The 57,671-nt window shown below is 41.8% G+C and carries 44 protein-coding genes and 1 pseudogene (1 of these 45 running past the window's edge); 26 read left to right on the forward strand and 19 right to left on the reverse strand.

What is annotated here, in order from left to right; all coding sequences use genetic code 11:
* Positions 1-211: 211 nt before the first annotated feature.
* Together RMY31_RS19895 and RMY31_RS19900 are read right to left on the reverse strand one after the other, a co-directional pair.
* Positions 212-475 (reverse strand): hypothetical protein, encoded by a 264-nt coding sequence (locus RMY31_RS19895; RefSeq protein ID WP_322658371.1) that lies wholly within the window; start codon positions 473-475, stop codon positions 212-214.
* Positions 476-487: 12 nt separating this feature from the next.
* Positions 488-2,140, reverse strand: a complete 1,653-nt coding sequence (locus tag RMY31_RS19900) for a GMC family oxidoreductase (RefSeq protein ID WP_322658372.1) — start codon at positions 2,138-2,140, stop codon at positions 488-490.
* Between the two features lie 648 nt (positions 2,141-2,788).
* Between RMY31_RS19900 and RMY31_RS19905 the strand changes: the two genes are divergently transcribed.
* Both RMY31_RS19905 and RMY31_RS19910 read left to right on the forward strand, forming a co-directional pair.
* Positions 2,789-3,904 (forward strand): glycosyltransferase family 1 protein, encoded by a 1,116-nt coding sequence (locus tag RMY31_RS19905; protein WP_322658373.1) that lies wholly within the window; start codon positions 2,789-2,791, stop codon positions 3,902-3,904.
* 21 nt (positions 3,905-3,925) lie between these two features.
* Positions 3,926-4,078, forward strand: a complete 153-nt coding sequence (locus RMY31_RS19910) for a hypothetical protein (RefSeq protein WP_409878107.1) — start codon at positions 3,926-3,928, stop codon at positions 4,076-4,078.
* Positions 4,079-4,080: 2 nt separating this feature from the next.
* Here RMY31_RS19910 and RMY31_RS19915 read toward each other — a convergent pair whose 3' ends face one another.
* A complete protein-coding gene (locus tag RMY31_RS19915) occupies positions 4,081-4,608 on the reverse strand; it encodes a universal stress protein (protein ID WP_322658374.1) in 528 nt (175 codons plus the stop codon).
* Between the two features lie 189 nt (positions 4,609-4,797).
* Entirely contained in the window at positions 4,798-4,971 is a 174-nt protein-coding gene (locus tag RMY31_RS19920; protein ID WP_322658375.1) for a hypothetical protein, read from the reverse strand.
* 826 nt (positions 4,972-5,797) lie between these two features.
* Between RMY31_RS19920 and RMY31_RS19925 the strand changes: the two genes are divergently transcribed.
* Entirely contained in the window at positions 5,798-10,276 is a 4,479-nt protein-coding gene (locus RMY31_RS19925) for an NACHT and WD40 repeat domain-containing protein (RefSeq protein ID WP_322658376.1), read from the forward strand.
* Between the two features lie 102 nt (positions 10,277-10,378).
* On the opposite strand, the gene RMY31_RS19930 is transcribed toward RMY31_RS19925, so the two are convergent.
* Entirely contained in the window at positions 10,379-10,516 is a 138-nt protein-coding gene (locus tag RMY31_RS19930) for a hypothetical protein (RefSeq protein ID WP_322658377.1), read from the reverse strand.
* Positions 10,517-11,357: 841 nt separating this feature from the next.
* On the opposite strand from RMY31_RS19930, the gene RMY31_RS19935 reads away from it, so the two are divergent.
* Together RMY31_RS19935 and RMY31_RS19940 are read left to right on the forward strand one after the other, a co-directional pair.
* Positions 11,358-12,812, forward strand: a complete 1,455-nt coding sequence (locus tag RMY31_RS19935) for an FAD-binding protein (RefSeq protein WP_322658378.1) — start codon at positions 11,358-11,360, stop codon at positions 12,810-12,812.
* A 361-nt stretch (positions 12,813-13,173) separates the two neighbouring features.
* Positions 13,174-13,329, forward strand: a pseudogene (locus RMY31_RS19940) (IS701 family transposase); the annotation flags it as partial.
* Positions 13,330-13,613: 284 nt separating this feature from the next.
* Here the strand turns inward: RMY31_RS19940 and metH are convergent.
* The 3 genes from metH to ubiE form a co-directional block, all read right to left on the reverse strand.
* Entirely contained in the window at positions 13,614-17,180 is a 3,567-nt protein-coding gene (metH, locus tag RMY31_RS19945; RefSeq protein ID WP_322658379.1) for a methionine synthase, read from the reverse strand.
* 409 nt (positions 17,181-17,589) lie between these two features.
* Positions 17,590-18,825 (reverse strand): DUF445 domain-containing protein, encoded by a 1,236-nt coding sequence (locus tag RMY31_RS19950; protein WP_322658380.1) that lies wholly within the window; start codon positions 18,823-18,825, stop codon positions 17,590-17,592.
* A 115-nt stretch (positions 18,826-18,940) separates the two neighbouring features.
* A complete protein-coding gene (gene ubiE / locus RMY31_RS19955; RefSeq protein ID WP_322658381.1) occupies positions 18,941-19,633 on the reverse strand; it encodes a bifunctional demethylmenaquinone methyltransferase/2-methoxy-6-polyprenyl-1,4-benzoquinol methylase UbiE in 693 nt (230 codons plus the stop codon).
* Positions 19,634-19,650: 17 nt separating this feature from the next.
* On the opposite strand from ubiE, the gene RMY31_RS19960 reads away from it, so the two are divergent.
* Positions 19,651-19,863 (forward strand): hypothetical protein, encoded by a 213-nt coding sequence (locus RMY31_RS19960; protein WP_322658382.1) that lies wholly within the window; start codon positions 19,651-19,653, stop codon positions 19,861-19,863.
* On the opposite strand, the gene RMY31_RS19965 is transcribed toward RMY31_RS19960, so the two are convergent.
* Entirely contained in the window at positions 19,825-20,769 is a 945-nt protein-coding gene (locus tag RMY31_RS19965) for a response regulator (RefSeq protein WP_322658383.1), read from the reverse strand. The two genes, RMY31_RS19960 and RMY31_RS19965, sit on opposite strands and share 39 nt — an antisense overlap.
* Positions 20,770-21,307: 538 nt before the next feature.
* On the opposite strand from RMY31_RS19965, the gene RMY31_RS19970 reads away from it, so the two are divergent.
* A complete protein-coding gene (locus RMY31_RS19970; RefSeq protein ID WP_322658385.1) occupies positions 21,308-22,393 on the forward strand; it encodes a RuBisCO accumulation factor 1 in 1,086 nt (361 codons plus the stop codon).
* 66 nt (positions 22,394-22,459) lie between these two features.
* Here the strand turns inward: RMY31_RS19970 and RMY31_RS19975 are convergent, their stop codons facing one another.
* Entirely contained in the window at positions 22,460-24,178 is a 1,719-nt protein-coding gene (locus tag RMY31_RS19975) for a glycosyltransferase family 39 protein (RefSeq protein WP_322658387.1), read from the reverse strand.
* Positions 24,179-24,286: 108 nt separating this feature from the next.
* Here RMY31_RS19975 and RMY31_RS19980 point away from each other — a divergent pair, with 108 nt between their 5' ends.
* The 3 genes from RMY31_RS19980 to RMY31_RS19990 are packed head-to-tail and all read left to right on the forward strand — an operon-like array spanning position 24,287 to position 28,159.
* On the forward strand, positions 24,287-26,758 hold the full coding sequence (locus tag RMY31_RS19980) for an ATP-dependent helicase (RefSeq protein WP_322658388.1): 2,472 nt from the start codon (positions 24,287-24,289) through the stop codon (positions 26,756-26,758).
* A gap of 42 nt (positions 26,759-26,800) precedes the next feature.
* Positions 26,801-27,418 (forward strand): hypothetical protein, encoded by a 618-nt coding sequence (locus RMY31_RS19985; protein WP_409878108.1) that lies wholly within the window; start codon positions 26,801-26,803, stop codon positions 27,416-27,418.
* Between the two features lie 24 nt (positions 27,419-27,442).
* The gene (locus tag RMY31_RS19990) at positions 27,443-28,159 is read left to right on the forward strand and encodes a hypothetical protein (protein WP_409878109.1); all 717 of its coding nucleotides are present in this window, start codon (positions 27,443-27,445) and stop codon (positions 28,157-28,159) included.
* A gap of 118 nt (positions 28,160-28,277) precedes the next feature.
* Here the strand turns inward: RMY31_RS19990 and RMY31_RS19995 are convergent, their stop codons facing one another.
* The gene (locus RMY31_RS19995) at positions 28,278-29,324 is read right to left on the reverse strand and encodes a DUF1611 domain-containing protein (protein WP_322658391.1); all 1,047 of its coding nucleotides are present in this window, start codon (positions 29,322-29,324) and stop codon (positions 28,278-28,280) included.
* Positions 29,308-30,360, reverse strand: coding sequence for a dipeptide epimerase (locus tag RMY31_RS20000; RefSeq protein WP_322658392.1), 1,053 nt, complete (start codon positions 30,358-30,360; stop codon positions 29,308-29,310). The genes RMY31_RS19995 and RMY31_RS20000 overlap by 17 nt, the downstream gene beginning before the upstream one ends.
* Positions 30,361-30,496: 136 nt before the next feature.
* On the opposite strand from RMY31_RS20000, the gene RMY31_RS20005 reads away from it, so the two are divergent.
* Positions 30,497-31,048 (forward strand): NUDIX hydrolase, encoded by a 552-nt coding sequence (locus RMY31_RS20005; protein ID WP_322658393.1) that lies wholly within the window; start codon positions 30,497-30,499, stop codon positions 31,046-31,048.
* Positions 31,049-31,532: 484 nt separating this feature from the next.
* A complete protein-coding gene (moaA, locus tag RMY31_RS20010; RefSeq protein WP_322658394.1) occupies positions 31,533-32,519 on the forward strand; it encodes a GTP 3',8-cyclase MoaA in 987 nt (328 codons plus the stop codon).
* Positions 32,520-32,590: 71 nt separating this feature from the next.
* Here the strand turns inward: moaA and rpsD are convergent, their stop codons facing one another.
* Positions 32,591-33,199 (reverse strand): 30S ribosomal protein S4, encoded by a 609-nt coding sequence (gene rpsD / locus RMY31_RS20015; RefSeq protein WP_322658395.1) that lies wholly within the window; start codon positions 33,197-33,199, stop codon positions 32,591-32,593.
* Between the two features lie 243 nt (positions 33,200-33,442).
* Between rpsD and RMY31_RS20020 the strand changes: the two genes are divergently transcribed.
* From RMY31_RS20020 to RMY31_RS20035, 4 genes are all read left to right on the forward strand, one after another.
* Entirely contained in the window at positions 33,443-34,093 is a 651-nt protein-coding gene (locus RMY31_RS20020; RefSeq protein ID WP_322658396.1) for a hypothetical protein, read from the forward strand.
* 268 nt (positions 34,094-34,361) lie between these two features.
* Complete coding sequence (locus tag RMY31_RS20025; protein WP_322658397.1) at positions 34,362-34,577, forward strand: hypothetical protein; 216 nt, start codon at positions 34,362-34,364, stop codon at positions 34,575-34,577.
* A 514-nt stretch (positions 34,578-35,091) separates the two neighbouring features.
* On the forward strand, positions 35,092-38,724 hold the full coding sequence (gene smc / locus RMY31_RS20030; protein ID WP_409878110.1) for a chromosome segregation protein SMC: 3,633 nt from the start codon (positions 35,092-35,094) through the stop codon (positions 38,722-38,724).
* Between the two features lie 58 nt (positions 38,725-38,782).
* Complete coding sequence (locus RMY31_RS20035; protein ID WP_409878111.1) at positions 38,783-39,769, forward strand: PRC-barrel domain-containing protein; 987 nt, start codon at positions 38,783-38,785, stop codon at positions 39,767-39,769.
* Positions 39,770-40,145: 376 nt separating this feature from the next.
* Here RMY31_RS20035 and RMY31_RS20040 read toward each other — a convergent pair whose 3' ends face one another.
* Entirely contained in the window at positions 40,146-43,400 is a 3,255-nt protein-coding gene (locus RMY31_RS20040; protein ID WP_409878112.1) for a glycoside hydrolase family 15 protein, read from the reverse strand.
* Positions 43,401-43,760: 360 nt separating this feature from the next.
* On the opposite strand from RMY31_RS20040, the gene RMY31_RS20045 reads away from it, so the two are divergent.
* Positions 43,761-43,895, forward strand: a complete 135-nt coding sequence (locus RMY31_RS20045) for a hypothetical protein (protein WP_409878113.1) — start codon at positions 43,761-43,763, stop codon at positions 43,893-43,895.
* Between the two features lie 208 nt (positions 43,896-44,103).
* Here the strand turns inward: RMY31_RS20045 and RMY31_RS20050 are convergent, their stop codons facing one another.
* Together RMY31_RS20050 and RMY31_RS20055 are read right to left on the reverse strand one after the other, a co-directional pair.
* Entirely contained in the window at positions 44,104-45,141 is a 1,038-nt protein-coding gene (locus tag RMY31_RS20050) for a hypothetical protein (protein WP_409878114.1), read from the reverse strand.
* Positions 45,142-45,279: 138 nt separating this feature from the next.
* Entirely contained in the window at positions 45,280-46,554 is a 1,275-nt protein-coding gene (locus tag RMY31_RS20055) for a hypothetical protein (protein ID WP_409878115.1), read from the reverse strand.
* Between the two features lie 612 nt (positions 46,555-47,166).
* On the opposite strand from RMY31_RS20055, the gene RMY31_RS20060 reads away from it, so the two are divergent.
* Both RMY31_RS20060 and RMY31_RS20065 read left to right on the forward strand, forming a co-directional pair.
* Positions 47,167-49,095, forward strand: a complete 1,929-nt coding sequence (locus RMY31_RS20060; RefSeq protein ID WP_409878116.1) for an alpha-amylase family glycosyl hydrolase — start codon at positions 47,167-47,169, stop codon at positions 49,093-49,095.
* Between the two features lie 751 nt (positions 49,096-49,846).
* Complete coding sequence (locus tag RMY31_RS20065) at positions 49,847-50,437, forward strand: nuclear transport factor 2 family protein (RefSeq protein WP_409878117.1); 591 nt, start codon at positions 49,847-49,849, stop codon at positions 50,435-50,437.
* A 261-nt stretch (positions 50,438-50,698) separates the two neighbouring features.
* Here the strand turns inward: RMY31_RS20065 and RMY31_RS20070 are convergent, their stop codons facing one another.
* Entirely contained in the window at positions 50,699-51,184 is a 486-nt protein-coding gene (locus RMY31_RS20070; protein ID WP_409878118.1) for a hypothetical protein, read from the reverse strand.
* Positions 51,185-51,316: 132 nt separating this feature from the next.
* On the opposite strand from RMY31_RS20070, the gene RMY31_RS20075 reads away from it, so the two are divergent.
* The gene (locus RMY31_RS20075; RefSeq protein WP_409878119.1) at positions 51,317-51,712 is read left to right on the forward strand and encodes a hypothetical protein; all 396 of its coding nucleotides are present in this window, start codon (positions 51,317-51,319) and stop codon (positions 51,710-51,712) included.
* A gap of 427 nt (positions 51,713-52,139) precedes the next feature.
* On the opposite strand, the gene RMY31_RS20080 is transcribed toward RMY31_RS20075, so the two are convergent.
* Positions 52,140-53,282: an FAD-binding oxidoreductase gene (locus tag RMY31_RS20080; protein WP_322658581.1), complete on the reverse strand. Its 1,143-nt coding sequence runs from the start codon at positions 53,280-53,282 to the stop codon at positions 52,140-52,142.
* A 1-nt stretch (position 53,283) separates the two neighbouring features.
* Positions 53,284-54,189: an isopenicillin N synthase family dioxygenase gene (locus RMY31_RS20085; RefSeq protein WP_322658580.1), complete on the reverse strand. Its 906-nt coding sequence runs from the start codon at positions 54,187-54,189 to the stop codon at positions 53,284-53,286.
* Between the two features lie 121 nt (positions 54,190-54,310).
* Here RMY31_RS20085 and RMY31_RS20090 point away from each other — a divergent pair, with 121 nt between their 5' ends.
* The 6 genes from RMY31_RS20090 to RMY31_RS20115 all read left to right on the forward strand — a co-directional run.
* On the forward strand, positions 54,311-54,604 hold the full coding sequence (locus RMY31_RS20090; protein ID WP_409878120.1) for a hypothetical protein: 294 nt from the start codon (positions 54,311-54,313) through the stop codon (positions 54,602-54,604).
* Complete coding sequence (locus tag RMY31_RS20095; RefSeq protein WP_409878121.1) at positions 54,601-55,050, forward strand: hypothetical protein; 450 nt, start codon at positions 54,601-54,603, stop codon at positions 55,048-55,050. Before RMY31_RS20090 ends, RMY31_RS20095 begins: the two co-directional genes overlap by 4 nt.
* A gap of 38 nt (positions 55,051-55,088) precedes the next feature.
* On the forward strand, positions 55,089-55,316 hold the full coding sequence (locus tag RMY31_RS20100; RefSeq protein ID WP_409878122.1) for a hypothetical protein: 228 nt from the start codon (positions 55,089-55,091) through the stop codon (positions 55,314-55,316).
* Positions 55,317-55,345: 29 nt separating this feature from the next.
* Positions 55,346-56,089: a nucleotidyl transferase AbiEii/AbiGii toxin family protein gene (locus RMY31_RS20105; protein ID WP_409878123.1), complete on the forward strand. Its 744-nt coding sequence runs from the start codon at positions 55,346-55,348 to the stop codon at positions 56,087-56,089.
* A gap of 73 nt (positions 56,090-56,162) precedes the next feature.
* Complete coding sequence (gene blaOXA, locus RMY31_RS20110) at positions 56,163-57,026, forward strand: class D beta-lactamase (RefSeq protein WP_322658577.1); 864 nt, start codon at positions 56,163-56,165, stop codon at positions 57,024-57,026.
* 120 nt (positions 57,027-57,146) lie between these two features.
* Positions 57,147-57,671 carry the 5' portion of a 50S ribosomal protein L11 methyltransferase gene (locus tag RMY31_RS20115; protein WP_322658576.1) on the forward strand. The gene runs 438 nt beyond the window's last position, so the window shows 525 of its 963 coding nt (coding positions 1-525); the start codon lies at positions 57,147-57,149; its stop codon lies off the right edge, out of view.

Here is a 57,671-nt window from a genome sequence, read left to right on the forward strand (position 1 = left end):
AGCAATGAGTAATGACTGTAAAACTAACGCTCTAATCATCATTTCTTCTACCCCTACACCCTTACACCCCCACACCCTTACACCCTAAAACCAGGGTTTTAGGAACAAAACGTAAAAAACCTACACCTGTCAGGCAGGGGAAGCAGGGGGAGAAGAAATTGGATACTGGTATTGGATGCAGGAATTGAGTAATTTAATTATTGGATGTCCCCTACCCTGCGGGTTCTGTTTTAGCAGTACGGGTGACGCTCGTGACGCTCGATGACTCGCTAACGCTTTTAGCGTCGCCTCTTGGGCGAGGATTCAGGCTTCGCTGCGCTAACGGCAGTTCCTCTACTTGGGGAGTCACTCCGTTGCGGTGAGCAGTCCGTTGGGCGGCTTCGCCGACTTGAAGGAACTGCGAACCCGAAGGGGGGTTCCCCCCGTTGTAGGCGGAACGCCTTCCCGCAGGGTAGGAAGTGGCGTGAAACCCCAAGACCGGACTGCCTCACGAATTACGAATGATTGTTTTCACACGATCCGCTAGCCTAATTGCTAAAGCGACAATAGTGAGTGTGGGATTAGCATAGCCTCCTGTGGGAAAAACAGAGCTACTGGCGATGAAAAGATTAGAGACACCGTGGACTTGACAATTTCGATCTACAACACCCTGCTTGGGATCGTCATGCATACGCGTCGTTCCCATGTGATGATGTGTCCCAGGGTGGATTAATTTTGGTAAATTGCCATCTCGTTCAACTTGTAACTGACCTATACCAGCGCGAGCAATCTCTTCTTGAAGAATATCCTGTGTTCGCTTAATGTTGTGGATATCAATATCGTTCCAACGCCAGTGTAACTTTACTTGCTGACGACCGAGGCGATCGCGATCGCCAATCAACGTTACTCGGTTGTCTGGGTCGGGTACTTGTTCAGTTTGATGAATGGCTTCAAACTCCGCAAATCGATTTTCATGACCTCGAATATACGACCAACCACCCCAAGCCAAACTGGGAATAAAAGGTTGCTGTTTGGTAACTGCCCCATAAGCAGCAGGCAAAATATAGTCAAGACCAATGATTACATTTGCTAAGTGTTTGAAAACATCTTTACGTGCTTCTGCATTGTGCCTCATTGAAAGCAATGTTTTTAGCGAATTTACAGCTTGTAATTGATATGCTTTTGGTATAGGAAATAGCAATGTACTATTATTTAGTATTTGTTGGCGGCGCATGACTTCTTCACTCAAAGTTAGCTTGCCCATTACTGGTACGTCATTGACTCGCCGCAAATCGTATAAAGCTGTACGTTTGAAAAGCTCTGGATTACTAGGCATCAATCTACCACAGCTAACTAGAGGATGATCCATAAAGAATCTACCTACTAAATCGTTTTGATTGCCTAAACCAACTGTTTGCACCTTATTAGATAGCAATAGTAAACGTGCATTTTCAATGCCACCAGCAGCTAAAATCACAACTTTTGCACATACCCAAAATTTATTACCTGACAAACAGCCTACTCGCAAGCGGGTTACAGTTTTGGCTGTTTCGTCTGTTTCCATCTCCATTAAGTTAGCGTTGATATAAATAGTAATATTACTAGCTTGGTTGATTTGTTCGCGGTACTCATGGGTGAAGACAGCACGCGGCCCAAACTGAAACATGCTAGTAGTTACATTATTAGCCAAGGGTAGCTGAGGAGTCTGAACATCTTCCCAAGCCTTAGCACCATAAGCAAAAGCTCCTAGTTTACAAACCGCTTGGGCGCGATCGTAGAATGGATCGAGGTGAGATTTATCGAAAGGCCAGCCACTGTATGGTAGCCAATCTCGTTTCTCAAAATCTATCTCGTCCAATGGTACGTATCTAACACCAATTTGATTGTTACCTAATCGAATTTTCCAGGCATTTGCTGTACCACCAAACTGAAAACGACGTTGTTCGTCTAGTGTGCCAAATAGATTTCCTACACTTTCACCTTGAGCTAGTGATTGAGTATTTTTTTCAAAATCTAGTCCACCACTTTCTAAAAGACAAACTCGGAAGTCTGCAAATGCTAATTCTTTTGCCAAAGTAATGCCTGCCGGTCCAGCACCAACAATACAAACTTCTGTTTCAAGAATTTCATCTAAAGGTAGTGTACGTGCGTCAATTAACATTAATTACCTATAGCAATTCTCAATTATTTTTGAAAAAAGGCATTTGGAAAATTATCCATGTCTCCTTATTTCAATAAAAATGAATATGACACAACTTAAATAGAATTGCCATAGATAAATCAGGTTTATTTAACATATTCCCGTAGAGTATTTAAACAGACAAAGTATTTAGTTATATACTTTACTAATAAATAGTTATTTTTGTAACAAAATCCTCAGATTAATTTCCTGGGAATATAGTCTTACTAAGACTTTAGTGTATAGCGAATATAAATAAACTAAGTATAAAAACTCAAATTTTTATTGTGGTAGCTTATAGTAATTTAAGTAAATAAACCTTATGGATATAGATATTCATAGAGTTTTTACACATAAAATATTTTAATTTACCTTTTCTTCATAAAATCGCTAAAAAATTATCGTTAAATGATTTACGTAGAAAAATAAGTGAAAAATCTATTTTTTCTACTCATGTGCATCCTCCTCATTCTAAAAAACAATTCAAAAATCAAAAAATCGACAGCAATTCTATTTAGGTTGTGAACAAAAGCTAGCTATTGTATAAAGCTTTTTCATACCCTATTTAAGAATTTTGTAGTAATCTCTGTTGGCTCTCATCATCTACATTTATACAAGTGAACTCCTGATATGACCGTAATTAATGCTCTTGCCAATCAATATTATCTCTACATCAGACGAGGACAAAAACCAGTTCCGTGGAATATATACGATACTAATCCACCGATTAACTTTGGCTTAACTACTTATTTTGGTAAAATATTTCAGGCTATAGAGAAAAGTTTTCAACTTAGCGGTTTAGTATTTTACGTAACTTGGGATGAAATTGATGAACTCCCATCATACGGACAAAATGTTGTTGTTTTTGTACTAGGAGACGAGTGGTATCGCATACCAAAGTATACTCACAAGGTAAAAGCTGTATTTAAATGCATAGGTACACATCCAATCCTCGGATGTAATCCCCTCGTCAAGCCTTCTCTTCTAAACTTGCTAACACTAATTCAATTTCTCAGAATCTTAGTTGTCTGCCTACCTGGGTTCGTAAATTATCACTGGCACAAGTTCAAGAACTTGCTATTAGGCAAAGGTGCAATCACTCCCATCTACGACATTCCTTTAGGGTATAACAACTCAAAGGATATGCTAATTAAGGATATTGAGAAGCGTCTCTATGATGCTTATTTTTCTGGCAGTGTAGTACACGTACAGTATCCTTTATGGTCTTTGAAATACTGGTTAGGAACTCCAAAAACCTTGGCTCGTAAACTCATGCTATCGAGTGTCAATAAGTTTAAGAAAAAAAATCCAGATTTTAAAGTTGAATTATCAATCACTGGTGGTTTTCGCAATAGAACCGTTGAAGATGAACGCAGCTATTGCGAAATCATGATGGATACAAAAATATGTCTGGTTCCTAGAGGTACATCTTTTGAAACAACTCGTTTATTTGAGGCGATGAAATACGGTTGCATTGTAGTGACAGAAGCTTTGCCTTCACGCTGGTATTTAGATGGGGCACCTGTAATTAAAATAAAGGATTGGCAGGATTTGGAAGGGATATTAGGACAACTATTGAAAAACAAGCAACTCATGCGAGAATTGCACGAAGAATCATTAAATTGGTGGAAGAATCAATGTTCAGAAGCCATTGTTGCAGAGTACATTGTCGAAAAACTTTACGCAAACATCCCACTTTGGAAGAAACACATAGCAGGTGTGTCTATGTCCTTGACCCCACCCTAATCTAGAAGGTAGAGGCAGGAAGTGAAGCAGTCGCAGTCTTGGATGCCACTTGCTCTACTTGGGAAACCCCTAAGACCGGACTGCCGACGCTCGATGACTCGCTACCGCTTCGCTAACACCACGAGACTGGCTCGGCAACGAACTGCCTCCTCATTTCTCTACTTTCTCCATTAACCTCAAGTTGATTTTATTTGTGCATCTTGAGGTTTCTCTGTTGTATTATTCATCTTTCCTTGGATCGCCAGAACAGAGCAAGGTGCATGATGCAAGACGTAATTACTAATACTACCCAGGAAAAACTCACTTATTCCAGCAAGACCCCGACGACCAACAATAATTAAATCTGCGGGCCAACTACTAGCTACTTCACAAATTATCCGGCCTGCATCACCCATATTTTGGGTAAAACCAGTTTTTACACCTGCATTAATTGCTACATTAGTGAGCGATCGCAGCCAATCCAGTCTCTCTTTCTTCATTGCTTCCCACTCTCGGATGTGATTATCCATAGGATGTGTTTGTAAAGTGGGATACATGGCATCTGGCTGTGTAAATACAGGACTAAGATAGGCATCTTCCAAGGGCGAGAGAACATGCAGCAACATTACTTCAGCATTTATTCCTTTTGCTAACGATACGCCTTGTTCAAAAACATGTTGACCCATTTGAGTTCTGTCTACTGCAACCAGAATTTTGTAAAACATACTTAAAAGTCCTGAAAGGATATTAAAAGTCGTTTTGAATACTCGAATCCTCGCTTTAAGGGAGTGGGGGGTGGGGAGTACTATAAAACGAAAAATAGTGTTTTATCCGGCGTTCTGATGTTAATTGTACTAAATGCTGCCCCAAATCAAAATTAGTAATACACTCTAAACTAATTCCTCAGCTCGACTTTATCCAATGTAAGCTGCATAAACAGCAATATCCCTCAAACGTTTGAATAAGGGACGAGGGACTTTTACAATTTCAGTTGATATTGCAAAAGTCACCTTGACCCCGTAAAGCTTTATTTTAATGTTATGGATTCCAGCCCAAACTAGCCTTTTTTGACGATCGCTTGCTTTCATGATGCTCCTTCGCGGCATCATAGTTTACAAAAATGGATAAAGTCCGGCTAAGAACCTATTGACAATCTGGCTGGGTCAACCCAATAGCTTACTATGTAGGCTTTCGATGTTCAAAAGGGATTTGATGAAGGAGGCGATCGCACGCTAGGCGTTGCTGAGTATGGGTATGAATTGAGATTTTTGACCAAAGCTGAAAGTAGATTCTTCCCGCCTTTGTGCGAAACAAAATTCATCCCATCAATCAGCAACGCGGGATAATAACTAATCGGACAGAATTAATTACACAATGTCATTGCGAGTGCAACGAAGTGAAACGAAGCAATCCCAAACTCCTGCGATTGCTTCACTTTGTTCGCAATGACAGTAAATATTTTTGTCCAGCTACTTATCCACTTTGTGCAATGGTCATAAGATTCTCCTTACCAAATAGGTGATTGAGACATCTACTTCCCAAGCTAAAGTCGCTATTTAAGGTAGCCTTCTATCCTAAGAGCTAATTCTTACCTCAGTTCAGTAATGCATTACATTAATCAGTCTTGTTTATCGCAACTAAAGCAACCAGCGCTACAAAGCTCTAAATTTTATTTAAATGTTGAGCAGGTAGGCTTTATGACACACAATCTCGGTGGCTTTTCAGTAGGGAGCAACGCGAACAATGTGCAAAGCGATAACAATCAATACTGTAAAAAGGCAATTAGACTAAGCTCAGTACCTAACCCAATCGCAGAGCCAAAGTCTATCGATAATCCAAAATTTATTGTCAGTAAATGACGCGCTAAGATAAGTGTACTTATCAGGCTGTATACAAATTTTTATACAAAACCCTGTGATATTAATACCTCTTGAAAAGATAATTCAAGCGATCGCTGGCTTTGCAAGTCCTATTATTAAGGACAAGATTCAACGCAATGAGACTGTTGTCAAACTACTACAGCAATTTGAGCTAGACCCTGAGCATCCACCAAGCGATTTCAGCGGGGTCTATGTCTACAGCTTGGTAGAATATGGTGTTGGTAGACCCAAGCCATTGCTAGAAATTTTCCGACAAGAAGAAATTAAACAGGCGTTTCGCCAAGCATTCGACCATAACAATCCTTCAATTGTGTTGTCTGAAGTCGATAAGTTTCTCGATAGCTACGCAATAGGCGATCGAGTCCGCGATTTAGGGCTTGATGTTCGACGAGAAGTAGCGCAATTCGCTACTGTTTTTATTGAAGTTGCCAAACGTAGCCGCACACCTGGCGATGTTTTAATTGGTCATCAACTCGGTTCGTTACACAAGCGAATTGCTAGCATTCAAGAACAACTCAGCAGGTTACCAAGTTTAGAAGGAATTCGTACAGAAATAGCACGGTTAGCTGTGGAAACTAGTCCTGCATTGCCAGGGGGTTTTGCTACTACGGAAAATAATTGTAAAGCCATAGCCTTGGCACAACAGATGCGTGGCTGGTTTGAGACTTTGGGCTATAGGTTTGAGAAGTATGAAGTTTGGCAAGATAGCTATTTTGAATGGATTATAAATATCCCCGTGCGGCGTAACCGATATGACCGCATACTTGTGCGTGGGATTGCAGGAGAAGCGGGGCTGGGTGATGTCAGGACTTTAAGCGAGTCAGTAGCAACACAACTTACTGATGAAGGTTGGTTAATAACAGTTCGTCGCATTTCGCGGGCAGCACGTGATGAAGTTGAAAGAGATGAAAATCGTCACCTGGGGTGTTATACCTTTGATGAGCTTCTAGCTCAAGATGCGGACTTCAGTGGGTATCTAAACTGGCTAGAAGATGAGGTAAAACTAAGAAAAATTGATACTCAATATGTCCCTTTGTGCTGTAACAAAGAAGAAATCGATCCCGTTAGCAAACGTCAAATAGCAGTTAGTCGTTACGGTGAGCAAGATGGTTGGATTGACGGATATATCGACCGTTGGCTCGATGACCCAGCAAAAGAGCATATTTCTATACTAGGTGAGTTTGGGACTGGTAAAACTTGGTTTGCCTTACACTACGCTTGGGTTATATTACAACGCTATCGAGATGCCCAAAAACGTGGTATTGAACTGCCTCGCCTGCCTTTGGTAATTCCGCTACGGGACTATGCTAAGGCTGTGAGTGTCGAGTCGCTGTTTTCCGAATTTTTCTTTCGCAAACACGAAATTCCATTACCTGGGTATTCTGCATTTGAGCAACTTAACCGTATGGGCAAACTGCTGCTGATTTTCGATGGCTTTGACGAAATGGCAGCTAGAGTTGACCGCCAAGAAATGATTAACAACTTTTGGGAGTTAGCGAAAGTAGTCGTTCCTGGTGCCAAGGTAATTCTCACTTGTCGCACGGAGCATTTTCCAGAAGCGAAAGAAGGACGTGCTTTGTTAAATGCACAGTTGCAAGCTTCTACTGCTGCTTTGACAGGAGAAACACCTCAGTTTGAAGTCTTGGAACTGGAAAAATTTAACAACGAGCAAATTCGTGCCTGTTTGGCGTTCCAAGCCACATTAGCAACCGTAGAACAGGTGATGAACAACCCGCAACTGTTAGATTTAGCTCGTCGTCCGGTGATGACGGAGTTAATTTTAGAAGCACTCCCAGACATTGAGAAAGGCAAACCAGTCGATATATCGAGGGTTTTTCTGTATGCAGTACGACGCAAAATGGAGCGAGATATTAAAGCCGAGCGTACTTTTACTTCTTTGGCGGATAAACTCTACTTTTTGTGTGAACTGTCATGGGAAATGCTATCTACTGACCAGATGAGTCTTAATTACCGACTTTTCCCTGACCGCATTCGACAGTTGTTTGGTGAAGTGGTACAAGAAGAAAAAGACCTCGATCATTGGCATTTTGACATGATGGGGCAAACGATGCTCATCCGCAATGCAGACGGTGATTATGCTCCGGCTCATCGTTCGTTATTAGAATTTTTTGTTGCATATAAGTTTGCAGCTGAGTTGGGAGTGTTACCAGGGGATTTTACAGAGTTAGCAAAATTACAGTTAGATCTCAATAGTGATGCTGTGCCAATTGATTACACTTGGTCATCTTATTTTAGTCGTCAGAAGTCTAGAACAAAGAAATTTATACTAATTTTGCCACTGAAGGGATTTACAACTGAGTCACTAGATTCTCTAGAGAAAACTTTTGGAAAAGCACCTTTGACCAAGGCCGTGATGCAGCTGCTTTTGCCTTTACTAAAGGCTTATCCTATTATCTCCAAATCACTTACTCATCCCATTATCCAAATTTTATCAGCAACACAAGGCAAAACAGAGAAAGAGGTTGGTTATGTTGGAGGCAATGCAGCGAATTTGCTGCTAAAAGTTGATAAGGCTGCCCTAGAAGGTAAAGACCTTTGTGAGACTGTGATTATTGGTGCTGATTTTACTAATGTCAGCCTGCGCTATGTCAATTTTACAAAAGCAAATTTATCTAGGTCTATTTTTACCAAAGTCTTAGGGAATGTTCGCTCAGTGGCATTTAGCCAAAATGGGAAAGTTTTGGCTACAGGTGATGGAGATGGTATGGTTCGCTTGTGGGAAACTAATACTGGTAGAGAACTTGTATCTTGTAAAGGACACACCTATTGGGTAAATTCCATTGCTTTTAGCCCAAATGGTCAAATCCTTGCCAGTGGTAGTGACGATCGAACACTGAGGCTATGGAATATCCACACTGGAGAATGTTTGAAAACCTTACACGGGCACAGTGGTCGTGTATATTCAGTTGCTTTTAGTTCAGATGGTGAAATACTTGCCACCGGTAGTGATGACCAAACCGTTCGGCTTTGGAACATTCTTACTGGCGAATGTTTTCAGACATTACAGGGACATACTTACTGGGTAAATTCAGTTGCTTTTAGCCCAGATGGAAAAACACTTGCTACTGGCAGCGATGACCAAACAATCAGATTATGGAATATCAAAACTAGTCAATACATCCAGACTTTGTATGGGCATGTTAGTGGAGTGCGTTCAGTTGCTTTCAGCCCAGATGGAGAAACACTTGCTACTGGCAGCGATGACCAAACAATCAGATTATGGAATATCAAAACTGGTGAATGTCGTGACATTTTGCAGGGGCACACTAATCGGGTAAAAACACTCACTTTCAGCCCAGATGGAGAAACACTTGCTACTGGCAGCGATGACCAAACAGTCAGGTTATGGGATATAAAAACTAGTGCATGTCGTAATATATTACATAAGTATAACAGTACAGTCAGTTCAATTGCTTTCAGCCCAGATGGAGAAATACTTGCTAGTGGTAACAGTGACCAAACAGTCAGACTGTGGAATATGAAAACTAGTGAATGCCTTTATGTATTGCAGGGGTATACCAATACAGTCAAATCAGTAGTCTTTAGTTCAGATGGTAAAACGCTTGCCAGTGGTGGTGACAACCAAACCCTTCAATTATGGGATATTTGTACAGGGCAATATCTATCTACTTTATATGGACATACTAGCTGGATTAATTCTGTAATTTTTAGTCCCAATAGTGAAATGCTTGTTAGTGGTAGTGATGATAAAACAATAAGACTATGGAATATCAAAACTGGCGAATGCATTAATACTTTGCTTGGGCACACTAGTTGGATCAATTCTATAACGTTTAGTCCGAATGGTAAAACGCTTGTTAGTGGTAGTGGTGACAAAACGATTAAGTTATGGGATGTTAAAACTGGCGAATGCATTAACACTTTGGTCGGGCACACCAGTTGGGTTAATTCTGTCACATGTAACCCAAATGGAGAAATACTTGCTAGTGGTAGTAATGACCAAACAATAAGACTATGGAATATCAAAACTGGTGAATGCCTCAACACTTTAGTCGGGCATATTAGTTCGATAACTTCAATATTCTTCAGTTTCGATGGCAAAATACTTGTTAGTGGCAGTAATGACCAAACAATAAGACTATGGAATATCAAAACTAGTGAATGCCTCAACACTTTTCATGGACACATGAGTGTAGTACGTTACGTTACATTAAGTCCAAATGGAGAAATGCTTGCTAGTAGTAGCAGTGACAAAACAGTGAGATTATGGGATATCAAGACTGGTGAATGCATTAACATTTTGCTTGGGCACACCAGCATAGTATGTTCAGTTGCCTTCAGTCCAGATGGTCAAACTCTTTCTAGTAGTAGTAGAGATGGGACAATTAAGCTTTGGAATGTCATAACAGGTAAATGTATCAAAACCTTGAAAAGTGACAGAGCCTATGAAGGCATGAATATTACAAACATTATAGGTTTAACTGAAGCCGAAAAGACTAGACTCAAAGCTTTAGGTGCTGTAAGTAAGTAGCTAGGCGCAATTAAATATAAAACGCTCAAGGGCATATCCACCCTTGATACTTCTAGCTTCCATACCATCAATAACCCTCTTCTAAGAAACAGAAATGTTTCTTTACATCCATAGGGAATGCGATCGCTTTCCTCGGACGCTTTTGTCAGTTTCCGAAAACTTTTGCCATTTCTGAAATCTAGAGCTTTTGTATAGGAAGCGATCGCCAGATTTTTTTCTAATAACAAATACAACAGCCATTTTTTCTAATAGAAAAGCTTGTATTAATTACCTGATGAGCCTTCTAGCGATCGCCCTCTCGGAAAATGCCAGAAGAGGGATAAGTAAGTGGATATAAATACATATAAGATAGTTCGTCATTGCAAACGAAGTGAAGCAATCGCAAAGATTGAGATTGCCACGTTACCCTTCTCCTTCCGAGACGCTAACGCGAACGGGAAGCTACTTCTCTTCAAGACGCTGCGCGAACGCGTCTACACTTCGTTCCGTACCCTACGGGAAGGCGTTCCGTTAACACAATGACATCTTACATTTAATTGCGTCTACTTACTTAGCTATGCAATATTAATTGATGTCATTGCATAAATGGTAATTTTTTACTAAGAATGAGTCGGTGGTCGCTACTGTTTCATACATTTTGCTGCTGCAAAACCACTTTGCCCAGATGCAGTTTAAACGAAACTAGAAGAGTGATAACACCGAGCAACAGCCAACCAACTCCCAAAAAGAAGAGCGACTTTTAGAGTATTAGCCGCTCCCAGGACACTTGGTGTTTTCAGTGTAAGAAGGAAGAGTGGACATAGTGCCCACTAACTACTTCAATATGAATGTTTAACTTGTTAGGTATACTAGACACTACCGTTTAAATACTGAAAAATTTCACTCTTGCTATCAGAAGATTTAAGCTTTTGCTCAATCACTAGAATAGCAATAGCTTGCGAATCGAAAAGATACAGACCCGAAATTAAAAACAAATTGTTAACTTTTTTATACAGCTATCTAATAGCTGTAATAGTATTTAACCTTACTTTAGGAGTCAATAATTGTATATTTTAACAATTCATGACTCAGCCGAAAAATCATGAACCACAATACTTCGCGCCGCCTAGTTTTACAAGGCTTGGTTGCCAGTGCAATCGCGATCGGGTTTGATGTCTCCAATAGTTCGTGGGTAACATCTGCTAGTGCCACATCTATCTTTGAACGCTTACCTATTTTAGATGGAGTAGTTTACACCGATAATACGACACTTGCTGCTGCTGGTGTTGACTTCGGTAATATCGTGCATCGTCAACCCATAGCTGTACTTAAACCAGGGTCAACTAACGATATTGTTCAAATTATTCAATTTGCCCGTAGGCATCAAATCAAAGTTGCAGCACGCGGTCAGGGTCACTCTACTTACGGTCAGCCACAAGTAGAAGCTGGCATCGTCATTGACATGAGTACGCTCAACAAGATTCATTTTGTTGGTACAGACCGAGCTGTTGTGGATGCAGGGGTTGTGTGGAGTCAGCTACTGCAACAGACACTCCAACAAGGGTTAACACCACCTGTTCTTACCGATTACATTGAGCTTTCCATCGGCGGTACTCTTTCAGTAGGGGGTATTGGCGGTGCAACTCATCGCTACGGTGTACAAGTTGATAATGTTTTAGAAATTCAAGTAGTTACTGGTATTGGTCAGATCGAAACTTGTTCGCAGTGGCAAAATCGCCATTTATTTACAGCAGTACTAGCAGGGCTGGGTCAATGTGGAATTATCGTTAAGGCAACTATTAAACTAATTCCTGCTGCTACCAATACCCGTGTATTTCAGCTATATTATGATGATTTAGCTACTTTTACTCGTGACCAACGCTTATTGATAGATGATGAGCGTTTTGACTATGTAGAAGGACAATTGATTGCTAAGGATGCTGGTGGATGGCGTTATCTTCTTGAAGCAGCTAGCTTTTACAGTCCTCCCAACATACCTAATAACAATTTGTTGCTTTCAGGCTTAAACTATACTCACGGTACAGAAAAAATAGAGGATAAAACTTACTTTGATTTTCTCAACCGTTTAGCTCCTACAGTTGCCTTTCTCAAATCTATTGGTGTCTGGTCTTTTCCCCATCCTTGGTTGAATTTATTTGTACCCAATAGTGCAGTTGAAACTTTAGTTGGTGAAGTCGCTGCTAGCTTAACAATAGCTGATACAGGTCAAGGACCAATTCTGTTGTATCCAGTTAAAACTAAACGCTTCCAACTACCATTATTTAGAGTTCCCAAAGGAAAAATCGTATTTCTGTTTGCTATCTTGCGAACCGCAGTCCCACCAGATAATTCTCTAGTTGCAAAAATGTTAGATGATAATCGCAAACTATTCGAGCAAAATCGAGATTTGGGTGGTTATCAATATCCTGTTAGTGCTATTCCTTTGTTGCGTGATGATTGGCGACAGCACTTTCGTCCGTTTTGGAGATATTTAGTCAATGCTAAGCGTTACTACGATCCAGATAATTTGCTAACTCCAGGTCAAAGGATTTTCTAAAAATGTAAACTTATATTTGAGGTTTGAACAATCAAAAATTTCATGTTGTTATCTTCTAGGAGGGAGGTAAAAGTCAACCAAGAAGTGACCGATGAGGCCCGATAAGTTGATGTCTTATTTATTCCTGCACCAACATCAATATTTCTGTGAAAAAGATTTACTACCAGTCTCAACACAATCAATAGAAGCAACACGATTTTGTGGGATGGGGAGGCTGGGGAAGTTGGGGACTTGACCAGACACCCAAAATACGTGTATTTCTTATCCAGCAAGGGTATTACTTATCGGGACTTAAACAAAAGTTAAGATTAAAAAAGAGTATAATGCTGAACTAGCATAGCTTTCACGTTGAAAAAAGCTGATGAAAGAAACCACACCTGCTGCCATGCCTCCATGCTTTCTTTGATGGTGCCAACGATTTGATGATGTGTTTACTCATAAAGCTCAAAAACGAGAGTTTAGACATTATGTAGGGGGATTATTGGGCAAAAGTGAGAGAAAAAACCTACTCCAGATACTGAAGCTTTAGAAGCATTTAGAACAGCTATGTCCTTCCGATTTTTTGATTGGTTGACTCTCAATCGTGACCTGTTTGCTTCTTATAAAGCCAGTTTGGGCTACATTTGAGCTTGATTTTTGTTTAAGTCCCGTTAGGGTCTTAAGTAGCAACTGCGGTTCAGTCGTCAAATAATTACTCTAGTCTGTGAGATGGACAAGCGATCGCTTTTGCTGGTTAAGTTTAGTAAGAGCGATCGCCCTATACAGTTAATATCAACGACTGTGGTGCAAAATGTGGTGAAGTTACGCGCTGAAGTACTTCGCTACTGGATGGTAAGTGATAATCGCTGTTGTCGATTGTTCTGGATAAAGCTGTTCGCTTTCATCCATATATAGGTTGATCCTGTCAGTTTCCAACAACTCCAACTGCTTGTACTGATCCTGAATATTCGGACAAGCCGGATACCCGAAACTATACCGCGAGCCACGATACCTCTGCGCCAAAACATCCCGAATATTATCCGGTTCCAACGCTCGATTACTCGCTACCGCTTCACTATCAGCACCAAAACCCAGTTCGCGACGAATTCTAGCGTGTGTCCACTCTGCCAGCGCCTCCGCTACCTGCACCGCCAAGCCGTGGAAATACAAGTAATCAGTATATTGATTATCGGCAAACAGCTTTTGGGCAAACTCTGTGGCAATTTCCCCTACTGTTACCGCTTGCATGGGGAAGACATCAATTAACCCCGACTCCTTCGGTGCAAAGAAATCTGCAATACACAGCCTTTTTGATGACCTTTGTCTAGGAAACTCGAAAGTTGCAACCTGCTGCGATCGCTTCTCAAAATCATATATATGTAGAGAATTCCCCTCAGCCTGACAAGGGAAATACCCATAAATCACTTGCGGCTGTAACAGATTTTCTTCAATAATCCGCTGCTTCCAATTTTCCAAAACCGGATACACTTTCTCATTTAAGAAAGCCTGATATTCTTCCTTGGATTGCTCTTTTGGCTTGCGGAACTGCCATTGTCCCGCTATTAAAGCTTGCAAATCCAAGTACCAGAATATTTCTTCTAAAGAAATATCACTGGGTCGCAACAACTGCGTTCCCCAAAAAGGTGGCGTGGGACGTTCGATATCCACGGCTATAGCTTCCGAACGCCGAGTATCTAATTCCTTGGGTTCAGCAGACTGTTTTTCCTTTTTAGGCTTATCTTTCCCGACTGGTGTTTTGTGTCCATTTTGGGATTCTGCATCTTCGGCTAATTCATTTAAAAATCCCTGGAAATCATCCCAATTACCAGTCACCTTTGCTGGCATTAATTTATCCATGAAGTGCAAGTCAGAAAAAGCATCTTTACCATAAACAACTTTACCTTTGTAGGTGTTTTGGCAATCTTGACTGACAAACTTGGGAGTTAGCGCTGCACCACCTAAAATCACTGGTACGGTAATTCCCTTTTCGTTGAATATCTCCAAGTTTTCTTTCATGAAAGCGGTAGATTTCACCAACAAACCACTCATGGCAATACAATCAGCTTTGTGCTGTTCGTAAGCCTGGATGATATTTTCCACTGGCTGTTTAATTCCTAGGTTAATAACTTTATAGCCATTGTTCGACAAGATAATATCCACCAAGTTTTTACCAATATCGTGGACATCACCTTTGACTGTAGCAATGATAAAGGTTCCCTTAGCATTATTACCAGCTTCTGACTTTTCCATGAATGGTTCTAAATACGCCACCGCTGCTTTCATGGTTTCCGCAGATTGTAAAACGAAGGGTAGTTGCATTTGTCCTGAACCAAATAACTCCCCGACAACTTTCATGCCATCCAGTAAGAAGGTATTGATAATTTCCAAGGGGGAATATTGTTCTAAGGCTTTAGCCAACTGTTCTTCTAAACCAATGCGTTCGCCGTCGATAATATGGCGCTTGAGACGTTCTTCGATGGGTAGACTTTCATCAACTCCTTTGTCGCGTTTTGTCGTTACCCCTGCAAATAATGTGGTTAGTTCTCCTAATGGGTCATAAACGCAGACATCTCCCTCAAATTTCCGCTCATCATAAATTAGTTGCCGACAAACTTCTTGATGGCGTTCTTCAATCTTCGACAGTGGTAAAATCTTGCTGGCGCTGACAATGGCTGCATCCATTCCGGCTGTCATCGCCTCATGCAAAAACACCGAGTTCAACACGATTCGCGTTGCGGGACTAAGGCCAAAGGAAATATTGGAAACACCCAAAATGACATGACATCCTGGCAATTCTTGACGAATTCGCCGAATCGCTTCAATCGTAGCTTTGCCATTTTCTCGGTCTTCTTCAATCCCTGTGGAAATTGGTAGAGCTAGAGTATCAAAGAATATTTCAGTGGGAGGTATTCCGTATTCTAAAGCTTGATGGTAAGCCCGTTGGGCGATCGCAAACTTTCTCTCGGCTGTTCGCGCCATGCCATCTTCATCGATAGTACCAATGACTACACCAGCACCGTACTTTTTCGCTAACTCCAACACCTTTAAAAAACGGGGTTCTCCATCTTCGTAGTTGGTGGAGTTCAGTAAACACTTGCCCCCAGCAACTTTTAAACCCGCCTCCATCTTTTCCCATTCGGTGGAGTCAAGCATCAACGGCAGTGTGACATTATTAACTATGCGCGAAACCAATTCGTGCATATCCCGCACACCATCGCGTCCTACATAATCGACGTTGACATCGAGGATGTGTGCGCCTTCTTTGACTTGTGCCCTTGCCATTGACACCAGTCCGTCCCAATCTTCTGCATTCAGCAAATCGCGGCATTTCTTAGAACCACTGGCATTGAGACGTTCGCCAACAATTAGGAAAGAATTATCTTGGTCATAGGGCTGAGTCGTATAAATTGATGCTGCCGCAGGTTCTAAGCTAGGCTGTCTAACTTTCGGTTTCAGTTCTGCTGCAATTTCTGCCAATTGTTGAATGTGTTCTGGACGTGTCCCACAGCAACCCCCAATCACTTGGACACCCAAATCTTCAACAAAGTGCATCAATGACATCCGTAATTCTGTCGGTGTCAGGCGGTAGTGCGCTTGACCGCCAACGTTCTCAGGCAAACCCGCGTTGGGAATACAAGAGACGATAAAAGGCGAATGTTCTGCCAGATACTTGATATGTGGTTTCATCAAATCTGGGCCTGTGGCACAGTTCAAACCGAGAATATCAATTGAGTAAGGTGACAAAATTGTCAGTACAGCACTGATTTCTGTCCCCACCAACATTGTGCCCATGCTTTCCATTGTCACAGACACCATCAGCGGACGGCGATCGCCCTTGTTCGCAAAGACTTCTTCAATTCCATTCAGCGCCGCTTTGATTTGCAGCACATCTTGGCAAGTCTCCACAATAAATAAATCGACACCGCCATCCCACAATGCCTCGGCTTGTTCGGCAAAAGCAGCCTTCATTGTGTCAAAGTCAATATGTCCCAAGGTAGGTAATTTAGTTGTTGGGCCAATGGAACCCGCTACAAACCTGGGTTTTTCTGGCGTGGAAAATTCAGCCGCCACACGCTTAGCCAGTTCTGCTGCTGTCTTACTGAGGTAATACGCTTGGTCTGCCAAGTCATATTCTGCCAACACAATTGAGGTACTACCAAAAGTATCCGTTTCGATTACATCTGCACCAGCAGCAAGAAAGTCACGATGAACCTTAGCTACAGCTTCGGGTTTCGTGTGGACTAGGTATTCGTTACAACCTTCATAGTGCGATCCGCCGAAATCATCAGCAGTGAGATTTTGCGTTTGCAAGTTAGTTCCCATCGCACCGTCAAAGACGATAACTGGGCTATCCGGACTACGCAAGCGTTCAAGGAAAGGATGAGTCATATTTTCCTAGAAGAAATGAGGAAATTAAGTGAGTTTTGTGATACTCGACTTAATCTATTATTTTCCAAAATTGTCAAAGTTTCGGCAGTATGTAATGGAAAAATTTTTATATTATACTGAAGCTGCTGATGTGCCTATATTATCATTGTAAATAACGAGCTAGTTCATCTAGAGGTTTTTCTATGCAAAGAATTGAAATTTTGATTGCGACTAAAACATAGCGTTCAATTATTATCAAACATCAAGAACAGTATCTGGAAATAGTATTTTGGTAACACGCAATGGTCAAGATTTTGCAAAAGGCTCAAATTGGCAACTAGAAGATTGGAGAATATCTGAAATTTTTACTTTATTTAGTAAAGGCGAGCGCTACTAAAAATCACCTATAAACTAACCTGACGGCTGCGTGTTACAAATTATTAAAAAATAAAAAACCTGTTTGAAATAACCCAACAATAAAACCCAAAACTCCACCCAAAGTCACGATCGCTTGCAATTCATTTTTGACAATTCCCTCAATTGCCGCTTCTAAATCAGCGGGAGAAGTTGATTTTACACGGTCAACAATCACCTGATCTATTGACAAAATAGGAATGACTTGTGCCACAATTGCTTCTAAATCTTTTTCTAAATAACGCTCTAAAATCAGAGCTAACTCAAGACTTACAACTTCCAAAGAAGAACTGACAACAGGTGAAGCACTCAGACGATTGAGTAGTAATGAAGCAATATTTTCCCAGTTAACAGAGTCAGTTAATCCTTGTAGTAGATCGCTGCCACTGGTTTGTAGATAATGGCGTACACTTTCACGAGTAGTCTTTCGTAGTTGTCGCACTGTCCCAATTGGCAAATTTTGCAATGATAAATTTTGCAGGATTTTTTTGAGGCGATCGCGCATTTGCAAATCTTGAATCAATTCCTGCAAACGAGTATTTGTAGCTTCTTTCTCATCTAAACAAAAAGTTCGCAGCCTTGAAAGAGTATTGCGTAAGCCAAACAGATTTGCTACTACCCAATACGTACCACTAGTTTTTTCTCGAAAGCTTTCATCAACAATTTGAATCGTGCGATCTGTCAAAAAATCAACAATTGCCTGCCGCAATATATCTGGTGGCAAAACTACTTCTAACAACCAATCAGCCAGTCGTGTAGCTTGTTCTTCGCTGAGTTGTAATTCCAGCAACACTTGGTCAAAAATCTGATTAATTTGTACTTCTAAAAAATCTTCCTGTCGTGCTAAAACTTTCAGCAAACGTGGCAATGATTCTCCTAATAAATCACGCAAAATTCCTGCGACAACTTTGGCACTTTTATCATTTTTATCTGCTTTAACTTGTTCGATGGCCAGTTGCAATAACCAAAGAATTGCTGCTTGTACCCGTTCTGTTTTCAGCAAACGCCGCGCCAGATTTTGTAATTCCTCTGGCGTTAGCAGCGAACCCATGATCGTATCAGAAATATTCTTAGCCAAACGTTCCTGGTTGCGAGGAATCAATCCAGGAGTGAATGGTAATCTTCGTCCACCGATGTAAATTGCTCGGTAGGGACGAAATAACATTTTGATGGCTATATCGTTTGTGAAATAGCCAATAACTCCACCTAATATGGGGGGAGATACATAAAGCCAGAGATGAGACCAATCCACAGAATTTCGGATTTTGGATTTCGGATTTCGGATTTCAGATTTTAGATGAAATATTGATTTGTGGATTCAAAAGTCTCTGGTTTTTACCAGTAGACCCTAATCCAAAATCTAAAATCTAAACTTTACTGACTACCAGCACTCCCATCATACCGTTCGCAATAGGGTAGTGTGTGGCTGAGACAAAACCAACTTGACGGGATATCTCTACTTGCTCTTGTCCTGTGGGGAAGCGGTCTAAGCTAGGACTAATGTAAGCATATTCTTCTTTTACACCCATCTGTTCGGCAATTGGTACGACTATATTATCTAAGTACCACTGCTGAAAAGCGCGAACTTGCGGATTGCCTGGTCGATGAAAGTCTAAAATAGCCGCCTTGGCACGTGGTTTGAGAACGCGATGTAATTCTTGGAGACTACGGGGAATATCTGTAACATTTCTTAAGCCGTAGCCCATTGTAGCGGCATCGAATTGGTTGTCGTCAAAGGGCAAGTTTAGGACATCTGCTTCTATCCAGGAGATGGCAGATTGGGGGTACTGGCTTTGGGAACGTTCTTGAGCAGTTGCTAGTAGGTTTGGTGAGAAATCCACACCATACACTTGTCCTTTCGCTCCCGCACGCCTAGCCAAACGTAAAGCTAAATCGCCACTCCCGCAACACAAATCCAGGCAAGTATCTCCTGGTTCAGCGGCACTCCATTTAACTGCCATTTCTTTCCATATACGATGCTGTCCCAGACTTAACCAATTGTTTAACTGGTCATACACTGGAGCGATACGGTCAAAAATGGCACGAATTTCTTGAGTCATTGGTCAACAGTCATATAGTGAGCCAGTGTGGTCTTGGTGGTTGCCACGCCACTTCCTTCAAGTCAGCAGAGCCGACGACACTTGCTACCCTGCAAGAAGCCCTTCGAGTGATGCTCCTGCGTCACCCGGAGGGTCAACAAAACCTTACTTACTGTAAACTATGGACTATGGACTATGGACAAAATTTTTGCTTAATGCTGTCTGTTACTAGTAAGAGCGATCGCTACTAGTTGAGCTGATAAATGAATTAGGCTTAATTCATCTTCTCGTAAAGAGCAGGGTTGTTTCCACTGGAGTGACAATACCCCCAACATCTCATTTCGGTAAGTAATTGGAATAACTACATGTGCTTGCACGCCAGTGTCTTGGTAGTGACTCACACCATCTAGTTTGGGTTCTTTGGCTACATTTAAAGCAACTTGTAATTTATCGTTAGCAATGGCCTCACTTGTCAATGGATCTGTATCTAGCCAGTTTTTTACTGTACCTGCACGACTGTAAGATCCTTGAGTTGCAACCAGCGTCTTTTCTTCTAATAGCTGCAAGATACAGTTCTCTGCTGCGAAACTGTCGCTAAAAACCTTAGCAATTGGTGTTAGACTTGCCTCTAAGCTATGAGATGCTTGCGTCACCTGCACCAAAACTGTCAGCAGCGCCATTTGGGCATTAGCACGGCGCAATTCTTCTGTCCGTTGCTTGAGTAAGTCGTAAGTTTCTGCTGCCCTTTGCACTACCGCCTTCAGTTCTCCTGGGTCCCAAGGCTTAGTAATATATTTGTAGACTTGCCCAGCGTTAATCGCCTCTACTAAGTCTTCAATATCAGTAAACCCAGTGAGGATTATTCTGACCGTATCTGGAAACTGAGGTACAGTCTTGCTGAGAAACTCAGTTCCTTTCATTTCTGGCATCCGCTGGTCGGAGATGATTACCGCCACTTCTCCTTCTGCTGCCAATACTTCTAGGGCATTGATCCCACTATCGGCTTTGAGGACATTAAAATCACGTCGAAAAGTACGATACAGTAAATCGAGATTATCTGGCTCATCATCAACTACTAATATTTTTAATTTTTTGTTGCGTTCTAGAGTGGTCAATTGACGGCGACTTGTATGAATTTCGGCAACAGGATTATCCATAAGAGAATTTCTATCAGTATTCACCATTTTGTTACATTCCATACCCTAATTAATTGAGAATAGCCGTTAGAGCTTGTGTAAATTTACGGTTTGAGTTCGGGGCAGCTGATGAATTTAGTGAGTACTTCAAGAAATATCTCGCCACTCCAATTTCTTGTCTAGAGTCAATCAGTACAACTGTAATCTCACTAGTCAGGCATCAGCAGTCAAAAGTGCTAAACCTTGTTATATCAAGTCCGGCTAATTATTTATAATTCCCAAATTTATTCAGAAAGCCCAAAAACCCTTCTTCTCTGCTACTCTGTGGTCTTAATGATAAGTCTTTAACCGGACACGATATTAATATCGGCTTTGAACTTTAGACTCTTGACTGGGGATGTTTATAGTTTATTTGCTCCTACTTAACTTATGTGTATTATTCATAACTCATAATTTTGTTTAGCGGTAGAGTTTAGAGATAGTTCGCTGTTAAAGATTACAATAAGATTTGCTGGTGAGGTACAATCACCCTCTCAAGTAGAAACTCCCACTCCAGATTATGACTGACTTACCACCCAACGCTCAAAATTCTGAAAATACTGCTGATGAAGTGGCACAGGAGTTGCTGCGAAAGCTGAGACAAAAACAAGGCAACTGGGTGGAATGGGGAGTGGCGATCGCTTCTCTGCAAAAAGCTGGTTACAATCCTCAAGAAATTTTTGAGGCAACTGGATTTGAACCGATTCAACAAAATCAGGTGATTGTTGGCGCTCAAGTTTACAATTCTTTAGAAAAAGCTGGGGCATCGTCAGCGACGCGATCGCATTACGCCACACGCGGTAGTGATGTTTTATACGAACTTCGCCTACTCACCCAAGAAGAACGAGCTGCGGCGGCTGAACTGACCTTTCTCCACAAACTCGATGTTGATGAGGCGCGGGAGGTAGCCAAAGCAATTAAAGAGTTCTCATACTTGCGTACCTTACCGGAAGGGTTTTCTGCCCATCCTGGAGATGCTATTGCTTATCAAACTTGGAAACTGGCACGTCAATATACAGATTTACAAGAGCGATCGCGCCTGATTGCTAAAGGATTACGCTTTGCTTACACACCAACAGCGAGGAAACAAATCGAACAACTACTTGTAGATTTTACGGTTGTTCCCAAGCGTCCGGCTCCCCTTCTCCCCTTTTACAGATTAGAGTCTGATGAAGAATTGCCTCGGATTGTGCCAGTTGTAGGCGAGTTGCCATTAACACCAAAAGACTTACAAAATGTACCCTTGGTAGAAGAAATTGAACCATTTCGCTTAGTCAAGTTTGCCGGAGAGCAAGCTTGGGTGCCGTTACCGGGTTGGCAAGTGCTGTTGAATGCAGAAGATCCAGTGGTGATTTTAGCAAATAGCGATCGCTTCCCCAACCAGACACAAAGTCCGCCACAACAAGTAGTGGTAGTTGTAGATCGTGCCCAACGACAATGGAATGACTCCAGCTATTTTGTCGTTGATAACGCTGGTGAATTAGATTTTCAGTGGTTTGAAACTGAGCCAGAACTTCCCATACTTGGACAAATCATTGTCATTATACGTCCTAAGAAAATCTTTGACGAAGAAATAACTAAGGATTCCTGGCAAATTGACGAATAATCATTGTAGAAATTCAAGGTTTGCTGCAATAACTTCAGGCTTTTGGGAAATGTTTTTCTACATGAATCACTGCAATCCAATATTCCTGCATCGGTAAAGCTGATAGGGAACACCTATGCGGTAGTGTTGCGCGGGATCTATATTGCAAGTAGTATGCCCAGAAAGTTCTAGCTGCTGCGGATAGTCCCGTCTTCTTAATCCAGGGCCGACTATCCATAAATTCAGTTTAGATGTTACTGGTGCAGGCAACTGAGAAAACTGTTTCCAGAAAGCAGATAAATCAGGAGATTTCTGCAAAACAGCAAAATTATCCGAGTTAACAGCTGAATTGATTATTCTAGATTTATTTATGAGTTTATTAATTTTTAATTCCTCTAAAGGGGACTGGCTTCTGAGTTGTTCTAATGCTAAGGCAAAACTAAACCCTAACGCCACATCTTGATAATTACTGTATGCCACAACTAGCGACAGTGGTACAGAAGGTTCTAGGTTCATATTTTGAGCGACTTGCTCAGGTTGAAAAGGCTTTTGAAAGACTAAGTTAGAAACTACGAAAATACAACTAATAAATCCAACAAGTATAAATATCAATGTTGACTGATGATTTTTACTAATGCTGGCTGCTAAGAGGGCACAGACGCTGGGATAGTAGACAAAGGTATAGCGAGGAACAACCGTAATATCTTTACCTAAAATATAAACAATGGCAAAAAATTGTAACAATACAAAAACAGCAAAACTTAAAAGTGTTAATGTTGCTAAATGAGTTGTATCTTGTAACCATAAAATCTTTAGGTTTTTGAATATTTGTCTCCCTACCCCAATAGCAAAAATCAACATTAATAAGCCACAGATAGCTACAATTAGCAAAGGCTGATTTTCCACAGGGAGAGCGATCGCCATCAACACCCAACTAATAAGAGTTTGATATAGAGGTGCAATATGAGTGGGAGACGGCAACCAATTGGTTTCAGAACGCTGAAAATGACTTAATATAACGAGCAACCAAGGAATAAAACTAATCAGAACGCTGCTCGTAGAAATAATTAGAGCAAGCCAAATTTGACGTTGTTTCCGGATCTTAGCCTTACCCCAATACATCAATACAATTATTGTGGCAATTTCAGCAATGAAAGCTAAAGCAAAAAAGTAGTGAATATAAAGACCAATACTATTAATAATTGCCCATAAAATCCAAACTCCAAATCTGGGTTGCGTTCGCTCAACCATATCTCGCTGAATTTGCATTAACCCCCATAACCCCAAAGTGATGAGGAACATGGGCATGGTATAGTGTCGTGCTTCTTGGGAAAGGTAAACAGCAAAGGGAGAAACAGCCATCAAAAATGCTGCTATAATTCCAGATGCTCTAGAAAATGCGATACGATTCACACCATAAATTGCCGCGATCGCACCGACACCAAACAAAGCAGGTAGCGATCGCAATTTTGTTACCCACTCCGACCCTAAAGGAGTCATTAGCCTTAACCAACTGTACATTCCGCAAAAAAATAAGGGCGGATGTGTAGACTGAGTCGCGACATTTTTGGCAATTTGATTGCAACTAACCCCAGGCTGAAATGTAAAAATCTCTGGTACATACTCAAGTGGAAATGCCACATTCAAAGGCAGATCGTGGTAATTTTTACCCAAGCTGAAAATAGCAGTGATTACTTCATCCATCCACAGGGGTTTTAGGTCTAAATGCCAAAAGCGCAAGATAGCACCAAGTGCGATCGCCCCAGCTAAACCCAGATAATGTAGAGTAAGTCTCCGATTTGTCATTATTTAGCTATTAGCTAATTGATTTTTTTAACATTTTTAACCACAGATAAATATAGAGAGTTATTCATATCTGCGGTTTGATAACTAATTGAAAGTCTAAAATTTTATATGTCAGATGCTAATTTTACCGCTACTGTGCCTCCAGAATCTCTCCAATCAAAATTATCTCAGTCATCGTCGATTTCTTCTCTGCGGGAAAAAATTGTCGAAATTCGCAATGGTTTACGTCCCGGACAACAGCAAATGGCTGACTGGGACTCCGGACCACTGGCTGTTTCTGCCGTTCCTGGGGCTGGGAAATCCACAGGTATGGCAGCCGCGGCGGCAATTGCGATCGCTCGACAGTATGATTCCCCTGAGTCGAGGCCGTCTTCTCGTCGTCAAATTGTAGTTGTTACCTTTACTCGTTCCGCTGCTGCCAATATTAAAGCGAAGATTCGTAAATATTTACGAGAGGATTTATCTCTACCGCAAACTGGTTTTGCTGTTTATACTTTGCACGGTTTGGCATTGAACATTGCCAGCCGCCACCCTGACTTATCAGGTTTACAGTTAGAGAATGTCACATTAATTACGCCAAGCCAAAGCCATCGTTTTATTCGCACAGCAGTAGAGCAATGGATTGCTAATAATCCTGGTCAGTATTTACGTTTCCTCGAAGGTCAACAATTTGACGGAGAAGAGACAGAAAGATTGCGTCGCCAATCAGTGCTGCGGACAGAAGTATTGCCAGAATTGGCTACTACAGTCATTCACGAAGCCAAAAGTTCTGGTATACCGCCAGAAAAACTGCGGGAATGGAGTCAACAAACCACAGACGCATATGCAATTTTGAGTGTAGCAGCGGGATTGTACGAGCAATATCAGAACTTAATGCGATCGCGTGACTTCATCGACTATGACGATATGATTTTAGCTGCCCTACGCGTTCTCGAAAACGACAGCGCTCGTCGTAGCGAGCAAAACCAAGTTTTCGCCGTCTTTGAAGACGAAGCTCAAGATTCTAGTCCCCTACAGACCCGGCTTTTGGAAATTTTGGCGAGTGACGCAGAAGAAAACGCGGGGACGCAGGGACGCGGGGACGCGGAGACATTTTCCCTCTCTGAGTCTCCGCGTCTTCCCATCTTTGCGTCTCTAATTAATTTAGTACGCGTTGGCGACCCTAACCAGGCGATTAACTCGACGTTTACGCCAGCCGATCCGATTTATTTTCGGCAATTTTGTGAAGAGTGCGATCGCGTTGAACGATTGGCGACAATGGATCGAGCTGGTCGCAGCACCAGGATTATCATCGAAGCTGCTAATTTTGCTCTTAAATGGATTAATAGTCAGTGGGCAGTAGGGGCGACCAACAACGGACAACTCAAAACTGACAACCGACAAATGCCATTTCGCTTACAGACTATCCGCTCTGTTAATAGTGGCGATCCCCAAAAAGATGCTAATCCCGCGCCAGTGGCAAGGGGACTAGAACTATATACTCCCCGCGACATTAATCAGACAGTTGAATTGTTATCCCAAAGGGTAATCGAATTATTTGCCGAAGACCCAAGTAATACTCGTGCAGCGGTTTTAGTGCGGGAAAATCGCCAAGGTAGGTGGTTGGCAGAAGCTCTGACACCTGTGTGCAAAGAGCATAATATTATACTTTATGATGTGGGAGAACGCGATCGCCGCTCCCATGTCCCACAGGAAATTTTGGCACTTCTGCAATTTTGCGATCGCCCTCACTCGCCTGATTACCTCAAAGCTGCTCTAGAAGCATTGGTACAGCGACAGTTAATTCCTACCCAAGACCTCAACGCCCTTGCTAGTCTGCCAGAAGATTTTTTATATCCTGGCCCATTAGCAGCACCACAACCAGAACCAGTACAAAAAGCTTCTCACTTGTGTCGCAGTTTACTCCGCGCTCGATTAGAACTGCCTCTGTACCAATTAATTTCCTTTCTCGCCTTAGCTTTAAATTACGACCAAGCAGAATTAGCAACTGCTGACAAACTTGCAGAAAGAGTCAACCAACAAATAGCTGGCAACAGTTCTATGGGGGCAATACTATCAGTTTTAAGTGAAATCGTGAGTTCCGAACGGTTTGAACCTGTAGAAACAGAGGATTTAGAGGCGCGTTACACTCGTGCGGGACAACTGACCATTATTACCATGCACAAAGCTAAAGGGTTAGATTGGGACTATGTATTTATTCCCTTTCTCCACGAAAACTTGATTCCTGGTAAATTTTGGGTTCCTCCCCAAAGTCAGTTTTTAGGCAACTTTACCTTATCAGAAGTGGCTCGCGCCCAAATTCGTGCTGCTCTCCACGGTGAATCAGGCATACCAGACGTAGAACAAGCTTGGGAGGTGGCAAAAAACTTGAAAACTGCTGAGGAATATCGTTTACTTTACGTTGCTATGACAAGGGCAAAGCGGTTGTTATGGATATCTGCGGCCCAAAAAGCACCCTTTACTTGGAACAAACCCGATAATTTACAAGAACAAGCGCCTTGTCCTGTATTTCCAGCATTAAAGCGCCAGTTTCCTGAATGTGTGGTGAATTCAGCGGCAATACCTAAACAATTTGTTTGAACTTCGGCTATGCTTACGGATATTTTTTACTACAGATGCCGAATGCATAAAATGTCGCAGTTGAATTTACTTATTAGGCGTGGATTGTCCCCATACTCACTGGCTGCAACAACCCTTGGTGCAATTCTGACACTTCCTATACTGCCTAGTCCAGTTCCTGCCCAGTCTACCGATGGCGATCGTCCAACTCCCTTAGCTGAGATTAACTTGACTGGTAATGTGGATAAAGATAATCAGAGTGAGTACTTCTATAGCTTTATAGCCGATCCGGGTGAAATTACTGTTAGGCTTGATATTCAACCGAATAATGCTAATGTTCTGGTCGGGGTTGACTTATTTAATAGTGAGACTAAACAACTCTTATCCTTCGAGGTTCCAGCTTATAACTCCACAAGCGTGCGAGAAATTCAACGAGTTCAGATCGACCGCAAACAGCCTATTTTTATCAGGATCGGCCGCAAACAATCTAACGGTTCAGCTACCTATCGCGTTCGGATCGCAGGAGCTGTGCAACCAGCCAATAGTCAGCAGGGAACTACAACGGGTTCAGCGTCATCTTTAAATTTGCCTAGTCAGGGAATGCTCCGCCTAGAAATGGATGACGGTAGTATCCAAGAAATCAACCTCAATCGCATCCGTAGGGCAACCGTCAGGCAATAATCTTCAATGTTAAGGTACGACGGCATGAAATTAATTAATAAGCTATCTCCTCTATTCAACAACGCCCTTAAGTCTCATAAAGGCGTTGTCTTGACGCTAGCGTTAGCAAGCCTACTATCCTATGGCGGACTCACTGAGAACAAATCTGCTGCGGCTGTTCCTGGTACTGGCATTACTCAATTATCCCAAAGACCCCAGACGCAATCAAATAATTTACCCAGACCGATCGCGAATCAGATTTTACGGGATGCGTCCAAGCGTTCCGGTGTACCCAGGCGGGAAGTAAAGATTACCCAAGTCACAGCGAAAACCTTTGGAAATCCTTGTGAGTTCAATTTTGGGGAAATTTGCACCAAGGAATACAACCCCATTGAAGGCTGGGAAGTAGTTGTGCGAGTCCGCCAAAATTCTTGGACTTACCATGTGAATAAATCTGGAACGCAAATCGTTTTAGATCCCAAGGTAAGTACTTCACAGACATTGCCAAGAGCGATCGCCAATGCAATTTTGAGTGATGCTTCTAAACGTTCTGGTGTAACAATTAATAATTTGAAAATTACTCAAGCCACAGCGAAAACCTTTGGAAATCTTTGTATTTTTAACTTTGGGGAAGTTTGTACAAGAGAATACAGACCGATCGAAGGCTGGGAAGTAGTTGTACGAGTCCGCCAAAATTCTTGGACTTACCATGTGAATAAATCTGGCACCCAAATTGTTTTAGATCCCAAGGTCAAGATTTAATTTTTCTGATACCAAATTGGGATTCGATGTCATCTCCCTAGTTTATTAGATAACAAAATATAAACCCGCTGTTGCCAGCGAGTTTGTCAACTGATTAGGGTTCGAGCAAAACCTACACCTAATTTTTCATCACCGCATCTAACAACACGCCAGCACCAAAACGCACTACATCGGTACAGGGTAGGCCAGTTTCTACTATTGTTTGGGCGATCGCTTCTTGAGCCGCAAATTCATCTAGATGAGCGGTGTTAAGTGCTATACCCACTACAGGTACATAGCTAAAGGCTCCACCTGCACTGGCAACAGTTTCATAAAGACCGATCACCTTTGATAAAGGGGGAATTGCTACATGAGGATAATTACGCACATGATTTTGTCCTGCCCGATGTACTAATACCAGTTGGGTTGGTTGCGAACCACGAATTAAGGGTAGAGTTGCCGTTGAACCCGGATGCAGCAGCGAACCTTGTCCTTCAATGTGCAGGATGTCATAGTTTTTGCCATAGCGTGTTACCGTCTGTTCTACAGCACCAGCGGCAAAGTCTACCCGTACTGCATCTAAGGCCAAACCGTCGCCTTCTAACATCACACCAGTTTGACCTGTGGCCACAAATTTAGAACGCCAGCCCCGCAGTCGTGATGCCCAATGTAACTCTAGGCTAGTTGACATTTTGCCAATCGCCATGTCGGTTCCCACAGTCAACACCCGCCGACAGGGAAGGGTGCGTGCCATTCCAGTAGCCACACCTAAATTAGCGGGTTCTTTCCGCACATCCCAAATTAATTGCCCTGGTTTCAGCAGTGCATTTAACTCGGGGATATTTGCTAATGGTGTGTGCAAACCGTTCACTAAAGACATCCCTGCATCTAGGGCAGTTTTAATTTCCAGCCAATAATCATCTGGGATAGCACCACCTTGCGGGGCAATGCCAATTACTAAGACTTCAGGTTTGTATTCCAGCGCTGCTGCTACCGATGCCACAATCGGCACATCACGCTTAATACCTGTGAGTTCGCTTAAGGATCTGCCCGGACACTCGCGATCTATGGCTACTACTATCTGGGCTTCACTGTAGCGTAAAAGTGCCAGCCCTGTTTTGCCATGAGCTCCACTAATTCCTTCATGCAGTAGGATGGCTACTCGTTGATTAAGCGGCAGACGCACTGTATTGCACCCCCAAACCAGGTAAATCGTTAGGCAAAACTCTCCCTTCTTGTACTAATGCACCCGTAAAGGGGTCATCGGTTAAGTTGAGGTGACTATCTAAATCTAAATAATCAGCCAGTGGTGACAGATGTGCCGCTGCTGTATTGGAAAGCGAGCTGTCGGAATAGCAGCCGAACATCACCTGCAACCCATAGGCTCGTGCTGTATGTACCATTCGCATTGCCTCGGTTAAGCCCCCTGATTTCATGAGTTTGATATTGATACCATCCACGTAGTTTGCTAGATGAGGAATATCGGAGCTGGTAAAGCAACTTTCATCTACAAAGATTGGTAGCGGTGAATGCTCCTTGAGTTTTGCTAAACTCTTTTCTTGTCCCCGTAGCAGTGGCTGTTCTACATACTTTATACCTAAATCGGCCAGCCAACTGCATATTTCAATAGCATCTGACAAACTCCAACCCCCGTTTGCATCAACGAACAATTCTCGATTCTGTGCTTCTTCTTGCACTGCTAATAGCATTTTCCGATCTGCTTCTATACCGTCCGGATTACCTAACTTCACCTTGAACAGGCGAACATCAATATGTTGTAACCAGTCTCTTACCCTTGCCCTTGCCACTTCTGGCGAATTAATGCCAATTGTTACCGAAGTCGGCACTATGACATTGCGATCGAGTCCCCACACCTGCCACAGAGGTAATCCCACACGCTTACCTAGCCAATCATGCATTGCTATATCGAGCGCTGCCCTAACAGCCGAAGGAACCTGCTCTTTGATTAATACTTGCTCAATTTGCTGGCGTTGCAAGGGGCTAAACGTTTTTAACACTGGCACGAGTTGCTGCAAGCAGTTTTTGATTGTATCAGTTGATTGCGAATGATTGCCAACCCCAAATGGCGACGCTTCACCCCAGCCTTCTAGGCCATCGTGCAAAATCCTCACCCATACATTCGTTGTCTGCGCCGTTGTGCCGCGACTAATGGTCAAGGGAAATCGCTTGTTAACCGTAAATAGATTTACTTCAACTTGCATAAGTATGCTCAATCTTTGGCTAGAGCAAAAACAGTGTAAGTTCCAATTCTAGATTATCTGAGGTATCTGTTATACTTTTTTACATTCATATTTTTTCGCCAAAATATTTAGCTGCATTGCATTTGCCAATTCATCTATGAATAACTTAAAAAAATGGAAAACATTAAAATCAAAAATGGTTTTAAATCATCGATGGTGTCAGGTTAGACAAGATGAGATAGAATTACCTAATGGTAAAGTAGTAGACGATTACTTTGTCAGTATTAGACAAGAAGTCGCACTAATTTTACCTATCACCAACAACAAAGAAATAATTTTCGTCCGTCAATACAGACATGCAGTAGGAGATTTTTTCATAGAACTACCTGCTGGTAATTTTGATCCTTTACAAGAGAATCCTGAAGTAGCAGCTGTTAGAGAATTACAAGAAGAAACTGGTTATACTGCCCAACAAGTGAAAAAAATTGCAACGCTATATGATAAGCCGAGCAAAGATACTAATCAAATACATTTATTTTTAGCAGAGAATGTCATAAAGACTGAAGAACAAAACCTAGATATCACAGAAGAAATTGAAGTTGTATTAATTCCTGTAGAATCAGTTTTAGATAAAGTCATCAAAGGTGAAATATCTGTTGCAGGTACTGTTGCGGCTCTCTTGTTAGGTTTAAAATTTATTACATATTAATAATCAATTCAGAAGATATTTTAAAAGGACTTTTACTGTCATCCTTCTTTTGGGACTTCGGGAAATAAAAATAGAGAGAAGATTAACTAGCAATAGAGAAACGAATTGGATAAGCTCGAAAAACTTCATCAATTGAATTAAATTAAGAAAACTGTGTTTCATCTCAGTAATCTGGAATACATCTAACCAAGGTAGTAGCAAATGGAAGAAGAGATAAGGCTAAATAATTAGTCTCAAGTTATTAAGAAAACTTTTCCATGTCATGCCAGCTTTCCACTCTCGATGTTGACTAAATTAAGCAAAGGAAGTGGCAGCGCCAGATGCCACTGCTTCACACCTACAGTCTAAGCAGTTTTTTTTCGCACATCCACTACGATGCGCGTTAGCTTAAAAGAGCGCAAGTAAAATTTGTGTGACCAAGCAAGTATTTATAGCTTGACAAAAATTATATATCCTGCACCTAGGCTATAAAAACAATCAAAATATGAACCAGGTAGATTATTTGCGAATTAGCTTAATCGATCGCTGCAATTTTCGTTGTCAATACTGTATGCCAGAGGGGGCAGAGTTAGACTATATCCTCAAGCAACAATTATTGACTGACGAGGAATTGCTCACTCTAATTCAAGAAGTATTTATTCCCGTTGGCTTTACTCGGTTTCGTTTGACTGGTGGTGAACCTCTACTGCGTCCTCGGGTGGTGGAGTTAGTACGAGCGATCGCTTCCCTTCCCCAAACTCAAGACCTCTCAATGACGACCAACGGGTTTTTACTAGCCCCAATAGCGCAAAATCTTTACGATGCGGGTTTGCGGCGGATTAATATCAGCCTAGACTCTCTCGATGTAGACACCTTTGATCGAATCATTGGTAATCGCGGTCGTCCCCGTTGGCAACAAGTTTGGGATGGAATTCAAGCTGCTCATCGTGTCGGATTTGACCCCTTGAAGCTGAATGTGGTGGTTATTCCCGGCGTTAACGACCATGAAATTCTTGATTTAGCCGCCCTGACAATCGACAGACAATGGCACGTCCGGTTTATTGAGTTTATGCCTATTGGCAATGGAGAATTATTTGGCGATCGCGGTTGGGTATCTTCAGCAGAGTTACGGGAACGCATCCGCGATCGCTGGGGCTTGACAGAGTCCCAAGTTCGTGGAGCCGGACCTGCTGATGTATTTCAAATTCCAGAAGCAAAAGGAACACTGGGATTTATCAGTCAGATGTCGGAGTGTTTTTGCGATCGCTGTAACCGGATGCGCTTGAGTGCCGATGGCTGGCTGCGTCCCTGTTTATTAAATGAAACTGGTCAAATTAATTTAAAAACTGCTCTCCGTGATGGTATCAGCATCACTCAATTACAAGAGCAAGTCAGACATTTATTGGCAATCAAGCCAGAAATTAACTTCAAAGGGCGCGACTCAGGTACTTTAGGCGCATACACTCGTACTATGTCGCAAATCGGTGGATGAAAATAGTGGTGAGTTATGAGTTATGAGTTAAAGATTCTAACTCCTAACTCTTAACTCCTAACTCCTAACTCTTAAGCTTGACGTGAGTAGTATTCCACCACAAGTAGTTCGTTAACTTGCAGTGCCACCCATTCGCGCTCAATGACGCTGTTAACTTTGCCAACCAACTTGTTTTTGTCAAACTCCAGATGACTGGGGAGGTTAGCCAGACCGGGATATTGCAAATTAGTTTCTACCAACTTCCGCGATTGTTCTCTGTCTCTGACAGCAATTACTTCACCAGGACGAACCTGGTAGCTGGCAATATTCACTACACGACCATTAACCGTCACATGACCGTGATTCACTAGCTGGCGAGCCGCTGGTATTGTGGGAGCCATACCCAAGCGGAAAACAGTATTATCCAAACGCATTTCTAGCAGTTGCAGCAGCACTTGTCCGGTGGAACCAGTTACACGTCTAGCTCTACGTACATAGCGCAGCAGTTGTTTTTCGGTCAGACCGTAGTTGAAACGGAGCTTTTGCTTTTCCTCTAGACGGATAGCATACTCGGAGCGTTTCTTGCGGTTTTGACCATGCTGGCCAGGCGGATAAGCGCGTCTGGCGCTTTTACGAGTTAATCCTGGTAAGTCGCCCAAGCGACGTACAATTCTGAGGCGTGGCCCTCGATATCGGGACATGAGTTTCCTTAATCTAATCCTGTTTAAACTTTACCCAGACATACTATTATAAATACCTGCTAATGATAATTGCCAAAAATCTTAAATTTAATCATCAGAACTTTATCTTAGGGCAATTTCATTTAAGTGGTGAGAAATTCGTGGACGCTCTTAAAATTCATTAGTCAACTGAAATTTCCTGTTTTGCAGAAGAGTTACTGCATATTTGAGTTAGCATAACTTTGGGTGTTTGGAGAAGGGCAAATGTGCAAAACAGAAATCGGCAGAGGTGTAACACCACAAAGCAATTTTGCTTCCAGGATGTTCACAAATAAAGTAATTCGGCTAACAGTACCAATTCTAACTGTAGCTGGATGGTTGGCAGCGATCGCCCCCGTTCTGGCTATCACCGCCTCCTACAGCAATGATTATCGTGTCTGTGCAGGTCGAATCTTGCGGGAGGAAGAGGGTGTAACGCAACAATCAGTATCACAAGCTTGTGCCCAAGCATTGCGTCCGAGGGAACTGGCTGACTGTGTGGTTAACATTAAGAAGAATACGAAAATAGTTGCTGCGGATGCCCTTGCTTACTGTAGCGAAGCCCGCCGTCCTAGAGATTATGGCATTTGTGTGGTTGGTATCAGTAACAATACTGAAGAAGCATTTAATCCAGCAACTTTAGATTACTGCCGTCGCAGTTTGTTGCCCGTGCGTTTTGCTCAATGTGTCGTAGGCTTACGTAGTGAAATCAAAGACCTGCCACCTACTCAAGCGCTAGATACTTGTATTGATGGTAGCGATCGCATTGGTGGTCTTCCGGCTTCATCTACATTATTGCCAACTCAACGCTCCACGGAATTTAGTCCAACTTTCGAGACTAGCCCAATTCCTGCGAATCCAGGCAGTAATTATTAGATTCTCACTATAAACTCTTGTTAAATAGAGAAGCAGGAGGTAGGAATTATTCTCCTTGTCCCCGCGTTTCCCTGCTCTCCTGCTCCTCCGATTCTTACCCCTAACGCGTCTAAATTTCACTGCGTTCCACTCGCAATGACATAGTGTGAATTAATTATGCCGTTGTACTTAGCAGATGGGAATGCTACAAAAATTGTGGGAGTTGTTCGTTCAAAGCGCCCCACAGGCAGCGATCGCCACCTGTTACTGATGTAGAGAAACTTTTATAATGAAAAGTACCCTGACAGCTAAAACCGAATCCTCAATAGTGCTTTTAAGCCTGCTTGAAAGCGTGGTTCTGGGCTTTTATGGTTACTACATTGGTGAAGTGGTTCTCGCCACTATCCCGTTCAGAAGATTATCTAATAAGACCAGCCCAGGTCAGGGATCTAATTATGATTTAACCCTAGAGTTCAGATTAATTCTAGGCAATTTTGATGTGTGAAAATTTATGCCATGTAGAAATTTGCACCATTTTTAGTGTTTCTAGCCTGTAAGTGTGGAGCAAAGAGTTTCTCAGAAGTGAAACGTGTAACTTTGGCATTCACCAGCCGGAAATCCTAGCTGACACGATAATCTCAATCGTTAGCTTGAAAATAAAAGTATTTATGCGGGCAATTCTTGAGTTGTAGCCAACTGATTAATTAACTAATCTCCAACAACTGCTAAAAAACTAGTAGCAGCTTTACAAGAGAATATCTGAGAATTTTTATAACTAAAATCAGATAACTCAAATGATTCAAACTATACCAATTAATTCAATTCGCTGCTAGACTCTCCTTACCTCCTCTGTGTTTTTTGAACGAACGATAGACCCTTAGCCACCCTATGGGCATCTAAATCCATACGGAAGTATGTTACTCTGCGGTTCAATAATCCTGAATTCTCCCTCGTCACGAGTTGAGAATCATGATTTAATTGATACACTTTTACTTCATTAGCCCAGTTAACCAGCGCCTATGGTACATGTTAAGCGCGTGGAACTTACCAACTTCAAGTCCTTCGGCGGCACTACCCAAGTCCCTTTGCTACCTGGGTTTACTGTCATATCTGGGCCAAATGGTTCCGGTAAATCTAATATTCTAGATGCACTGCTATTTTGCCTAGGACTCGCCAGTTCCAAGGGAATGCGAGCCGATCGCTTACCGGATTTGGTAAACAACACCCAAACCGCTAAAGGACGTTCCGCTATCGAAGCTAGCGTCACGGTAACGTTTGATTTGTCAGATGTCAGTAGTCAGTTGTCAGTTGTCAGTAGCAATGAAGATCTAACGCAAAATGACGACCAAACTGAACAACACTCAGCAGTCAACGGCCATCAGCCAACAGTTACAGAATGGAGTGTAACTAGGAAACTTCGAGTTACACACCAGGGAACTTATACATCAAATTACTATATTAACGGTGCGGCTTGTACGCTCACGGAGTTACATGAGGAACTCAATAATCTGCGGATTTATCCGGAAGGCTACAACGTGGTGCTGCAAGGGGATGTCACTAGCATTATCTCGATGAATGCTAAAGAACGTCGAGAAATCATTGATGAGTTGGCAGGTGTGGCGGCGTACGATCGCAAGATTAATCAGGCAAAAGATACTTTAGATGAGGTGAAAGAGAAGGAAGATAGCTGTCGGATTATTGAGACAGAATTAACCGCACAGCGCGATCGCCTTTCTCAAGACCGAGCAAAAGCGGAGAAATACCAAAAGCTTCGCACGGAATTTCTTGCCAAACAATCTTGGGAAGCAGTTTTATCATGGCGTTCCTTGCAAGCACAGCAAGAAAAGTTAGCGACTGATATTCAAACTGGCGATCGCACTTCTGGCGAACTCACTACCCAACTCACAACCCTGAATGCGGAAATTGTCCAAAAAACTGCCGAATTGGAACAACTTAATGCCCATGTCAAAGCCTTGGGAGAAGAGGAACTTTTGGCGGTACAAGCTACTCTCGCTACCCAAGAAGCGGAACGCAAACAACTCCAGCGTCAGCAGACAGAATTAACAACAGTTTCCCAAGACACTGCCAAGGGTCTGGTTCAAACTCAGCAAGAGATTCAACAACAACAGCATTCTTTAGGCGAGATTGCTCAAACACAGGTCGTAGAACGCCAATCTATCGTCTACTGTGAACGGCAGAGGGATGAGGCGCGACAAGCGCTCTTAAATTCGCGCGAAGCAGCAGCAGAAATTGCCTCTGCTTCCGAAGCGTGGGTGCAGCAGCAAACGGCATTCAACCGTCAAATCGAGACTTTGCTGCAAACTCTCGAACCACAACGTACAGAACATGCCCAACTTAGAGAACGTAATAACCAACTCCAAGAACTTATACAAGATCAAACCCAGCTAATTGCCACTTTAGAACCTCAATTAGCAGAAAAACAAGCTGAATTTTGTCGCGTTGAAACGGAATTTAACGCATCTAGCGAACCCATCCAAAACTTAGCTCAAAATCTTTCAGCTACAGAACAAGAACTGCAAATCCAACAAGAAACCCAAAAGCGTCTTTCGCAAGAACTACGAGAAAAACAGCGACAGTTGGATAAAATAGAAGCGCAAGCTCAAGCACAGCAGGAAGTGCAAGGTACTCAAGCTAGTAAAGTCATTCTGCAATCGGGAATGCCTGGTGTTTGTGGCTTAGTTGTGCAGTTAGGACGAGTGGAACCCCGCTTTCAACTGGCTTTGGAAATTGCTGCTGGCGGGCGTTTAGGACATTTAGTGGTGGAAGATGACGGTATTGCCGCAGCGGGGATTGAACTGCTCAAACAAAAACGCGCTGGGAGAGCAACTTTTTTACCGCTAAATAAAATTCATGCTCCGAAATTTACTCAAGATGCAACGCTGCGTTTGGCTAACGGATTTATTAACTATGCTGTTAACTTAATCGATTGCGATCGCCGCTATAAAGATGTATTTAGTTACGTTTTTGGTAACACTGTAGTATTTGCCAACCTGGAGGCGGCGCGGAAAAATTTAGGACTCTATCGCATCGTCACCTTGGACGGAGAATTGTTGGAAACCAGTGGCGCGATGACTGGTGGTAGCAACAATCAGCGTTCGGCGTTACGGTTTGGCAATGCGGAAGCGGCGGAATCTGATGAAGCCATAGCTTTAAGAAATCGCTTGGTTGACATTGAGCGGATTTTAGAGCGTTGTACTGAGGCGATCGCTTCTTTGTCTGCCAAGACAAAACAACTAACGCAAGAACTAACAGAAACACGACAGGCGCGGCGAGAACAGCAGTTACAGTTAGAGCAGTTGCAGAAAGACATTAAAAGTCTCACAGCACAGTTGGAGGGGACGCGATCGCAACTCTCCCAAAACAGCGAAAAATTCGCCACAGCTCAATCCCGTTTGGAAGTTTTGGATCGGGAATTACCAGGGCAAGAAACTCAGTTGCAACAATTGCGACATGCTTTAGCAGAGTTAGAAGCCTCCCAAACTCCTAGTGAATGGCAACAAATTCAGGCAACAATTAAAAGCCAAGAGCAAGAATTACAACAACGTGAGACAGCGTTACGAGAGGCAGAGCAAAGATTAAAAAATTTAGAAAATCAACATCAGCGGCTACAAGAGAGAATCCAAGAAGCAGAAGAGCGAATTGCCCAATATCATCATCAGCAAGAGAAACAGCAAAATCAAATAACTGCCCTCAGCACCCAGCACGCAGCACTCAGCACTCAAATTGCTGAAACCCGGACTAAGTTGAGTGAAATGGAACAGAGTTTGGGAGAAGAAAAACAAAAACGCGACGCTACAGAACAGGAAGTGCGATCGCATCTTCTACGCCAGCAACAATTGGAATGGGAACTGCAAAAACTTCAAGAAACTCAGATGAAGCGACGCGAAGAACTAGTCACTTTGCAAAGCCAGTTGCGGGATGTCGGAGCAGAATTGCCAGACCCCTTGCCAGAAGTTCCAGATAAAGTAGACTTGGAAGAATTGCAAAAAGAATTGCGATCGCTTAGCAAACGCTTGCAGGCAATGGAACCCGTAAATATGCTGGCGTTGGAAGAATACGAACGCACTCAAAACCGCCTCCAGGAACTCTCCCAAAAATTGCAAACGCTAGAAGCGGAACGCACCGAATTACTTTTGCGGATTGAAAACTTTACTACATTACGACAACTTGCCTTTAAAGAAGCTTTCGATGCTGTCAATGAAAACTTTCAGTCCATCTTTGCCATACTTTCCGACGGCGACGGCTACCTGCAACTCGAAAATCCCGAAGATCCCTTTAGCAGTGGACTAAATTTAGTCGCGCACCCTAAAGGTAAACCCGTACAGCGCCTAGCTTCCATGTCCGGGGGAGAAAAATCACTCACAGCCTTGAGCTTTATCTTTGCCTTACAACGGTACCGTCCGTCGCCATTTTATGCATTTGACGAAGTAGACATGTTTTTGGATGGAGCAAACGTAGAACGATTAGCTAGAATGATCAAACAACAGGCACAACAAGCGCAATTTATAGTTGTGAGTTTGCGTCGTCCGATGATAGAATCAGCCGAACGCACAATTGGCGTTACTCAAGCCAGAGGAGCCTATACCCAAGTTTTGGGTATTAAGTTACAATCATCCAATACATCTGCTTGAGTTTTTGTTAATAATAGTGTATAGATAAACCGGATTCGAGATCAGGACTCGGTATAGAATGACCTCCGAACAGATAATTAGGCGTTCCGACATATTGAATACCCAGGTGATTACCCGCGACAATGGCAAACGGCTAGGTATCGTGAGTCAAGTCTGGGTAGATATAGATCAAAGAGAGGTTGTGGCTCTTGGTTTGCGAGACAGCCTGATCTCTATTTCGGGTCTGCCGCGCTACATGTACCTCAACAACATCAACCAATTCGGCGATGTCATTTTGGTCGATAACGAAGATGTAATTGAAGATATTGAAGTTGAAACTCTCAGCAACCTGATTAACTGGGAAGTAATCACAGAAACAGGTGAAGTCTTAGGTAGAGTCCGAGGCTTCAGATTCAATGGTGAAACTGGTAAGATTTCTTCCATAGTCATCGCTTCTCTGGGATTGCCCCAAATTCCCGACCAATTTCTGAGTACCTATGAGTTTTCAGTGGATGAAATCGTCAGCACCGGCCCCAGCAGGTTAATTGTGTTTGAGGGAGCCGAAGAACGGGTGAATCAGTTGACAGTTGGTTTCCTGGAACGCCTGGGTATCGGCAAAGCACCATGGGAGCGGGATGCAGAAGAAGATTACAGCTATAGTCCGCCTAAAGCAACTCCAGCAGACAAACAACTGCCTAGTGGAGTGCCGTTACAGCCACCCAAACCCAGAGTTCGCACCCCTGAACCCATAGCACGGGAAGAAGAGTGGAATGAAGATTATGTGGAAGAAGAAAGACCACGGCGGGAAGTGATGAGGGCAAGACCCTACGAGTCCATTCAATACGAAGAAGACGAAGAAGAAGATAACTGGAGTGATGAAACGGGTAGGGATAGGTATCAACCACCAAAATACGAATCTCAGCCCTATAGTAAGCCATACACCGAACAGTACGATGATTACGACGATATAGACGGTGACGCTTGGGATGATGCTCCAAAGCCAGTGAATATTCCTAAGAAAGTCAAGGAAAGACAGCCAGAATACGAAGAAGAAGGCGGATATTAACTAATTAATAATTCGTGAGGGAGTTGCCGTCTTGGCGCTTTGCGTCGATGGCAAACTCCCGTTAGCGTAGCGTTAGCGAGCTTGCGAGCGTCACCCGAAGGGTAATTCGTAATTAAACCCGTAAATTACGAATTATTTTAAGACTACCCCAGCCCTCTCCTTACTTACAAGGAGGGGCTAATTTTTTAGACAAGTAGCTGGACAAGAATATTTACTGTCATTGCGAACAAAGTGAAGCAATCCCAAACCCCTGCGATTGCTTTGTTTCACTTCGTTGCACTCGCAATGACATTGTGTAATTAATTCTGTCCGATTACTTACCAGTATGGTGCGTTATGCTGTCGCGACAAAACTAATCCCTAATCCCCAGCTTGTTTTACGAAGGCACATTTGCGAATTTTGTCAAGAACCTAAATGCTTTAAGAATATAACTGGCGCAATCTTTAGGAGAGGTATTGTAAAATGATCGCCACGCGCTAGCCTTATCCTCATCATAGCGATCGCCTCGTTCGGGATGGTGTTCTAACCATGCCAAGCGCACGGCATGGCCGATTAATACATCTAACACGATATATTCTTCAATTTGTAGATTCGGGTTTTTGGCTGCGATCGCAGTTAATTCTATCAAAGCTTCAATATTAACTTGGCGATATTCGGCAGCTTCGATTTTATTGAGTAAATGCTCAACTCGCAAGGCAAAATTTCTCTCGCCAGCTGTCATCTCCGACAACATTAACTCACTGTCCAAACGATTACGGCGCTCTAATTTATCGCCAATCACCAGACCTTTACAATGTTTTAGCAATAGCCAAACTTGCTTGAAAAAGTCTTTTGGTACGCGGTTTAGCGCACCTTCTGCTTGCCTAAACCTTCGCCAACCGCCTGCTGGGACTTCCATTTCTTCTGCGATCGTGGGTAGCACCCAATCAATGTCACTTTCTTTTTGCTTGATGTGCAATGATTCTTGCTGGCGCAATAGGTTACTCATACCTGTATAACCAGTGAGTACCTGACGCAAGCGCATTTTCACTTCAAAAGGCGAAAGTTCCATTAAGTATTCGTAGGCTTCATCTTGAGTTACGTGTAACTCTTGAGCTAATTCGCTGGTAATTAGCAGGATGAGATAGCCGACTCGCAACGTCAGCAGTCCCCGAAATAGTTCGCTTTCCGATCGAATTAAGACACCAAGATAAATAATAATTTCTTGTGTGAGAACGCGATCGCGTATATCCTCACGACAAAAATGATTAATTTTCTCGGCAATTTCGTTGTGAGACATCGGCACAGCTATCAGCGAAGCTTCACTATAAGCTTTACCTACAGATATTTGCTTACCCCGCACCAAAATACTCGTCACTGCATCCGACAACCCGATATCAACCATCTGCCGCAACCCCGCAGCACGACGTACTACTGCCCAAATACCTAAATCTCCAGCTTTGGTGTAGACTTCATCGAGCAAATCAGCTACTGTAACGCGATACTGCGGATCGCCATACCCCGTATTAAACTCTAGTCCTTGCAAACGAATCAAAGTCTGCAACAACTCAATTTGCTCGTAGAGATTCTCTGACGATCGCAAAGCCGAAAGTAACAATCCCAAATTAGTTTCGCACTCCATTTGGAATTCTTGAGTATGCCCCAAGCGCCAGTTTTTCCCTGGATGATAAGCCAAGTAATAGCAACGTGGTGCAGCATCTTTCAACGACGACTGGGAGAAATTCTCATCCTGGAGAAAATCAATTCTTTGAATGCCAGCTGTCAGCATCAGTTGATTTAGTCGCCCTAATTTTACTTGCACGCCATTGCAAATACCATTTTTCAGTTCTTGCATCAGTTCTAGTAATGCTTCAGAACCGATTTCTAACATAGTGTGCGTTAACATTAAAGTCAGTGTAGGACGACCCAAATCACTCCAATATTTTTGAATGTAAGCAAGTTCATTTCTGATTTGGTCGAGTAGAAAATGGTAATCAAGAGTTAAGTAAAACTGTTGTGAATCTAAAAACGACGGCAAAAAGACAATTGTCTCACCGTGAATGCGAAAGATTCTGGATGTTGTCAAACTCCGCAGCCGCCGTACCGGACGACCAGTTAAACCGAGTTTGTCGTTGCGACCGATTTGGGTATAAATAGCTGAAAGTTCCCCGGCTTTTCTAACTTGAATTGGTTCTACTTGCTTGGGTGTTTGTGTTTCAATACCGTGAACTTCTAGTTTTGTCTGTAAATCCTCATCTTCTGCAAGTAAGGCAATTTGCACCATGGATTCGCGGTTTTTTCCCACAGACAAGTGTCTTCCCAAAGGGTCTATATCTCCAACTGCCAGCAATCCTTCACTTAACATTTGACCGAGAAAATATAAACTCTGTGCCCACACTAAGGGGATATTTTCATTAGGTAAGCGGGTTTGACTTTGAGGTGCTAACTTTTCTGCCTCTATCTTTTCTGCTGGCACATAATATAATTCTGGTAATAGATAACAGCCATTGCGTTCGATTAATAATGACTCTAAGCGTTTTTGATATTCTTTGACTTGTTGTCGATCGCCACGAAATAATCCATCAAGCACTAAATAAGTGAAAAATAAAGGCCATTCGCATTCGATATGCTCGAATTGCTTGAGTTCCCAAGGTTCGTAATGCAAGCGTTGAGAGTCTTCTAAAACAGTTTGATGCCCATCTCGCAGAAAGCGTTTGCAGCCATATTTTCCCTGGAGTTTGTTGATAATGTCGTTGAGAGTGCGATCGCGAAGCGTCTCCGTTCGCGTAGCGTCTGCTGTAGGAGAAGGAGATTCGCGTAATTGCACATCTTCTACTGCAAAAGCAGGATAACTAATAATACTCAACAGTGCCGCATCAATTTCTTTTGAACCAGATTCTCTAGGTAATAGAGATTCTAATGTAATCCGCGCACGAGCAACTTCATCTGGCAATACATGAATCACTGATGCTTGACTACCACGCACACCAAATAAATCCAGCCCGTTGATAGCTTCTAAGGCGGCTTTTGCCATACCTACAGAACTAGCGTTTAACTCGGCATTACCGCGATTAATTTTATTACCCCGTTCCCAAATGCCATAGTCTGGTGTGCGGTAAGCTCGTCCAATGTAATAAACTAAATTTTGAATGAAATTTACTTCATCAATCGTATAAATTATTTGCAATCCCGAAGCAGTCATTTCTGCCAGCATCAGTAAAAATATAGATGTGGCATCAAGTTGCAAATGTCCCCATTTATCATCGCCAACAACGACATCGCCAGTAGAGGTATTGTATTTGGCGTGTAACCCATTTAATAGTGACTGAGTATGTTTAAATCGTTCTACTTTATGCGCCTGTCGCATCATGGCAAATAACAGGCCGCGCATCAACTTGGTGACACTATGTTCTAATTCATAAGTGCGTCCCTTATCTTCATCAACCTTGCGGTATGCAAGTGCTAAACCCCAAACAGCCAAAATGCTGTAAACATTGTCTCGTACCCAAGCATCGGTGTAATCGCCGTGGGCAGTTATTGCAGTACTCGCAGGTAGCAAACCAGTAATCGGATTCTGACGTGCAAGGATAATAGTCTTGATTTGCTGGTAGTAATACTCCAGTCGAGTTTGCAATTCGGTGGCTGTTTTCATAATTTCATTAAGGGCAGACGAAATTTGACCCTGTGGCTGTGAAGTGAATTATGTAAGCCAAGCCAAAACACGTTCTGTCATAGGCAATGGGATTACAGCTAAGGGTAGTAGAAATTTCTTATTATCTCGTGTAAGGGTATTTAGTTACTCAATTTTTAACGAACTAAAACCGAAAATCCAGATTTTTTTAAATCTTTACAGCTACGTAGTCTATTTTATACATTTTTTAAATTATTTTTGTTAATTCTAGAGAGTGAATAACAATCATTCAAAAGATGCAACGAGAATTAATAGGAAATTAAGTACATTGTAGATGTTAGAGCGTTGTCACAAAAAAATCATTAGAAAAGGGGATTTATTATGTCTCTGCGCTATAACGAAAATCATGCTCCATTAGTGAAAGTAGTTTATTCCCAAGTTAAGATTAACGGTAAAATTGAGTTAGTACCATTAGAACTATATGCTGATGGTTCACTTAGACGGTCTGTTGGGTAAGTGAAAGTAAAGGCACGGCACCAGTAAAATTATTGTACACAGGGAAACATGTAGATGCCGTGTCCCTCTCAGCAAAATTTAAAATGGTATAAGATTTGAGCCTCTAACTAGCGCGGCGACGCACTAGCAAAATATAAAACAAGCACATTTTGATGATATTCCTCAAAGCCTTACTGTATAACGGTTCTAAAATGTGCAAGTTAAGAGACTAAGTGAACTCTATAGTCTCAACAAACTCTAAAATTCTTTCTTTCATGTCCTCGACTTCTTCTTCAAGAGAACCAGGATTTTCATCTTTCAAAAAACTACGTTGACTGCTCACTATATACAAGAAATCAGCATTAATAAAAGTGAGAAGACCCCGGTAAGCATCTAATCTGTTAGCAGTTCCGTTATTTTCTTGCTGGGAAATTGTTGAACCATGAGGCATATCGATTAACACGAAATAAGCTCCCATCATCGTGTCTTCTAAATATTCAGTATATTTTATCTGAGCAGTTGGCACATTAGCTAAAATCGCTTGTGGTACATATTTGTCTACTAGAATTGATTGAAAGTATTCTTCCTGTGCCACGGACTCTAGTTCGTCCAACTGTTCTAGAGGTATAGGATAATAATCAATTCTCAGCAAAGTACCGAAGTCATCAGAAAAGCCAACTACCCCTTCTTGACTTTGAACTTTACCTCCCTGTTGAGGGTCTACTGGAATTGGGACTGTAAAATTACCTGAAGGTGACTCATACAATTCCTCAATTATTGTTTCATCCTCGTCTGCAAAATATTCTTCATTTTCTGCTTCTTGAAAGGCGGCAATTACCTCCTGTATAATTTCTTCCGCTTCTTCATCTTCAAGTTCTAAAGCTTTCTGTAGCTTTTTAAGGTAAGGCTGTTTATCCTTGGGAATAATCAGTTCTTCTTCGTCTATTAGTACGATTACCCCTGCGGCAAAACCATCCAGCACCAGCTCGTCAGAGAGGGCTTGACTTGCAGAATTAAATAAGGAACCAAGTCCCTCGTCTTCTACAATGCCAATAAGTCTATCAACTATTTCTGTGATTTCATCTTCTGAGTACTCTTCAAATACCTCGAATTCCCAAAGAATACTGGCTAAGATTTCTGCATCTACCTCTTCAACAGCAGAATCAGCAATGGCAGTGACAACTGCAACTGCTGCTACTCCTTCTTCTGGACTCAGTGATTCTTCTGAAACTTCTGATGAATTAAAAATTTTGTCATAATTGGTCATAATTATTACCTCCTTTGCTTGCTAGTAATAACAGATGGAAAGTGACAATGGTTCACTGAGAAATACAGCGAACATTCTCTTAAGAAAGTTGCTAACACATAGTTGATTCAGTCTTTTTCAAGACATTCTCAGTATTAATTAAGACTGGCTGTGAAATACTTTTTGTACAAACTTCTGATTGTCTGTGCTTTCATTTGAGGCATACAAAAATCGCTCAGCGATGTTTTCATAGAAGCTGGGATCGGTCCAGTAACCCATGTGCCCTTCGAGTCCCCAGGATGCCTGATATTTCATTTCAACGTTATCTAGGTTCTCATAGTAATCCAGATGTCCGCTGATGGGGTCTTTCAGGTAATAGTAATTGACCCAATGGATTTGCTCTAGTTGGCATATAACTGGGTTTTGGGTCAAGTATGTACTTTGTAGTGCAAATTCTGGTTTGACGCGGAAGGAGTTAAGATGTTCTAACATCCGCTGTCGAATATACTGGTCTTGTTGTGCTGTTTCACGCAGAAAAAAAGCAATTTTATCCAGTGGTGAACCAAAGGTAATTAGCCCTTTAATCTTATCCAACAACAGACTTTTACTCTTATTTGGAGTTAGAGTGGATTCAATGCAGAGAAGGTTTAATGTGTCGTAGGCAATACAGCTCCCGAGAGAATGTCCAGTTAGTATTACTTGGTCGTAATTTGCTTGTTTATCCTTGAGAATTGCTTTTAGTAATGTTAGGGATTCTGTCAGTATTTGCTGGCGAATCTTTTGGTAAGGTGATTTTGGGTCGGTAATGCTATAAATGGCAACATCACCAACGAAATTAACTAAGAGCGGAGTGACAAGTTGTTTACTTAGTTTCCAGGCTGATTGCAGAAAACGACCTCTAAGAAACGGACCTACTAATAATAGAATTAACCAAAGTACCAGTCGCAAAGCTGGATATACAAGGTTAAATAGTCGGAGAAACATTGTGAGCGATCGCAGTCGGAATTGAAATAAACCTTTTCTTTTGTTATCAGCCAAAAGCCTCTGCAATAGGTCTTTATTTTCCTGGCGATTGTAAAACTTAATTGTGCCATCAAGTGTCTGCTCTGCCCATTGCAATAACTCAGGTATACTGATTTTATTTTCTGTATTATGCGCCCAGTAGTATTCGTGAATATCAACGAGCCAATTTTGTTCGCTATCAATTGAACTTACTCTTACAAAGCTTTCTGTCCAAATGGAGCCATTTGATAGTCTGCGTTTAGCAATTAAATGTTCTAGCTTCAAAGATAAACTCTGGTTATCAAAGTATTTGAGCAAATTCCGGGCGAAATAATCCATAGTTTCAAAAGGATTTTGTTGCCCGACTCCGTGAATGATAAAAAATGCTGTGCGACCCTTGGGAAACCTTAGATTAATATCTTGATGGCTCATAATGACCAGTTATATAGAAAATAATTTGGTTTTAATAGTTGACCCTGACGATCCATCTGCTGCAAATTCCTTTAATAGCTTTTGTGAAAATGACAGATGCAACTTATACTTACACTAGTTTGAAGATAAATTACTGAATACCATAAAAATTCTCTTTATAAATTGTCTTAAGAGTTTTATAAATTCCTGCTTTAGATATGCTTGATATGCCAGTATATTTTTGTAAAAAATATTGACATTTGGACATAATTATACATAGTAAATTAATTAATCTGGAGCGTAGCAAAAAGTGGTGCAAATGATGAACCTACGATATCTCACGACAAGCTGCGTCTAGGCACAGAAAACTTGGGAATAGGGAAATGTCTTAATCCTATGACTTAAGCCACACTTATAGAGATGACCACTGCAAATCACGACTGCTACAACTGCTGATTTTTATCCTCTAGCAAATGAACTACGCCTAGAGGTGTAGCTATAAACTAGCTAGCGATAGATACTTCTGCCAAGAGAAGGATGGCATAATACCGTTGTTTGTAGCGACACTTGGTACTTAGCACTGCTGTACTCATGACTCTGCAAACTCAAATTCTATGAAATTTTGCAGTTTTTATGGTAGAAACCCCTCCTTCCCAGTTTTCACCGGAGCAATACAAAGTAGATTCTGCACAAGCAGAAGTAGAAGCTATTATACAAGCACCGCCATCAGATACTGAGATTGACCTAGAGTTTCTTTACACTAGAGATATTGAATTTCGTCAGGAAACAATTTACTTTCTCGTGGTCGATCGCTTTTATGATGGGGACCCCGATAACAGTGAAGGTGTTAACTCAGAACTATACGATCCCACGGGACAAGATTGGGGTAAGTACTGGGGTGGCGACTTGCAAGGTGTCATCGATAAATTAGACTATCTCAAAAACATGGGAGTGACTGCAATTTGGTTGACTCCTTTGTTCGAGCAGGTTGAAGAGTTATTTGTTGGTAATGCGGCAATCCACGGCTATTGGACAAAAGACTTTAAGCGGATAAATCCTCGCTATATTGCACAGGGAGAAGACCCTTCTTTAAACAACACTCAAGAAGCGAAAAATACGACCTTCGATCGGTTAATTGCAGAACTGCACAAGCGCAACATGAAGTTGGTGCTAGACATTGTCTGTAACCATAGCACTCCTGATACCAGCGGTAGTAAGGGCGAATTGTATGACGATGGCGTTAAAATCGCTGACTTCAACAATGATGTGAATAACTGGTATCACCATTATGGCGAAGTGCAGAATTGGGAAGACGATTGGCAAGTACAGAACTGTGAACTTGCCGGTCTAGCAACTTTCAATGAAAACAATACTGAATATCGTGAGTACATCAAGTCAGCAATTAAACAATGGTTAGACCGGGGTGTGGATGCACTGCGGGTGGATACTGTAAAACACATGCCTATTTGGTTTTGGCAAGAATTCACTGGCGATATGAGCAATCACAAACCAGATGTGTTTATTTTTGGTGAATGGATTTACAGTAATCCCAGTGACGATCGCTCCGTGGAATTTGCTAACCATTCAGGCATGACACTTCTAGATTTTGGGCTGTGTGTGGCGATTCGAGCTGCACTGGCACAAGGTTCAGAAAATGGATTCCAGACAATTCAATATATCTTTGACCAAGATCATCGCTACAGTGGGGCAACAGAGTTAGTTACCTTCATTGACAACCACGACATGTCTCGCTTCCAATCGCTGAACCCCGATCCAGCGATGCTGAGGGTGGCGATCGCTCTGATTATGACTTGTCGTGGCATTCCCTGCATTTATTACGGCACAGAACAGTATCTGCATAATGATACTGATGGCGGTAACGACCCATACAACCGTCCAATAATGGATAAATGGGATACCGATACCGAGATTTATCGTTATATCAGGCTATTATCTGGCTTGCGGCGATTGAATCCTGCTATATCAATGGGTAGCCACTGGCAAAAATACTTGACACCCGATGTTTATTGTTATGTACGCCGCTATCGTGACTCTCTGTGTTTTGTAGCACTCAACCGGGGTGGAGAAGTCACTCTTCCAGAAGTAGTAACAGAACTACCTGATGGTGAGCATACCTGTGTGGTAACTCGCAACAAGTATGAGGTAAAAGACGGGAAGATTTATGACTTAGTACTCGAAGAGCGCGGAGTCATTGTTTTCAGTCACGTTGGGGAGCGGATAAAAGCGCAGACTATAGTGCGCGTACAACTCAACGGCGTGCAGACTCAACCCGGCGAAACTATTGTAGTGACTGGAAACTGTCCAGAGTTAGGTAATTGGGATATCAGCAAAGCATACCCTCTTGAGTACATCAATACCAATACCTGGTTTGCGGAGATTCCCTTTAATGAGAGTACTGGTAATCTGATCGCTTATAAATACGCTATGTGGCGCGAAGGGCAATCGCCCCTGCGTGAAAATACAGTACCCCGCCGTTGGGTAATTGCTAAAGAAGGCACCGTAAAATGGCGTGATACTTGGGCATCAGGACGAGAATCATAGAAAAGATCGAGTATCAAAGGGCGCTGCGGTCTTTCCCCCAGTGTTGATTATTTGTGAATTCATCAGGTGAAGAGCGATCGCTCTTCACCAATTTTTTTGGAATCGAAAGGCTAATGCCGAGATTACCCAAGTGCGATCGTTGTACATAGATTTGCTCATTCTATTTAGCTTTTATAGGACACCAGCAACAGACTGAAATTATCTTCTCAATTATTGCCAGCTTTTAAGAAATATTTTGATTACTATATCAATGTTCTAGGTTGTGATTTGAATTTACAGCATTATTGACTTCATGAAATATTTATAGATATCAAGTGATTTCTTGTACGGTTATGTTAAACGTTATCTCTCAAATTTTATATTTAATTATAAGTATTTTCTCGCTGGCAAAATAAACATATAATTGTTAACTTTGTTGTGTTAATTCATCAATATGAATTACTAGAAAATAACAGTTATCAATTTATTTTCTACTTGTTATAACTGACTGAGAACTTAAATTTTGCACAAGTCATATCATTGACCAGTAGATAAATTCTCCGGCTGATAGCAAAAGTAAGCTTGAGCTTTATTTCCAGGATTTTTAGTCTATTTCAATAGGTTAAAAATTTCATGTGTAATTTTGTTGATTGTAAGGTGCAAGATATAAAACTGTTAAAACTAAAGGAATTGTTTTATGGAAAAAAGAAAAGAAAATAGACGAATATTTTCAAAGATTATCTCGTTTATATCAAATCGTATAACCTTAATTTTGCTCGCAGCTACTCTTGTGTTATTTGGCGGTAGATTTGAGCTAGCAAGAGCAATTCAACCTAACTTTGAGGCAGCAAGCGTAACTCAACCTAACGCCGAATTAGAAATTCAAAAATTAACAAACTGTTATGCGCTTGGAACTGATGCTATTGGTAGTGGAAACCTCCAAGAAGGCAAAAAGATTTATCGAGATTGTTTTACTCAAGATGCACAGATCACGGCTATTTTCCCTGATGGGGCCAGTGAAACACGGTTTGGTACAGATGCTTGGGCAGATTTTGTCTACTCAGTATTCCAAGGAAATGGATATCAGGCTACTCAACACCTGATGGGTACGATAAACGTCTCAGTTCGATCCGATCGTGCAAAAATGTCCTCTTACCTCCATGCTACTCACAAGCGTTCAGATACTAGCATTGATGTTGCTAATGGCACTTATGAAGATGATGTGGTTCTCAACAGAAATGGGCGCTGGAAAATTAGCAATCGTACTCTCAAACTCATCGATTTCTTGAACTTGAGTTCTCCAACCACTCCAACTGCCAGAACTGCCCCAGCAGAACTACACATACCACGCATGAAGCAATAATTGCTTAAGAATGCGAATTTAATAAACACTAATTTTTGTAGTGGCATGGCAAGGCTAAAATGTTGCATTAAAAATCTCTGAAAAATTGAAGTTTAGACACATAATCGAATTTTTCTATTGCACTACTTTAGCCTTGACACGCCAGTAGTGGCATGGCAAGGCTAAAATGTTGCATTAAAAATCTCTGAAAAATTGAAGTTTAGACACATAATCGAATTTTTCTATTGCACTACTTTAGCCTTGACACGCCAGTAGGGTGTGTTACGGCTTCCGTAACGCACCATCCAAAGGTTTTGGTGTGTTAGCCTGCGGCATAACACAACGCCAGTTGCTATAACGGAGGGAACCTCCATAGCGCACTGGCTCCCCTACGTGTATTTCAAAAAGTCCTATATAAAATACTGTAGCGATTACTCCCAAGTTTGTAGCGATTACTCCCAAGTTTGTAGCGAATACTCCCAAGTTTGTAGCGATTACTCCCAAGTTTGTAGCGAATACTCCCAAGTTTGTAGCGAATACTCCCAAGTTTGTAGCGACTACTCCCAAGTCTGTAGCGACTACTCCCAAGTTTGTAGCGACTACTCCCAAGTCTGTAGCGACTACTCCCAAGTCTGTAGCGACTACTCCCAAGTCTGTAGCGACTACTCCTAAGTCTGTAGCGATTACTCCTAAGTCTGTAGCGACTACTCCTAAGTCTGTAGCGATTACTCTCGTGCTTTCTACCTTTTGCCTCTTGCCTTCGGACATGAGTAATTATATACCGAGAGATTACTGGTATAAGCTAAAAATTTTACGATCGGAAATTGCGATTTATGCTGAACCGGAATCGGGTTTAATTGAGGCAAGCTAGCTGTAGAAGTATCTTAAAAGAGCAAATTTATGTCTCGTAAAAAACGTACATCCCGCGTTTTAGAAAAAGTTGAGTTAAGAGCCGCTGGGATGAAATCGATTGTTCCAAGCATTAAATTTGACGAAGATTATACTTTAGAAAAACTGATTGAATCAATCGAAAAGTTACGTAACAAACTTGATGTTCATAATAGCGCTCTGGCTATAGTTGATTCTTCTTTAACAGAAGTTGAAGAGATGGAAAAAAACTTAAGGCAGCTTTCTGAGAAAATGTTAATGGTGGTTGCTATCAAGTACGGCAAAGACAGCGCTGAATATGAAATGGCGGGTGGTGTTCGCAATAGCGATCGCATTCGCAAAATGAGATCGAGCCGCTTAAAAAATATTGCAGAACAAGTATCAGATAAAAATGGGAAAACTGCATAGAAAACGAGGTAATTTGAGATTTAAGATTTTTGATTGAACAATCAAAAATCTCAAAGGCGCTTCTAATTCTGACGTGAGTTCGATGAACCTCTCCCTCCCAACCTCCCTCTCCCACGGGGAAAGGGAGGAGCAACGAAAAATTAGGGTTTTGGCTCCCCTCTCCGCGCCGGAGAGGGGCTGGGGGAGAGGTCAAAATAGGGCTTGTCGAATTCACGTTAATTCTGGCTTAAGCAAGCTCAAGCTATGGATAGCCTGCAATTGAGCCAACGCCGATTTAGCTAGGCGATCGCCAATCGAAATCTTCCAAATAAAATAATCAATCGCTTGGGTGAGCAGGGGGAGCAGGAGAGGCAGGGGAGGCAGGGGGAGAAGAAATTAGATACTGGTATTGGATGCAGGAATTGAGTAATTTAATTATTGGATGTCCTCAGAGAGGAGATAGCTGGGTAATTATTTCATCTCCCTTGCCAGTTGCAAAGTTAGCAAAGCGCTCTGCTAAGGGTGGTACGATGACAAGGGGATTGCTAAAACCAGAGAAAATATGTAGGCTCTCAAAACCTGGAATAGCACCGATTAAAGGTAGACCATTGCTACTAAATGCTACCAAGCAGTGATGCCAAGTTCCTGATAAATTCTCTAAAGCTGGTAAAACTTTCCCAACACTTTTTCGCAACCAAATTTCACTTTCTTCAGAGTTGACTTGAGCATGAGGATCTGTGAGAATACGGCTAATTTGACCCAAGCGCAAACTACCATCTTGAAACTGAATCGCACCCGCATCTAAAATTGGCGGTACTGGTTGATTACCATATTCATTCCATAATTCATCAACTCCAGTAGATTCAGCTTCGAGTTGAAACCGTTCCAGATTAGCTGGCATTACCAAGGTGTGTAAATGCAAATCAACAGGTGAAGTTTCAATAATTTCTGCGTGGGTAAAATACAACTTAATAGAAATTCCAGATAATTGTAGTAACTGTCGGCTGAGTCCACCCGCACAAATTACCACGTTAGCACTATAGTAATTTGTAGTAGTTGTTTTTACACCATTTTTTAGTACTTGCAATACTTGAGCTATTTGCATTTCACCCCCAGCACGGAGAAAGGCTTGAATGTAAGCTTTTGCTGTTTTTTCTGGGTGAATGTGACCATGTTTAACAGTTAAAGCACCTGATATTACCTCTCGATTTAATAACGGTTCCAATTCACAAGCCTCTTGGACGTTAAGTAAGCGAGGCGGTATGGCAAAACGAGTATAAGATGCCGCAGTTGCTTCTGGATCGCTATTGGCTGAAATAGTTAGTAATAAATCTACTTCCCGAAACTGAATATCAGCGTCTAACTCTTGAGACAAAATTTGGTAGCGTGCGATCGCTTCTTGGCATAATTGACGAGTTAAGGGTGTAGTACCAGACCAATAGGCAAGTCCACCATAACTATAGCGAGTTGCATTTTGGGGTGTTGCGTGTTGTTCTAACAAAAGTACAGCAAACCCTTTTTTTGTCAATTCGTAGGACAGTGCAGCACCTGTAATTCCACCACCAACAACAATCCAGTCGTAGGTTTTCATATTAATAAGTAGCTTGCAAACGTTGTAAAAGATATTCTCCCGCAAGAATGGGTGGATATATAGGTTGCTCTCGATCGCAACCCAAGCAAGCAATTTCTGTATCATCATTAGGATGACAGAAAAAAGCAATAGAATATCGAGACTGTTTTACCCTACTGTCATTGGGAATTATTACTCGATGCTTAGTCGAGCAAAACACATGATTTGTCCAGCGTTGCATTAAATCGCCAGTGTTGACCACTACCGTATCAGGAATCGCGGGGGCTGCAATCCAATCTCCTGTTTTTGTCTGCACTTCCAACCCTCCGACTTCATCTTGAAAGAGTAAAGTCAGACTGCCATAATCAGAATGCTCGCCAGCACGTACTTGTCCGGGTTTGGCGAGTGTTTGCAATGGGGGATAATGCAGCGATCGCAAGGTATGATGTTGTCGATTGTGTCTTGTAGTAAAAAAATCTTCTGGCAATTCTAACGCTAAAGCAAAGGCTTGCAACACTTTGTTAGCAATTTCCGTGCAGGCTTGAAAAAAGGTGAAAATTTCAGGGTTTTTGGCTGGAGATATAGAAGATACGGTGGGACAAGTTAATTCTGCTTTACTTACATTAAACGCTTCTTTTAAATCTCCTGGTTTATTGGAATCTAAGCTTTCTCTCTCAATCCCAACGTAACCTGTGTTACTAAATTCGTTACTCCAAGCTAGCTGTTGCTTCACTGTCAAAGGTAAATTGAAGAAAGATTTATTCAGTGCGAATACTTGCTTAACCAAATCTTTTGAGATTCCCGGATTTTGCAAGTACACAAAGCCAATTTCATGGCAAGCTTGATAGACTTGTTTCACTACTCTTTGCCGAGTTACTGCATCACCATTGCTGAAAGCAGCTAAATCAATTACCGGAATTGCAAACATTATGGTCTGACGTTATATTCCAAAAGTTCTTGGCCGAGTTTAAGTTAAAGCTAGAGAACCAGCAACGCGCTAGTGGTAGTTTAAATCAAAGTGCGATCGTTCCAGCTTATCTACTTTATCTATGTCTAAACCTGCTGATATCAGTACCAAACACCTAATTAGTCTTGCACCCGATAATTGGGTAAAATGGGTAACACAAATACCTGATATCATTGCAGGTGAAATTCTTAACTCAGAATTTCAGTGGCTCAGTAGAGAAAGTGATGTCCTCATTCGTGTTGAAAATCCCCAGTACGGAAAATTTCTCGTTCTCAACGAATTGCAACTGCGCTATCAACCAGAAATGCCACGACGGATGCGTGCTTACGCAGCCTTGCCGAAGAGAAGTATAATTTACCTACCTATTCAGTATTGATTAACAATATTGCCTTTGAAACCCGTTCCGTTACCGTCCTTGCTTCCCTTTGTACCATTCTCAAAGGTGGTGAGAATGAAGTTGTAATACGAGAAGCTTTACAAATTCTGCGTGCAGATAAACAATTAAACCAACTCGAAACAGTTCTAGCATTTTTTGCTACGTTTGTAATAGAAAGCGCCCTAGTCCAAGAAATAATGAGGTGGGATATGGCTGTGTTGCGTGAGTCGCCTTGGTATCAGGAAATTTTATGTGAAGGAGAAGCACGCGGACGAAGAGAGGAATTGTATTCAGGTATTGAATTGGCATTAGAGATTAAATTTGGAACTCCTGGCTTAGAATTAATGCCAATCATTGACCAAATCACAGATTTACAGCGATTAAAAGAGATTCAGCAAGCTATTAAAACGCTAACTACAGTTGAAGAACTACAGCAAGTTTTGTGATTAAACAGTATTCGCTATATAAAAAATTTGCCAGTGCTATGACAACTGCTACACCATCATTTAATATCCCCAAAAAGCTACCTTTTTTGGAGTCAATTTGTTGGCAGACAATAAGTGTCTATAAGTTGACTCCAGAGCAAATGCTTAGTCGCTATGAGCGTGGTTGGCAGTATCGCCAGTTATTTAACAATCTTGAAGGCGAAGAACTAAATTTCGTTAAAGAACTCGCCAAATATTATCATTCGTGGCTAAAAGCCAATTTATGACATTCATATTTGATTACCATAATAAAATTTTGACGATTCTTGAAAGCTTCAATTCTAATTTACTTAGAGAGGGTTCTGCTTACTTCGGTGGTGGAACCCTTCTTGCACTTGATTTTACAGAATATCGTTTTAGTAAGGATATTGATTTCATTTCTCCTGTAGGTACATCAGGCTACAAATATCTTCGCACAGTTGTATTTGAAAGTGGATATGAAGGACTGTTTCACGATTTGAGTAAAATCCAAATTGGACGTGGCACTACTGACCAGTATGGAATTCGGATGATAGTTCTTGTGGATAATCTGCCTATCAAAACTGAAATTATTGCTGAAGCTCGTTTTGAACTAGATCCACCAAGATATCCAGAGTGGTCACCTGTTCCTTGTTTAAGCCTTAATGACTGTTTTACATCTAAACTTCTAGCAAATTCCGATCGCTACATGGATGACAGTGTTGAAGCCAGAGATTTAATCGATTTAGCAATTTTGAGGCTGCAATCTCCAATTTCCCAGCAATCAATTGAGAAAGCGGAGAAAGCGTATGAAGTTATACGCCCTTTGAAAAGGGCGATCGAACGTTTTCAGGAAAGACAAGATTATAGACAGGAATGCTTTATTAGTCTGCAAATTGATGAGGCACAGATACCCAGAATTATTGATGGTATCGATTTGTTAGCTACTGATTTAGGTTTAACTATTACGCAAAGGGTTTTCAAAGAACAGCATGATATTTTTGCCGATTTAAAAATACAAGAGAAAAAAAACGAAAACTGAGCGCCAGATTTCTGGAACTGTAAACTCAGTTGCTGTATTATGACTGGTTTGCTAATCGGTTCAGGAAAAAGTTATGGCTCAAATTCGGCGAATGCCTCTGGTAATTGCGATCGCAGTTAGTATCCTAGTTACACTTGTTACCATTTTCCCAGGTATACCCGCACGTTCTCAGGCAATTCAAACACCTTCAGTTGTTTCTGCAAACCCTGTTACTCAAGGTGTTGACCTTGAGCGTTCATTCAGAGAACTGGGCATAGAAGGTTCAATTCTAATTTACGACCAAAACAACAAAAAGTTTTACGAACATAACGCTGCTCGCAACTCACAAGCATTCTTCCCCGCTTCAACTTTCAAAATTTTCAACTCTCTGGTAGCCTTAGAGACTGGCGTGATTCCCAATGAAGTAGCTGTTTTGACTTGGGATGGCATTCAGCGGCAAATTCCGGTTTGGAATCAAGACACCAACATCCGCCAAGCTTTCAAAAATTCCACAGTATGGTTTTATCAAGTATTGGCTCGAAAAATTGGTCGCGAACGGATGCAGAAATTTATCAATCAAGTTGGCTACGGCAACCGTCAAATTGGTACACCTGAGCAAATCGACCGATTTTGGTTAGAAGGGCCGCTGCAAATTACACCCAAACAACAAATTGAGTTTTTGCAACGCCTTTACCACAAAGAGTTACCTTTTTCTCAACGTACTTTCGATTTAGTTCAAGATATCATGGTCTTTGAGCGCACCCCCGACTATGTACTGCGAGGAAAAACAGGTTGGGCAACCAGCGTCACTCCTAACATTGGTTGGTTTGTGGGATATTTGGAACAAAACAATAATGTCTATTTCTTCGCCACAAATATCGATATGCGCGATGCTGATGATGCTGCTACTCGAATTGAAATTACTCGGCGTAGTCTCAAAGCTTTAAAATTGCTGTAAAATTTGCCACTCTAATAAATAGAGGCGATCGCATGTTCCAGCATTCGTTACTATTAAAAGGTTGTCTACTGTCGGCATTCAACGTTTTACAGCGATGCAGCTACACCAGAGGAAAAGAATATGTCGTTGCTGGAATTGAGGCTCGATACAACACATGAGGCTGTTGATTGGGTCTGTACGCTGCTGGCTGAAAATATTGATATGGATGATGTTCAGATCGCAAAATATGATGCTCAAAACTCAAGCGATCTGGATGTAGATGCTTCTTGGTCGTTTACGATTCGTTTGTATCTACCATACGATGTCCATGCAAGGGTACGCATGGAAAAAATTGTGAATCTGCTTTCCTCCTTGCATCGTACAGGACTAACAACAGCAATTCAGGCAACTGTAGTTGAGGAGAAATTCTTAGGTGCAGATATATCTAATTCCCTCGTTCGTCGAATTGGGAAAAGATTTGTTGTACTTACTCCAGATGCAGTTTATCAATCTGAGGCAGCAGACGAAGTAATTTTAAGACTGAAAACCACTCCTGCATTCGGTAGCGGTTTGCACCCAGCAACTATTCTTACCCTCAAATTACTTGAACGGTACATAGTTCCTCAGATGCATGTCCTCGATTTAGGATCGGGTTCTGGTATTTTA

The organism is Dendronalium sp. ChiSLP03b, from assembly GCF_034531165.2.
Taxonomy (GTDB): Bacteria; Cyanobacteriota; Cyanobacteriia; order Cyanobacteriales; family Nostocaceae; genus Dendronalium; species Dendronalium minutum.

Coding starts and splice junctions, on each gene's coding strand:
- RMY31_RS20075 (WP_409878119.1), top strand. CDS start 51,317: ATGTCTCGTAAAAAACGTACATCCCGCGTTTTAGAAAAAGTTGAGTTA.
- RMY31_RS20090 (WP_409878120.1), top strand. CDS start 54,311: ATGTCTAAACCTGCTGATATCAGTACCAAACACCTAATTAGTCTTGCA.
- RMY31_RS20060 (WP_409878116.1), top strand. CDS start 47,167: ATGGTAGAAACCCCTCCTTCCCAGTTTTCACCGGAGCAATACAAAGTA.
- metH (WP_322658379.1), bottom strand. CDS start 17,180: ATGACTCATCCTTTCCTTGAACGCTTGCGTAGTCCGGATAGCCCAGTT.
- RMY31_RS20100 (WP_409878122.1), top strand. CDS start 55,089: ATGACAACTGCTACACCATCATTTAATATCCCCAAAAAGCTACCTTTT.
- RMY31_RS19920 (WP_322658375.1), bottom strand. CDS start 4,971: ATGAAAGCAAGCGATCGTCAAAAAAGGCTAGTTTGGGCTGGAATCCAT.
- RMY31_RS20070 (WP_409878118.1), bottom strand. CDS start 51,184: ATGTCCGAAGGCAAGAGGCAAAAGGTAGAAAGCACGAGAGTAATCGCT.
- RMY31_RS19980 (WP_322658388.1), top strand. CDS start 24,287: ATGTCAGATGCTAATTTTACCGCTACTGTGCCTCCAGAATCTCTCCAA.
- RMY31_RS19970 (WP_322658385.1), top strand. CDS start 21,308: ATGACTGACTTACCACCCAACGCTCAAAATTCTGAAAATACTGCTGAT.
- RMY31_RS20050 (WP_409878114.1), bottom strand. CDS start 45,141: ATGACCAATTATGACAAAATTTTTAATTCATCAGAAGTTTCAGAAGAA.
- RMY31_RS20000 (WP_322658392.1), bottom strand. CDS start 30,360: ATGCAAGTTGAAGTAAATCTATTTACGGTTAACAAGCGATTTCCCTTG.
- RMY31_RS19900 (WP_322658372.1), bottom strand. CDS start 2,140: ATGTTAATTGACGCACGTACACTACCTTTAGATGAAATTCTTGAAACA.
- moaA (WP_322658394.1), top strand. CDS start 31,533: ATGAACCAGGTAGATTATTTGCGAATTAGCTTAATCGATCGCTGCAAT.
- rpsD (WP_322658395.1), bottom strand. CDS start 33,199: ATGTCCCGATATCGAGGGCCACGCCTCAGAATTGTACGTCGCTTGGGC.
- RMY31_RS20040 (WP_409878112.1), bottom strand. CDS start 43,400: ATGAAAACAGCCACCGAATTGCAAACTCGACTGGAGTATTACTACCAG.
- RMY31_RS19990 (WP_409878109.1), top strand. CDS start 27,443: ATGAAATTAATTAATAAGCTATCTCCTCTATTCAACAACGCCCTTAAG.
- RMY31_RS20035 (WP_409878111.1), top strand. CDS start 38,783: ATGACCTCCGAACAGATAATTAGGCGTTCCGACATATTGAATACCCAG.
- blaOXA (WP_322658577.1), top strand. CDS start 56,163: ATGGCTCAAATTCGGCGAATGCCTCTGGTAATTGCGATCGCAGTTAGT.
- RMY31_RS19905 (WP_322658373.1), top strand. CDS start 2,789: ATGACCGTAATTAATGCTCTTGCCAATCAATATTATCTCTACATCAGA.
- RMY31_RS19930 (WP_322658377.1), bottom strand. CDS start 10,516: ATGGCTGTTGTATTTGTTATTAGAAAAAAATCTGGCGATCGCTTCCTA.
- RMY31_RS20005 (WP_322658393.1), top strand. CDS start 30,497: ATGAATAACTTAAAAAAATGGAAAACATTAAAATCAAAAATGGTTTTA.
- RMY31_RS19915 (WP_322658374.1), bottom strand. CDS start 4,608: ATGTTTTACAAAATTCTGGTTGCAGTAGACAGAACTCAAATGGGTCAA.
- RMY31_RS20020 (WP_322658396.1), top strand. CDS start 33,443: ATGTGCAAAACAGAAATCGGCAGAGGTGTAACACCACAAAGCAATTTT.
- RMY31_RS20025 (WP_322658397.1), top strand. CDS start 34,362: ATGAAAAGTACCCTGACAGCTAAAACCGAATCCTCAATAGTGCTTTTA.
- RMY31_RS19985 (WP_409878108.1), top strand. CDS start 26,801: ATGCATAAAATGTCGCAGTTGAATTTACTTATTAGGCGTGGATTGTCC.
- RMY31_RS20085 (WP_322658580.1), bottom strand. CDS start 54,189: ATGTTTGCAATTCCGGTAATTGATTTAGCTGCTTTCAGCAATGGTGAT.
- RMY31_RS19965 (WP_322658383.1), bottom strand. CDS start 20,769: ATGGATAATCCTGTTGCCGAAATTCATACAAGTCGCCGTCAATTGACC.
- RMY31_RS20045 (WP_409878113.1), top strand. CDS start 43,761: ATGTCTCTGCGCTATAACGAAAATCATGCTCCATTAGTGAAAGTAGTT.
- ubiE (WP_322658381.1), bottom strand. CDS start 19,633: ATGACTCAAGAAATTCGTGCCATTTTTGACCGTATCGCTCCAGTGTAT.
- smc (WP_409878110.1), top strand. CDS start 35,092: ATGGTACATGTTAAGCGCGTGGAACTTACCAACTTCAAGTCCTTCGGC.
- RMY31_RS19975 (WP_322658387.1), bottom strand. CDS start 24,178: ATGACAAATCGGAGACTTACTCTACATTATCTGGGTTTAGCTGGGGCG.
- RMY31_RS20055 (WP_409878115.1), bottom strand. CDS start 46,554: ATGAGCCATCAAGATATTAATCTAAGGTTTCCCAAGGGTCGCACAGCA.
- RMY31_RS20080 (WP_322658581.1), bottom strand. CDS start 53,282: ATGAAAACCTACGACTGGATTGTTGTTGGTGGTGGAATTACAGGTGCT.
- RMY31_RS19935 (WP_322658378.1), top strand. CDS start 11,358: ATGAACCACAATACTTCGCGCCGCCTAGTTTTACAAGGCTTGGTTGCC.